Below are 57671 nucleotides of genomic sequence, written 5' to 3'. Positions count from 1 at the left end.
ATACATGCGGACCGGGTCGGTTGTGCGTCCGATGTCGGTTTCCACTGCCGCCAACGCTGCGGCTGCTTCTTCAGCGGCCGCTTCGTCGGTGTCGGCATCGGCAAGCATAAGGGCGTCCGCATCCGGAGCGCTCTCGTGTACCGGGATCCCCATGTCGTTAATCATGCGGATGATGTCTTCCACCTGCTCCGGATCAGAAATATCTTCCGGCAGGTGGTCGTTGACCTCTGCGTAAGTCAGATATTTCTGCTCACGACCCAGGGTGATCAACTCTTTGATACGAGACTGTTGTTGCGCTTTTCCGGACATAACACCCTATCCACTGAAGGTCTTGGCGGGCAAAAAACAAGCCGAGGATTATACCCGAGCTCGGACCTCACGCGCCAGTCGAGGTCGGGGTTTGTGCAGGAACTTTGCGATTTAACAGGTTGAGCAGCTGAACTTTTTCCTCAGCGCTCAGCCCGGTCTGTCGTTCCTTCCTGATCAATTGATCCAGGCTTCGCTCGCGTTGGCGGGCGGACAAGCTAGTTATAGTGTCGAAAAACTGTTGTTCAAGGTTATCGGCCGAGATCAGCCACTCCTTTTCCGCCAGTTGCCTTAATAATCGTCCCTGATCGGTCCCGTGCCAGCGAGCGATCAACTGAAGCGATCGCAGTTTCGGGTTTTTCTGCAGTGCCTCAAGCAACGCCACTAGCAATTGCGAGTAAACGTTGTCTTCAGCGGCGAAGTGGCTAGTGTCTTCGACCTTCTGTGACAGATCAGGATGATGAAGCAGTGTCCTGAGTGCTGTCAGGGTCGGAGGTTCGACGGTTGCCGGCGTTCGCGGGGCACGTGGTTCGAAATCCGGTCGTTTCCCGTTTTTGTCCCACTTCTTGCCTTTTTCCCATGGTTTCTTTTCCCACTTCTTCTGTTGCCCCCCTGACGTGTTCGGCGCCCAGGCCTGCTGTGGTTCGTAGGTATCCTGAGGCGCATAGTTGCCGTAATCAGGCACCGAATCGTAATCAAAGCCTGGGTCGTAGGCCGGCTGCGCTTCGGGTGGCGCGGCCTGCACCAGTTGATTCACCGCCGCAGTGTCAAGTCCAGTGATCTCCTTGAGCCGACGGCGCATCAGTTCGCGCAGATTGGCCCCCGGAACTTTTTCGATCAGCGGCGCCGCCAGAGTAACCATGTGCGCTTTGCCTTCCAGCGAGCGAGGGTCTGCTTCTTTGGTCAGCTGTTCGAAAAAATAGTCGGCCAGCGGCTGTGCGTGCTGGTTGATCCTTGCCTTGAATGCGTCGGTGCCCTCTGCCCGCACCAGCGTGTCCGGGTCTTCACCTTCGGGTAAAAACAGAAAGCGTGCGCGGCGACCGTCCTGAAGGCTTGAAAGCGTTGCCTCCAGCGCTCGCCATGCGGCATTGCGACCGGCCTGGTCTCCGTCGAAGCAGAACAGGACGTTTGGCACCACGCGAAACAGCCTTTTTAGGTGCTCTTCGCTGGTTGCGGTGCCCAGTGTTGCGACAGCGTTGCGCAAGCCTTGCTGCGCCAGCGCAATGACGTCCATGTAACCTTCGACAACGATGATTTCGTCAAGGTTGCGATTGTATTTGCGCGCCTCGAACAGGCCGTACAGCTCCTGGCCCTTGTGAAATACCGGCGTCTCGGGCGAGTTCAGGTACTTCGGTTTGTCGTCACCCAGTACGCGACCGCCAAAGGCAATGACCCGACCCCGACTGTCGCGAATGGGAAACATCACTCGGTCACGAAAGCGGTCGTAACGCTTGCCGGTTTCGGCATTCTCGATCAGCAGGCCGGCATCGATCATGGCCTTTTGCTGAAGAGTGTCGCTGCTCAAATGCTTGTACAGATTGTCCCAGCCGGGCGGGGCGAACCCCAGCCCGAAATCGCGGGCAATTTCGCCCGAGAGGCCACGGCCTTTCAGGTAGTCCACTGCGGATTTGCGTGTCGGGTGACTTTTCAGTGCGGCACGATAAAAGTCGGCGGCAGCAGTCAATAGCGGGTAAAGCGGCGAATCAGTAGGCTGTCTGGGCTTTTGGCCTCTGACGCCCTGTTCGCGGGGTACTTCCATACCAGCGGCTTTGGCCAGTTCCTCGACTGCCTGGGGGAAATCCAGGTTGTCGTGGTCCATGATGAAGCCAAGGGCATTGCCACCTGCGCCACAGCCAAAACAGTAGTAGAACTGCTTGTCAGGGCTGACGCTGAACGAGGGTGTCTTTTCCTTGTGGAAAGGACAGCAGGCACTGAAATTCTTGCCGGTTTTCTTTAATTGAACGCGAGAGCTGACAACATCGACGATGTCGGTGCGGTTCAGGAGGTCGTCAATAAAACCTTGGGGAATCAGTCCGGCCATGGCGTTCTCATCATCAGGCGCCCCGCCAGAAAGATCGTGGCGAATCCAAAGCGTAACGACGGTTGCTTGGTCAGTGTAGACGGGTCAACGCTGCCTGAATCAGGCTGGAAGAGTGCGACAGGCTACGTCTTGACCGCGAAAGCGATGTAGACCGCCACTGTCTGTGCTGCGTGAAGCTAAAACTGTAACTGCCGACAGCCCGGCTTTGAGGCCGGGCAAGGCAGAAGCTTGCGATGAACGTCTGTATTAATACAGGCGAACGGCGCGGCGCTGTTCGCGCTGAACTTTCTTGGCGTGACGCTTAACAGCAGCAGCTGCCATACGCTTACGCTTGGAAGTTGGCTTCTCGTAAAATTCGCGGCTACGAACTTCGGCCAGAGTGCCGGCTTTCTCGCAGGAGCGCTTGAAACGACGCAGAGCTACGTCGAAGGGTTCATTCTCTTTAACTTTGACGGCTGGCATCCAGAGCTACCTTCATTCATTACCGGGGTCGACGCCTCGCACAACACTTGCACTGAGTACGCCGGTTTTAAGGGTTGCGGATGTTAACCCCTCGGCGCGAGGAATGCAAAGCCCCTGATCGAAAACTGCTGGTCGCAGCCATGAGCGGCGACTATTATGCGCGCCTTCGAATTCAGCCTCTACAAGGCGTACCCCATGTTAGTACTGGGATTGGAAACTTCCTGCGACGAGACCGGCGTTGCGCTCTATGACAGCGAGCGCGGGCTGCTCGCCGATGCATTATTCAGCCAGATCGACCTGCATCGGGTCTACGGCGGCGTGGTTCCTGAACTGGCATCACGCGACCACGTAAAACGCATGCTGCCCTTGATTCGTCAGGTGTTGGCCGAGGCAGACTGTGCGGCCACAGAGATCGATGCCATCGCTTACACCGCAGGCCCTGGCCTGGTCGGCGCGCTGCTGGTCGGGGCTTCCTGTGCCCAGGCGCTGGCCTTTGCGTGGGACATTCCGGCGCTGGGAGTGCACCACATGGAAGGCCATCTGCTGGCCCCCATGCTGGAAGAACATCCGCCCGTGTTCCCGTTCGTCGCTTTATTGGTCTCGGGGGGGCATACGCAACTGGTTCGTGTCGATGGCATTGGCCTTTATGAGCTTTTGGGCGAGACCTTGGACGACGCTGCTGGTGAGGCATTCGATAAAACTGCGAAAATGATGGGCCTGAATTATCCTGGCGGTCCGGAAATTTCTCGCCTTGCGATGAGCGGAGAGCCGGGTCGCTTCACTTTTCCGCGGCCGATGACCGACCGTCCAGGTCTTGATTTTAGCTTCAGCGGCCTGAAAACCTTTGCTCTCAACACCTGGCAACAGTGCCAAAGCGCTGGAGACGACGGCGAGCAAACCCGTTGCGACATTGCACTGGCCTTCCAGCAGGCGGTGGTGGAGACTCTGACCATCAAGTGCAAACGCGCCCTTAAGCAAGCCGGGCTCAAGCGTCTGGTGATCGCCGGTGGCGTGAGCGCGAACAAGGCCTTGCGTCTGTCTTTGGAGCAGATGCTCGGCGGGCTGGGTGGCAATGTGTATTACGCGCGCCCTGAATTCTGCACTGACAATGGCGCGATGATCGCTTTTGCCGGGTGTCAGCGTTTACAGGCGGGGCAAAAGGAAAGCCTGAGTATCAGCGTCCAGGCTCGCTGGCCAATGGAGCAGTTGCCGGGTCTTTGATGAATAACAGTGTGGTGGAAAAAAGGCTCGAATGAGCCTTTTTCATCTTTTGCATTCAGAAATGCCGTTCGCGCCCGGCAAGCAGGTCGCGTAGATTGCCGCGGTGGCGCCAGACGATGAGCAGGCTCAGCAGACTCATGGGTAACAGCGCATGAGGCTGCTGCCAGGCGAGCAGCGGCAGAGTCAGGGGCGTGGCGATCAACGAAGCCAGTGAGCTGGTGCGAGTGAGGTAAAAGATCAGCAGCCAGGCGACGATCGCCAGCAGGGCGGCGGGCGCATACAGGCCCAGCAGCATGCCCGCCGCAGTCGCCACGCCCTTGCCGCCTCGGAAGCGGAAGTACAGCGGAAACAGGTGGCCCAGCACTGCGCAAAGCCCGATCCAGGCCTGTTGCCTGGGATCAAGCCCCGCTGCTGCAGCGATCAGCACCGGGGCCAATCCTTTGCAGACGTCGCCGATCAGGGTCAGGATGGCGAGCTTTTTGCCCGCAAGGCGCAGCATGTTGGTGGCGCCGGCGTTGCCCGAACCACTGGCGCGCGGATCTGGATTGCCGGTAAGGCGGCTGAGCAGGATGGCGAAGGACAGTGAGCCGAGCAGGTAGGCGAGGATCGCCAGTAACCAAAACATGCTAACCATTCCGGGCGGGGATGCCCTGATTCTAACGGCGCATCGCGCCCTTGTCGTGCAGTGGAGAGAAAGGCTTGGACAGAGTTTTCATTGAGGGTCTGGAGGTCGATACGGTGATCGGTGCCTACGACTGGGAGCGTGGCATCCGACAGTGCCTGCGTTTGGACCTGAGTTTTGCGTGGGACATCCGGCCCGCAGCGGCGGGCGATGACCTGAGCAAGGCACTTGACTATGCCAGCGTTTCTGCGCGCATTCAGGCGTTTGCCCAGGAGTCGCAATTCCAGTTGGTCGAGACTTTTGCCGAGCGCCTGACCGATGTGTTGATGAGCGAATTCAACATCCCCTGGCTGCACCTGAAACTGACCAAGCCCGGGGCCGTGCCAGCAGCCAAGGGCGTGGGCGTGGAGATCGAGCGCGGATGTCGCTGACACGGATTTTCCTGGGCCTGGGAAGCAATGTCGACCGGCATCTGCACCTGTGTGCCGGGCTCGACGCCCTGGCCGGTTTCCTGACCGATATGTCCTGCTCGCCTGTGTTCGAGAGTCATCCGGTGGGGATCAAAAGCGGGCCGTTTATCAATCTGGTGGTATCGGCTCTGACCGACCTGCCGTTGATCGAGCTCGACCGCCGCCTGAAATTCATCGAAGCCGATAATGGTCGCTACGCGCCGGAACGCAAGGGCTTGCCGCTGGATATCGATGTGTTGCTGTATGGCGATCAGGTGGGCAACTTCGATGGACTTATCCTGCCGCGCGCGGAGATCTTGAAGAATGCGTTCGTGCTGTGGCCATTGTCTCTCCTTGCTCCGCAAAAGACTCATCCTGGTGCAGGCGTCACGTTTGCTCACTTGTGGGAAAGCGCGCAAATCGACCAGCGTTTGTGGCCGGTCGGGTTCGAGTGGCGGGGGGAGCAGTTGACGCCGGCGTCGATGTTGGCTGAGCCCTTAAGGTAGGAACGCTCTATAACGGCCCGGGTTGCCGGCGATGACAGGCCGCATGCCGCTACTGCCGCAAGGGCCGCTATAGCGCTGGTGTTGCAATCACAATTGATAAGACGCCTTATAAACCGTCAGCGTATCCAGCCGCTCACGCTTTAGTGCCTCGCCCAGTTGCTGCCCCTGATACCCCTTGTCCAGCAGCGGCTGCACGGCTACCCGCGTGGCTACTTCAGCTGCGCCCCTGAGGTATTCGGCCTGTGGATAACTACGATCCTCGAACCCCTTGCGGCCTCGCGCGTCCATTTCGCATGCCAGTATAAAGTCCTCGAAGCGCTGCGGGCGGCGGTACACGTCGAAGGTTTGTAGCAGGTCGAGTAAGGTCGAAGGTCGCAGTTCCAGAGCGCGATGTCCGTGGGTGTGATACTGGCCGACCAGCAGCGCCAGTTCCTGGCAATCTCTGGGTACCTTGAAGCGCAGGCTCACTGCCTTGATGGCTTTGAGGCCTTTTTGCTCATGGGCGATATGCCTGGGCCATTCTTCTTCTGGTGTCAGTCCTTTGCCCAGGTCATGCAGCAGGCAGGCCCAGCGCACGCTGAGCGGCTGATGGTGCACGGCGGATTGATGCAGAACGCTGAGCACATGCAGGCCGGTGTCGATTTCAGGGTGATGAATTTCGGGCTGTGGCACGCCGAACAGCGCGTCGACTTCCGGCATCAGCACTTTGAGCGCGCCGCATTCGCGCAGCACCTGAATGAAAACTTGTGGTTCTCGCTCCATCAGTGCGCGGGAAATTTCCTTCCAGCTGCGCTCCGGCGTGAGGGCTTCCAGTTCCCCCGATGCGCTGAGTTGGCGCATCAGCACCAATGTTTCCGGCGCAATGGTGAAACCGTCGGCTGCATAGCGGGCTGCAAATCGGGCAACGCGCAGCACCCGCAGCGGATCCTCCGCGAATGCCGGAGAAACGTGGCGTAGAACGCGTTCCTGCAAGTCGCGCTGACCGTGATAGGGGTCGATCAGATGGCCTTCCTTGTCCTCGGCAATGGCGTTGATGGTCAAATCGCGGCGGATCAGATCTTCTTCGAGGGTCACCTGCGCAGAGGCATGAAACACGAATCCGCCGTAACCGCGCCCTGTTTTGCGTTCGGTGCGAGCGAGGGCGTATTCCTCGCCGGTCAGTGGGTGCAGAAACACCGGGAAGTCCGTGCCCACGGGACGATAGCCCTTGATCAGCATTTCATCGGTTGTCGCGCCGACGACGACCCAATCGGTATCGGCGACCGGTTTGCCAAGCAGGCGATCGCGAACCGCGCCGCCGACTTTATAAATCTGCATAAAAAACCTCCGTAAGCGCGACAGGATAAACCTAACGTCGTGCTTGCGGAGGTGCATTTTTCCAGGTCGCGCTTTAACTTCTAGAGGTGAACGACCGCCAGGTCGAGCCGGGGATACTCACTGTCAGCGTGTTCGCTTTTGGGTGGGACATGGTGGGTTTTCATCACCTGATCGCCTTGTAGCGTCTCCAGATGAATATCGAAGCCCCATAGACGATGCAGGTGCTTGAGCACTTCGTCGGTTGAGTCGCCCAGTGGCTTTCGGTCGTGTTGCTGATGGCGAAGGGTCAGCGATCGGTCGCCGCGGCGATCGATGCTGTAGATTTGCACGTTGGGTTCACGGTTGCCCAGGTTGTACTGCGCCGCGAGCGTCTCCCGGATGGTCCGATAGCCTGTTTCATCATGGATGGCAGGTACCAGCAGATCCTCCTTCTGGTCGTCATCCAGAATGCTGAACAGCTTCAGGTCACGGATCACTTTAGGGGAGAGGTACTGCAGGATGAAGCTTTCGTCCTTGAAACTGCTCATCGCAAATTTCACGGCCGTCAGCCAGTCCGTACCCGCCAGGTCCGGGAACCAATGCCGGTCCTCGTCGGTAGGGTGTTCACACATGCGCCGGATGTCCTGATACATCGCAAAGCCCAAGGTGTACGGGTTAATACCGCTGTAGTAAGGGCTGTCGAAACCGGGCTGGAACACGACGCTGGTATGGGACTGAAGGAATTCGAGCATGAATCCGTCAGTCACCAGTCCTTCGTCGTACAGATCATTCATCAGCGTGTAGTGCCAGAACGTTGCCCAGCCTTCGTTCATGACCTGAGTCTGGCGCTGGGGATAGAAATACTGGGCAATCTTGCGCACGATGCGCACGACTTCGCGCTGCCACGGCTCCAGCAAGGGCGCGTGTTTCTCAATGAAATACAGAATGTTTTCCTGCGGTTCGGCGGGAAAGCGAGCGCTGTCTTCCCTGTCATTCTTGCTGACGTTTTTCGGAATGGTGCGCCACAGGTCATTGATCTGCTTTTGCAGGTGCTCTTCCCGATCCTTCATGCGGCGGCGTTCTTCTTCCGCGGAAATGGGGTAGGGGCGTTTGTAGCGGTCCACGCCATAATTCATCAGCGCATGGCAGGAATCGAGCAGATCCTCGACCGCATCGATGCCATGGCGCTCCTCGCACTGAGTGATGAATTGCTTGGCAAACACCAGATAATCAATGATTGAGCTGGCGTCGGTCCAGGTGCGGAACAGGTAATTGCCCTTGAAGAAGCTGTTGTGGCCATAACAGGCATGCGCCACGACCAGCGCCTGCATGCAAATGGTGTTTTCTTCCATCAGATAAGCGATGCACGGATCGGAGTTGATGACGATTTCGTACGCCAGTCCCATCTGTCCGCGCGAGTAGGATTTCTCCGTGCTGAGGAAATGCTTGCCGTAGGACCAATGGTGATAGCCCAGCGGCATACCCACCGATGCATAGGCATCCATCATCTGTTCGGCGGTGATTACCTCGATCTGATTGGGGTAGGTGTCCAGTGCATAACGCTCGGCGATGCGGCTGATTTCCCGGTCGTACGCCTGGATCAGTTCGAACGTCCACTCGGAACCCGTGGAAAGGGGTTGGCGTTTCTGCTCTCTGGCGGTCATGTCGCTAACCTGCGCTGGAAGAGTTCACGGAATACCGGATAAATGTCACCGGCTGAGACCAGCTGCTGCTGGGCGAACGTATCAGCGAAGGCTTCGCCGATACGCTCGTATTCGAACCACAGCGCCTGATGCTCGCGCGGGGTGATTTCGACATAGGTGTAGTACTGCACGAACGGCATGATCTGCTTGATCAGGATGTCGCGACAGACTGGCGAGTCATCGTTCCAGTTATCACCGTCTGAAGCCTGCGCCGCGTAGATGTTCCACTCGCTGGTCGGGTAGCGCTCGGCCATGATTTCCTGCATCAGCTTCAGGGCGCTGGAAACGATGGTGCCACCGGTTTCCCGGGAATAGAAAAACTCCTCCTCATCGACCTCCCGCGCGCTGGTGTGATGGCGGATGAACACGACCTCAATCTTGTCGTAGTTCCGCTTGAGGAACAGGTAGAGCAGGATGAAAAAGCGCTTGGCGATGTCCTTTGTCGCCTGGGTCATGGAGCCCGAGACGTCCATGAGGCAGAACATCACCGCCTTGGAACTGGGGTTGGGCTGTTTGACCAGCAGGTTGTACTTAAGGTCGAACGTGTCCAGGTAAGGGACGCGTTTGATTCGCGCCTGCAAGCGCCGGGCCTCGACTTCCAACTCCTGAATGTCGCCGAAATTGTCGGGTTCTTCGCGTTTGAGGCGCTCGACTTCAGCAAGCACCTCCCTGAGTTTGGCCCGGCTGCTGCCCGACAACGCGATGCGCCGAGCATGGGCCGAGCGCAATGTGCGGATGATGTTGATGCGCGACGGGTTGCCTTCGTTGCTGATGCCCGCGCGGACTGTTTTGAAGGTTTCGGTGCCGGTCAGATTACGTTTGACCAGGTTGGGCAATTCAAGATCTTCAAACATGAATTCCAGGAATTCTTCCTGGGTGATCTGGAACACGAACTCGTCCATGCCTTCGCCGGAGTTGCTCGCTTTGCCAGACCCCTTGCCGCCACCGCCACCTTGTGGGCGGGCAATGTGTTCGCCGCTGGTAAATTCCTTGTTACCGGGGTGCACGACGGTCTGCTTGCCACCGCGGCCATGGTGCAGCACAGGCTCATCTATATCCCGACCGGGGATGCTGATCTGCTCGCCGTGCTCCATATCGGTGATGGAACGACGGCTGACTGCTTCTTCGACTGCTTTCTTGATGTGATCACGGTAACGACGCAGAAAGCGCTGCCGATTCACCGTGCTCTTGTTCTTGCCATTGAGACGTCGGTCGATCACATAGCTCATAGGCCCTCCGGGCAGCTACAAGAAAAAAACCGCCATAAGCGGCAAGCTGGTCTTGGTCAGTCATTCAGACGCTGACGCACTCGGCTTGCCGCTTGAAGCTTGTAGCTCACAGCTGCTTTATTGCGACTTGCGCACGCGCAGGTACCATTCGGACAGCAGACGTACCTGTTTATCGGTGTAGCCCCGCTCGACCATCCGGGTCACGAAATCGTTGTGTTTTTGCTGATCCTCTTTGCTAGCTTTGGCGTTGAAGCTGATAACCGGCAACAGATCCTCGGTGTTCGAGAACATTTTCTTCTCGATCACCACACGCAGCTTCTCGTAGCTGAGCCAGGTCGGATTCTTGCCGTTGTTATTGGCACGGGCACGCAGTACGAAGTTGACGATCTCGTTGCGGAAATCCTTCGGATTACTGATGCCAGCTGGTTTCTCGATTTTCTCCAATTCCTCGTTGAGGGCTACACGGTTGAGTATTTCGCCGGTTTCCGGATCGCGATATTCCTGATCCTGAATCCAGAAGTCGGCGTACAGCACGTAGCGGTCAAAAATGTTCTGCCCGTATTCGCTGTAAGACTCCAGATACGCCGTCTGGATTTCCTTGCCGATGAACTCGATGTAGCGAGGGGCAAGGTATTCCTTGATGAAGCGCAGATAGCGCTCGCGGGTTTCCGCCGGGAACTGTTCTTGTTCGATTTGCTGCTCGAGCACATAAAGCAGGTGAACCGGGTTAGCCGCGATCTCGTGAGGATCGAAGTTAAAGACCTTCGACAGTATTTTGAACGCAAAGCGGGTCGAGAGTCCGTTCATGCCCTCGTCGACGCCCGCACTGTCACGGTATTCCTGAATCGATTTGGCTTTAGGATCGGTATCCTTGAGATTCTCGCCGTCGTAAACGCGCATCTTGGAATAGATGTTCGAGTTATCCGGCTCCTTGAGGCGCGACAGCGTCGTGAACTGGGCAAGCATTTTCAGGGTGTCCGGAGCGCAATGGGCGTTGGACAGTGAACTGTTGAACAGCAGCTTGTCGTAAATCTTGATTTCATCGCTGACGCGCAGGCAGTACGGCACCTTAACGATGTAGATCCGGTCAATGAAGGCTTCGTTATTCTTGTTGTGGCGGAAACTGTGCCATTCCGATTCGTTGGAGTGGGCCAGCAGAATACCGGTGAACGGGATAGCGCCCAGGCCTTCGGTGCTGTTGTAGTTACCTTCCTGGGTGGCGGTGAGCAGGGGGTGCAGCACCTTGATCGGCGCCTTGAACATCTCCACGAATTCCATCAGGCCCTGGTTAGCCCGGCACAGCGCGCCGGAGTAGCTATAAGCATCGGCGTCGTTCTGTGAGTATTCTTCGAGTTTGCGGATGTCGACCTTACCGACCAGGGCGGAGATGTCCTGGTTGTTTTCGTCACCCGGTTCGGTCTTGGCGACAGCAATCTGGCTGAGGATCGATGGGTACAATTTGACTACCTTGAACTGGCTGATATCGCCCCCGAACTCAGCCAGGCGTTTGGTCGCCCAGGGCGACATGATGGTGCTCAGGTAGCGCCGGGGGATGCCGAAGTCTTCTTCAAGGATTGCACCATCTTCCGTGGCATTGAACAGGCCCAGTGGTGACTCGAAGACCGGCGAACCCTTGATGGCATAGAAGGGGACTTTTTCGATCAGCTGTTTAAGTTTCTCGGCCAGCGAAGACTTACCGCCACCGACCGGGCCAAGCAGGTAGAGGATCTGTTTCTTTTCTTCCAGGCCCTGAGCGGCATGGCGGAAATACGAAACGATCTGGTCGATGCACTCTTCCATGCCATGGAAGTCGGCAAAGGCAGGGTAGCGCCGGATTACCTTGTTGGAGAAGATTCGGGAAAGGCGCGAATTGGTCGACGTGTCGAGCAACTCGGGCTCGCCAATGGCCTGCAGCAGACGTTCTGCTGCAGAGGCGTAGTTGCTGGGATCCTGTTTGCAGAGCTCCAGATACTCCTGTAACGAGAACTCTTCCTGGCGTGTAGATTCATAGCGTTGTTGGAAGTGGCTAAAAAAATTCATGACGTCACCTCGCTCGATACGTGGAGCCGGCGGCGGATCGTCAGTCGATGCTGGATGACTGCCGATTACTCAGCGGTCATTTACCCCCCAAACACCCTAAAGTAGCTACCGATGACCCACGCGCCGGTGTACCGGCTCTCCCCTGATTCGGATGGCCTGAGGCTAAGGATAGTTCGGATTCGCGGACAGACAGGAGGAAGGCGGATGAATGTGAGGTAGCCGTTCGTCAGTTGGGCATGCGAAGCCGCGTGGACCGCGGCTTCGCGTACCGAAAAAATTTTTCGATCAGCTTTGCGCGGTTTCACCGGGGAAGGTGGTTTTCCAGAGTTCGAAGCCGCCGTCCATGCTGTAGACCTCGGAGAAGCCCTGACCTGCAAGATAGGCCGCTGCACCTTGGCTTGAGTTGCCGTGATAGCAGAGGACCACGAGCGGTTTATCGAGATCGGCCTGGCGGATGAAGTCGGCGATGGAATGGTTATCCAGGTGGTGCGAATTGGGGATGTGATTACTGGCGTACGTCTGTGCATCGCGAACGTCGACCAGCACGGCCCCTTGTTCGCGCAGGGCCTGAGCCTGCTCCGGCGGAATGCGTTTGAAGTCGGTCATGGCGGGCTCCTGGGCCGTTGGGTTCTCGGTCTGTCGAGAACGGGATGGATAAGTCTAACGCTGCAGGTTGGCCGGGTCGTTAACCGTTGAGTCAACCGATGCAGAGGAAGCGACGTAGCCTTGCTCATTGCAGTCGCAGTGGACCAACTGACGCGTATCGACATTCAGCATCGTCAGCGCCGCGCCCCATACGCAACCGGTATCGAGCGCGTAAACACCCGGCTCGCTGCAGCGACCTTCGAGCGCCGCCCAATGGCCGAAAATAATGTTCAGACCCTTGGTCTTGCGATCCGGGTGGCTGAACCAGGGCGCATACCCGGCGGGAGCGCTGTCCAGGCCCTCCTTGCTCTTAAGGTCCAGCTTGCCGTCGCTGGTGCAGAAGCGCATCCGTGTGAAGTAGTTGGTGATCACACGCAGGCGCGTCACGCCCTGCAAGTCCTTATCCCACTTGGCCGGTTCATTACCGTACATGCCGTCGAGAAACGGTTCGAACAGGTTGTCATCGCGCAGGGCCTCTTCGACCTCCTCGGCGCAGCGCAGGGCTTTTTTCAGCGTCCACTGCGGCGGGATGCCCGCGTGTACCAGGGCGATATCGCGCTCTGCATCGTAGTGCATCAGCTTTTGTTGTCGCAGCCACTCAAGCAACTCGTTGGCGTCGGGGGCTTCGAGGATTTCCCGCAGCGTATCGCCCTTCTTCAGGCGCTCGATATTGCGACCGGCGGCGAGCAGATGCAGGTCGTGGTTCCCGAGTACGCAGACGATGGAGTCGCGCATGGCGTAGAGAAAACGCAAGGTTTGCAGGGACTGTGGGCCTCGGTTCACCAGATCGCCCACCAGCCACAGTTTGTCCTTGGCCGAATCGAACGCCACGCGCTGCATCAGGCACTTGAGCGGCTCGAGGCAACCTTGCAGGTCGCCGACTGCGTAGACCGTCATCAGTGAAGCGCTCCCGGCACGGCCAGCCGGAACGGGGCGATCACCGCATCGAACGATGTGCCGTCTTCTGCCAGCATCTGATAGGTGCCCTGCATGTTGCCAACCTTGGTCGTCATGACAGTGCCGCTGCTGTAGGTGTGGCTCTGACCGGCCTGAATCAGCGGCTGCTGGCCAACGACGCCTTCGCCGCGAACTTCTTCGACGTTGCCGTCTCCGTCGGTGATGACCCAGTGGCGCGACAGTAGCTTGGCCGGCAGCGCACCGCTGTTATGAACCGTAACGGTATAGGCGAAGGCAAAGCGGTTCTGCTCAGGCTGGGACTGTTCTGCGAGGAAACGGGTGACGACGCTGACGTCGATCTGGTAACGAGGATCGGACATGCAAAAGGCCTTAAAAGCGGGGGCGGAAAAAGCCGGAAAAGCCCGGAGAAGAATGAGTCTAGGACATGTGACGGCCTAATAACCAATTGGTGCTTTGGCCGGACACGTCCTGAGGGTATCAACCGACGACAGGCTTATCGGTGAGCTTGTCGGCCAGACGCACGAACGCAGCCAGATCCAGTTGTTCGGGGCGCAAGCTGCCGTCCACGCCTGCTTCAGTGATCTCTTCGCTGGTCAGCAGAGCCTTCAAGGTATTGCGCAAGGTTTTGCGACGCTGGTTGAAAGCTTCGCGGACGACGCGCTCCAGGGTGCGGTGGTCCTTGGCCGGATGCGGCAATGTCTCGTGCGGCACCAGACGCACGATTGCCGAATCGACTTTGGGCGGCGGGTTGAACGCGCCGGGGCCGACATTGAACAGATGTTCCACACGGCAATGGTATTGAACCATGATCGACAGCCGACCCCAGTCTCCGCCACCGGGGCCTGCGGCCAGCCGCTCTACCACTTCCTTTTGCAGCATGAAATGCATGTCGCGAATCAGGTGGGCGTTCTGCAGCAGGTGAAAGATCAGCGGCGTGGAAATGTTGTATGGCAGGTTGCCGACCACGCGAAGGCTGCTGGGGGCCGCATTCAGAATATTGAAATCGAATCTCAGTGCATCGCCCTGATGCAGGTTGAAGTTGGGCATGGCACTGAACTGTTGCATCAGGATCGGCACCAGATCTTTGTCTAGTTCCACGACATCGAGTTGCGCGCCGCTGCTAAGCAGGCCTTCGGTCAAGGCACCCTGGCCTGGGCCGATTTCCAGCATGCGGTCACCGGCCTTTGCACGGATCGAGCGCAGGATCTTGTCGATCACGCCCGCATCGTGCAGGAAGTTCTGGCCGAAGCGCTTACGCGCCTTGTGTTGGTATTGCTCAGTCATTTACGGGTCTCGGCCATCTGGTAGGCGGTTTGCAGCGCGACCTTGAGGCTGCCGGTGTCGATCTTGCCGCTGCCGGCCAGATCCAGCGCAGTGCCGTGATCCACAGAGGTGCGGATGATCGGCAAGCCAAGCGTGACATTGACAGCGGCGCCGAAGCCTTTGTATTTCAGCACCGGCAGGCCCTGGTCGTGGTACATCGCCAGCACTGCGTCGCAGTGCTCCAGATATTTGGGGGTAAACAGAGTGTCAGCCGGCAGCGGGCCGCGCAGATCCAGGCCCTCGCTGCGCAGACGCTCCAAAGTTGGTTCGATGATGTCGATTTCTTCGCGACCAAGATGACCGCTTTCCCCGGCATGAGGATTCAGTCCGCAGACCAGGATGCGCGGGTGTGGGATGCCGAACTTGTTGACCAGATCATCGTGCAGGATGCGCGTGACCCGCTCTAGCCGCTCGGCGGTGATGGCGTCGGCGATCGCGCGCAAGGGCAGATGAGTCGTCACCAATGCCACGCGAAGATCGCCGGTGGCAAGCATCATGACCACCTGTTCGGTCCGGGTCAGTTCAGCCAGAAACTCCGTATGACCGGAGAAGGCGATACCGCCCTCGTTGATCACACCCTTGTGTACGGGGGCGGTGATCATCCCGGCGAAATCGCCATTGATGCAGCCTTTCCCGGCGCGGGTGAGGGTTTCGAGGACGAAGGCGCCGTTGGCCTTGTTCAGTTGCCCGGCAATCACAGGCGACTGTAAGGGGGTGTCCCAGACGTAGAGGCTGCCGGCAGGTGCCGGGACGTCAGGCCATGCGGACGGCGTGACGGGAACCAGGTTGATGGCCACACGCAGTTGCGCAGCCCGCTCACTGAGCAGGTCGCAACTGGTAATGGCAATCAGGGGGTGCGGCTGGGACTGCGCGGCGAGCAGCAGGCATAGGTCAGGGCCAATGCCGGCGGGCTCGCCGGGTGTCAGCGCGAAACGCCGGGGTTTCACTTGGGCGCCTGGTCTGCGCCAGGGAGCTTGATTTCAACGTAGGCTTCGTCGCGGATCTGGCGTAACCAGGTTTGCAACTCTTCGTCGTACTTGCGGTTACGCAGTACGTTCATCGCCTGTTGCTCGCGCGCCTGGCTGGTGCCGTCGGTTGCGCGACGTCCCAGGACTTCCAGCACATGCCAGCCATATTGAGTCTTGAAAGGCTTGGACACTACGCCCTGTGGAGTATCGTTCATAACGTCGCGGAATTCGGGAACCAGCGATCGTGGGTCAACCCAGTTCATATCGCCGCCGTTGAGCGCAGAGCCCGGATCCTCGGAGAAGCTCTTCGCCAGCTCGCCAAAATCCTCACCGTTTTCGATGCGGTCATAAATGCGCTTTGCCAGCTTCTGGGTTTCCTCTTCGCTACGGATTTCGCTTGGTTTGATCAGGATGTGACGAACGTGCACTTCGTCGCGCATCTGGGTCTGAGTCTCACCGCCGCGCTTTTCCAGCAGCTTGAGGATGATGAAACCACCCGGGGTACGGGCAGGAGGCGTTACCTGGCCCGGACTCATCGAGTTGAGCATGTCGCCGAACGGAGGTGGCAGTTGAGCGGCTTTACGCCAGCCCATGTCACCGCCGTCCAGGGCGCTTTCGCTGGCCGAGGAGGCGATCGCCAACTGCTCGAAGTTCGCACCTTGCTGCAGTTTGCCGTAGAGATCTTTGGCCTTGGCCGCTGCCACCTGGAGTTGCTCCGACGAGGCGCTGTCAGGCGTAGGAATCAGGATATTGGCCAGGTGGAACTCTTCCGAGAACTGCGCCTTGCCCAGATCTGAGGCGAGAAAGTTCTTCACTTCCTGCTCCGACACCTGAACACGCTCGGCCACGCGACGCTGACGCACGCGGCTGATGATCATTTCCCGACGAATCTGTTCACGGGCGCTGTTGTACGACAGACCGTCGTGGGCCAGCGCGCCCTTGAACTGTTCGATGCTCATGTTGTTACGCTGAGCAATGGTGCCAACCGCCTGGTTCAACTCTTCGTCGGTGATACGGATGCCGGAGCGTTCGCCGATCTGCAGTTGCAGGTTTTCCAGAATCAGACGATCGAGGACCTGAGACTCCAGAGCACTGGCTGCCGGAACACCTTGGCCACGCTTGGCAATGGTTTGCTGAACTTCACGGGTGCGCTGGTCGAGTTGGCTTTGCATGACCACGTCGTTGTCGACGATGGCTACAACCTTGTCGATGGTGCGCACTTCAGCGTGCGCCACCGTACCGATGAGCAGTGCGCCCACCATCAGCGGGCGCAGACAATTAGAAAGCTTGGTCTTCACGTTCACGATAACCTTGGATGCCTTTGTCGAGGAAGCTTTCAACTTTTTGGCCGACTACGCCACCAAGTCCCTTCAACACGATTTGTAGGAATACGCCGCGGTCGCCTTTCTCGTTCTGCGGTATCTCTTGAGTGGACTCGTCATAGTCGACCCAGTACCGGTTGATCAAACGCAGCTTCCAGCAGCAGTTGTCATATTCAAAACCACCAAAGGCTTCGAGGGTACGATCACGGTTGTAGTCATATTGCCAGCGACCGATGGCGCTCCATTGCGGCGCGACCGGCCAGATGACCGAGAAGTCGTGCTGCTGGATCTTGTAGTAGTCCTTGATGACGGTGCCGTCGGGGTAGGTGTAATCGCCACCGCCCACGCTCCAGCGGCCAGTCGTCTGGTCGTAGCGAACCTGGTCGTTACGATAGCGGTAGCCGGCGTTGATGATCTTGCCCGGGTTGTCTTCAGGCTGGTAGTGAACCATTGCACTGCCGGAGCGGGTGCTGCGGCTGTCCGGGTCCCAGTTGAAGTCCGACGTGGCGCGCCAGTCGTGGTTGAAGCGGTATTCGTATTCCAGCGCATACGGAGACACGTCGGACTGTGCGTCCTTGCGATCTTCGTAGCTGATGCCTGGTAACTGCACCTTGCGATCAGCGAAGTACACCGCCTGACCGATACTGACACGCTGGCGTTCGAAGCCATTGTCTTCGATCCAGCGGTTGGTCACGCCCAGCGACAGCTTGTTCTCGTCGCCGATGCGGTCGGAGCCGACGAAACGGTTGTCGCGGAACAGCGAGGCATAGTTGAAGGTGGTTTCACCCGAGTCGAAAATCGGGATGTCGGTCTGGTCTTTCTCAGGCACATAGAGGTAGTACAGTCGCGGTTCCAGGGTCTGGCGATAGTTCTTGCCGAACCAGTTGGTGTTGCGATCGAAGTACAGGCCGCTGTCTACGCTGAAGATCGGCACGGAGCGGTCTTGGGAGCTGTTGTACGTTTCGTCCGCGAGCAAGGTGCGTTTGCCGTCAGCATCCAGGTCAAGATCGTACTTGGTGTAGACGTACTTCAGTTTCGGAGTGACATAACCGTATGAAGCGGTCAGTGGCAGGCTGACCGACGGCGCCAGATTCAGGCGATCGCCGTTGGCGCGAGCCAGACCTTGAACGTTGTTATCCAGACGGCTCTGCGGGATGCCGTCCTCGTCAACGAAGTTGCCATCGCGCAGATCACGGTCAAAGCGCACCAGCTCGGACTCGTAGTCAAACTTCAGCCCGCCCGGATTGAAAGGCAGGGTGCCGTTCAGCGTCAGCTGAGGCAGACGGCCATACGGGGTAATCTGGGTGACGGTAGTCAGCTGATATTGCTGAACATTCAGACGCGCCTGATAGCTGTCGCCGCGATAAGTCAGGTCGCCCTGCTGGTTTAGGTAGTCGTGAGTGCTCACGCCTTCCTGGCCGCTTTTCAGGTCCTTGAAGTAATAAGGATCGCTGACCTTGGTGTAGTCGACGTGAGCGGTCAGGCGTTCATCCAGGCCGCTGCGGTTCTGCCAGTTGACCAGCCAGCGGGTGTCCTTGTAATCGGATTCCTGCTTGCGATCATCGTTCTGGTCGTTCAGGTAAGCCGCACCGAACTGTCCTTCGCTGCTCTTGGTCAGATAACGGAATTCACCTTCGAGCAACAGGCCGCGCTTGGCCATGTAGGTCGGGTACAACGTGGCGTCGTAGTTCGGCGCCAGGTTGAAGTAGTACGGCGTAAGCAACGAGAAGCCGGTGTCGGTGCTGGCGCCGATGCTCGGTGGCAGGAAACCGGACTGGCGACGGTCGTCGATCGGGAAATAGATATACGGGGTGTAAAGAACCGGGATGTCATGCACGCGCAGCGTGGCATTGGTCGCGGTACCGAAGCCGGTTGCCGGGTTCAGGGTGATGTTGTTGCCCTTGACCGTCCAGGCGTTGCTGCTCGGTTCGCACGTGGTGTACGTACCGTCCTTCAAACGGATGATCGCGTTCTCTGCACGACGAGCGTACAGCGCGTTACCACGCACGTTGGATTTATGTAGCACGTATTCGGCGTTGTCGACCTTCGCCTCGCCGGTGTCCAGCTGCACTTCGGCGTGGTCACCGACAATGAGCGCGCCGTTGTCGCGCAAACGGACATCGCCGTTCAGCTCACCGCGGTTTTCGGCCTGGTGCAGGCTGGCTTCATCGGATTCGACCTGCATGGAGCCTTGGCGCAGGACGACGTCACCGGCCAGGGTCGCAATCTGTTCATCCTGTTGATAACGCGAAGCCTTGGCGCCGATAAACGTCGGCGCATCGCTCTTGGCGGTCTTGTCGTCCATGCCTGGACGAATTGGCTCGATATAGGCACCTGAGCAGTACGGACCCGTCTCTGCCAGTTGGGCAGCGGTCAGCTTCTCGCGTGGAACCCAGTCCAGGTGACTGTAGTCTGCACTGCGCGACTGCAGGCCGCGACCCTTGGCCTCGGTGACCAGCATCGTCTTGGGCACCACTTCGCCGCTCTCGGTGATCGTGGTGGAACCGTTCGCCGTGCTGCTATTGGACGACACGCTGTTGGCGTCGTGCACCGGCCGCGGGGGCAACTGGGCTGCGTTGGTTTTCGGGGAGCAATCCCAGGCACCTGTTGCAGACACCGAGCAGTCATACTGTTCAGCTGCAACCACGTACTGGGTGGCCAGAGGTTGCATCGCCAGCAAACTGCCGGTTACGAGCAACGGAAATTTTTTACGAAACGCGGGGGATTTCAATGCCATCTTATTAGTCCGGGCTTCCTGCGCGCCATCTGCCCGCGGGGGGGCCGCACGCCTCTCGATGGGCTGAAAAAGATGTCGGATAATAAAGCATGACCCGCTTGACGGCTAGCGCCGTCGGAGACCCTTGCAATGCCAGATCAAGATGTACGCCTGCAACACCTGAAAGTTTGGCTCGATGAGCAACTGCCAATGTTGTTCGCAGCCCAAGGCTGGGGCGCGATACCCCCGGCCACGTTGACTGCGGCGAGTAGCGACGCCAGTTTTCGTCGCTACTTCCGCTGGGAAGGCGAGGGTCGCACTTTTATCGTCATGGACGCTCCACCCCCCCACGAAAACTGCAAACCCTTCGTCGATATCGCCCATTTATTGAGCGAGTCGGGAATTAATGTTCCGAAAATTTATGCCGAAGACCTGAATCAGGGCTTTCTTTTGCTCAATGACCTGGGTCGAAAAACCTATCTGGATGTGATTGACGAAAATAATGCCGATCAATTGTTCGCCGATGCCATCGAAGCACTGCTGGCGTATCAGCAACTGCCGATGGAGGCACCGCTGCCCAGCTATGACGTCGCACTTTTGCGCCGTGAGCTCGAGCTTTTTCCGCAGTGGTACGTCAAGCAGCATCTGGGCATCGAGTTGGATCAGGCGCAGCAAGCCAGTTGGCAGCGGATCAGTGACGTGCTGATCAGCAGTGCGCTGGCGCAGCCCAGGATTCTGGTTCATCGCGACTACATGCCGCGCAACCTGATGATCAGTGAGCCAAACCCCGGCGTGCTGGATTTTCAGGACGCCGTGTACGGCCCGGTCACTTATGACATTACCTGCCTGTTCAAGGACGCATTCCTAAGCTGGCCGGAGGAGCGTGTTGCAGGTTGGCTGAGGATTTACTGGGAGAAAGCCGGGGCGCTGGGGATTGCAGTGCAGGATGATTTCGACGAATTCCGTCGCGCCAGTGATCTGATGGGCGTGCAGCGTCATTTGAAGGTTATCGGGATCTTCGCCCGGATTTGTCATCGCGACGGCAAGCCGCGTTATGTCGACGATGTCCCGCGCTTCTTCTCTTATATAGACGCGGTATTGGCTCGGCGACCGGAACTGGTCGAGCTAGGAAACCTGCTGGCCAGTTTTGGCCAGCCACAACAAGAAGCTGCCGTGTAAGGGAATGGATGTGACAACTGTCTTGAAGAGGGATGCATGAAAGCGATGATTCTGGCAGCAGGCAAAGGCGAGCGCCTGCGTCCGCTGACCTTGCACACGCCCAAGCCACTGGTTCGTGCCGGTGGCATCCCGCTGATCGAATATCACCTGCGCGCGTTGAAGGCCGCAGGGTTTGGCGAAGTGGTGATCAATCACGCCTGGCTGGGGCAGCAGATCGAAGACTATCTGGGCGACGGTCGACACCTGGGTTTGAGCATTCGCTATTCACCTGAAGGCGAACCGCTGGAAACCGGAGGCGGGATTTTCCGCGCACTGCCGCTGCTGGGTGACGAACCATTTCTCGTGGTCAACGGCGATATCTGGACCGACTGCGATTTCACTGCGTTGAATGCTTCTACAACCGCGGCGCCTATCACAGGGCTGGCGCATTTGGTGCTGGTGGATAATCCGCCGCATCACCCTGCAGGCGATTTCGCGCTGGTGGGAGCACAGGTGCGCGATGATGCCGACTTGCCACGCCTGACCTATAGCGGCATCGCCGTTCTCCACCCTTTGCTGTTCGCCGCTTGCAGCGATGGCGCGTTCAAATTGGCGCCCCTGCTGCGCGATGCGATGGCCAACGGCCTGGTGACCGGCGAGCATTTCACCGGACGCTGGGTGGATGTCGGCACTCACGAACGGCTGGCCGAAGTCGAACAGATCCTTGCGGTGAAATCCTAGATGCTTTGGCCCTTCACATTGATCGGCGCTGGCGCCGGGTACGCGATTGCCAGTATTCCCGGCGCGATGCTGGGCGCCTTGCTGGGGCAGGCGCTGGATCGGCGGCTGCATATCCAAAGTATGGCCGAGCTGCGCGAGCGCATCGGTGGGCGTAAGGTGCCGCGCGACGATGAGCTGATTTTCATCCTGCTGGGTCGGCTGGCGAAAAGTGATGGCCGAGTGGTCGATGGCCATATTCAGCAGGCCCGAGTCGAGATGCGCCGGCTGGATTTGAGCGAACCGGCTACGCGTCGTGCTATCGCGGCATTCAACCGGGGCAAGGATGGTCGCGACAACCTGCGCGTGCACCTGAATCGCCTCAAAACCCAGCCCCACGCGGCTGAAGGCCTTTTGCGGGCCTGCTGGCGCATGGCGTGGGCCGACGGCAAAGCATCGAAAAGCGAGCGCGAATTGATCGTGCTCTGGGGCAAGTGGTTGGGCTGGACTGCGGAGAAGGTCCAAGCGTTGTCCTCCACGGAGGACGATCAGCGCACCCGAGCGCCTGCCAGTAGCGCAGGTGAGTACCAGGAGGCGCTGCGTCTGCTCGGTATGCGCACGGACTCTGAACCGGCGCAGATCAAGCGCGCGTATCGTCGTTTATTAAGTCGGCATCATCCGGACAAGGTTGCCGGTTCCGGCGCCAATCTGATCCAGGTGCGGGCTGCCACCGAAAAAACCCGCGAATTGCATCATGCCTATGCGGTGATTCGCGAGAAGCGCGGGTTTCGCTGAGGAGTCTGTCCCGCAATGGCGCCGATAGGCGCTTGATTCTCCTCGGATGGCGTAGGCGCGCAACGTGCTGACAATCTGGCGGGAGTGGGCAGTCATCCCGATTTGTGCGATTGCCTGACATACCGAGGGGGCCGATCTTGCTGCCGGTTCCCGGCAGATCGCGAGCAAGCTGCGCTCCTACACCTACACCTACACCTACACCTGCACTTTACGGCTTCGGCAGCAGGACGATGTTCATTTCGCTGCCGTGGATCTTCCCGCAGATAACAGCGCTCTGATCGGTAAGTGCCGTTCAACAGGTTTACTGCCCCTCCAGCCACCCCCGAACCCGGCGGAACAGTTGATCCTGTTCCATCGCGGTATTCCCCGGAATTGCATTGAGCGTAATTTGAGTAAAGCGCGAGTTTTTCACCCGCTTGCTGGCATCCAGCCGATCCTGCGCCTGCTGGCGGGGTATGGGCCTGTCCTTATCGACAAAGTCAGCGGTCGCGACTTTCAGCGTTGGCAATATTTCCAGTAAGGAAGGCGTGTCCTTGCCGGTCTCGACCGCCGTGACCATCACCAGTTTCTGCACGGCGGGCGATGGGCGCTCGCTCATGTAGCGCGCGACCCAGTAGGCGCCAGTCCCATGCCCCAGCAACGCGATGGTATGAGACTTGTTCTGCTGGGCGAAGGCGATGGCGCTATCGATGCGCGCAAAGATTTTCTCGGCGTTGGCCTTGGCCAATTCTGCCTGCGCTGCTGCTTGATCGGCAGCCGCGGCTGCGTCGGCTTCGGCGCTGGCAGCAGGGTCGGGCGTCTTGGCTTGCGGGTCCTTGGCTTTGTCGCTGTCAGCGGAGGCTTTGTCTGCTGTAGCCGGAGAGTCGGCGGCGCGCGCGAAAATACCGTCGTCGTAGGCATCCGGCAGGCTCAGGCTCAGGCTGGACCAACCCACATCCGGCATCTTGCGTCGCAGAGGGCCTACAGCATTTGGCCAGTCGGCGGATTCGTCGGCACCAGGCACGATCACCACTGCGCCTTTAGCATCGTCGCTGTTCGCGGGTTTCCATAACGCCAGAAAGCGCTCATCACCGGCCTGCAATTGCTGTTGCTCGGCCTTTGGCACTTGCCGCTCCAGCGCCAGGGTGTCTTCCTGACTGCGCGAAGGCAGCGCCGCACGTTCGACCGGGGGTTCGACCTGCTTGGTGTCTTGGGCCGGAGCAGGATCAGCCGCCATCGCGATCTTCATGCAAGGGAGTATCAGCGTCAGGCAAATCGCGGGAAATATTGCGCGAAGGGTATAGGGCATCGAACATTCCAAAGGCCGGAAACATTTCCGGCAGCCTAATGGGTTGATGACTGTTTGTCAGTCCGCATATGGGCGCCTGTTTTCCAGGCATCGCGCGCTTCAAATAACCGATCCTGCCTCAAGGCGAAGAGAACCCAGGTCGAGCATGCGCACCCGGTGTCTTCAGGGTATCGGCTGCGTGCGTGCAACGTTGACCGAATTTGTGACTCGTCTCGTTGCGTAGCCTGTGCCGCCATCCCGTGCCTGGGCCAATATTGCATATGCATATAACAAAAGAGCCACTATAAAAATTGATAACCAGCTGCACATCATTAGGACGGCAATAAATGGACACCGCCTGGCTCCTAAGCCCACTGATTATCAATCGTCTAGGAGCCTACCTAACTAAGGAAGAAAAAAATGACAAACGACTTTTCACAAGCAGGTTCTCAGGCGTTTTCTCACAAAAGAGATGATCTGGCATTTCCTATGAGGAAGCGTAGTCTTCTTTCCCGCATATTTTTTCAAGCCTCCATTTGTACCGAATCTCTGGCTGGGGGATGTGAAGGTTGGAAGTGGTAATGAAACTTTAAACTGAAACCATTCCCCGGGAAATTCCGGGGGATCTGATCCTGGGAGTTATTATAACGTACTGACCAGAATGAAATTTTTAAGGTCTTTCATCAAACGATTTGATATCCCGGCAGCATCCCAACATGACCCACTTCAAGTGAAGCTTGCTCGGAAAAAACTAAATGGTGCAGGTGGGAGCTATGGCGACATGCATTAAAGCTCATATGTTGTGCGGTGGCAGTAGGTTGCATTATATTTTTCTGTTTTAGAGGTTGAATGATGATCTGGAGAAACTCCAGCTTTCTATTCGGTGTGATATTGATTCTGGTGCAGCAGGCGTTAATGGCTGTATCCACCTATCAACTGGGTGGCGCGGGGAAAGCCTTGGTACTGAATAACCTGGATCTGCTGAAAGATAAAATAATTGCCTTTTTTTTGATCGCTCTTGCCGCCTACGTGGTAAGCGCTTTCATTGAGTTGGTTGCCGCGCGATTGAAAGCCTGCATGTGGCGCGACTACGCATGCGCAGTTATTAATAGTGTAGGTAACCAGCAAACATACTCATCTGCCAAAAATCGAATGGCAATACAAGGTTGGTTGGGCAGTGAGGCACCGGCCACAATGGATGGCGCAATTTCGATTTACTATGGCCTCATCAGTGTCACTTCAAGTGTCGTGTTTACGCTATATGTTTTCCACGTTTTACTCGGCGGCATTGTCACCCTGCTCATTGCTGCAACCATTTTGGTGTCCTATGTTTTTGTCAGGGTTGGCAAGGAAAGAATTGGACGCTGGGCAACGGAAATTCAAAGGCGGCGACTTCAGGTGGTCAATGGGATTGACGCTCTTTGGTCCAAGAGTTTAAACGGAAATTCAGCCATGCGGCTGGAAGCATCTGAAACGTTCCGTACAAGGGCGGATGACTATGCGCTCGGGTGCAGTGCCTACGCCAGGCTTGAGCAGACAGTAGCGTGTGGACCAATATTCATCGCAGTAATCGCTCTTGTAAGCTATGTCATTGTTTTTCCCGGGCGCGAGTCCGAGTGGGGGGTAATCATTGCGATACTGCCTCGCTCCCTACAGCTGTTCGGTAGTGTGCACTCGATGAGCCTCTATACGAGTAAATTCATCCTGTACCGAAAAAAGATCAGCAACCTGGCCGGTTTTTTTGGATCTCTGGATCAGCAACAGTTTAGCGAGCAAATTAAACATCACGAGCTATTGATCAGGGATCTTCATACGGATCAGCTTGTCGAGCCTTCTCTTTTTCTCAGTCAGTTGTGTGGTTCAACAGTATCGTCTGGACGATTTTTGGTGGTCGGACGAAATGGATCGGGTAAAACCTCGTTGTTAAAAACGATCAAGTCCATGCTTCCGGAATCGATCCTGCTACTGTCTGATGTTGCGCTTTTTGAGGGGGAGGAGGGGTTGTCCACTGGGGAACAACGCCTATATCAGATTACCCAGGCACTGCAGCAAAACTTGAACGTATTATTTTTGGATGAGTGGGATGCCAATCTGGATCCCTGGCACAGGAATGCAATAGACAAGCTGCTTGTTGAGAGAGCCAATACCCTCCTGATCATTGAAGTCAGACATGACGGTGATCCTCAACATTATGCGTTGAAGACCCCGTTGAGCTCGTAGCGATGCAAAACTTCCGCGTCGTCTTGACCCCTATCCTCGCTGCACAACAGCCGATGGTTGTCCGCGATAGACCCTTACTCTGCCTCAGCAACGCAATGCTGTGAGCGCCATCCTGCTGCGCGAAGCAGCTTCACACGTTCGATGACAGGCTCCGCCGCCCGGGGCCGAGCAGATATGCCGCCATCACGATTTGCGTGCGAGGTAGTATCAGCATCCGGCCTCCGCGGGAAACACTGCGCGAAGGGTGCAGGGCTTCGAATATTCCAACGCCGGAGACAATTTCAGCAGGCCAAGCGGCTGGCGGCTGTTTATCAAACCGCCTGCGGGCACTCGTTTTCAGGTGCTGCGCGCTCCAAGTGATCAATCCGGTATCCAGGAAGTGGGGAAGATAGGTTGAGAATTCGCATGCTGGGCCTTTGGGGTATCGGCTGCCCCAAAGCGGTCTTGATCGGTCTGGTGCTGAGCATTTCGTGTTCGGCCGCGTTGGCGGGTGCGGCGCATACGTCCACTGATGTGCTGACGCTCGCCCAGCGAGACTGGCTCAATCAGCGCGGTCAACTGCGGATTGGCCTGGTGCTGCAGGCGCCTTTCGCGCAGTACGATCGCCGCGCGCAGGTGTTGTCGGGAGCCAACGTCGATCTGGTCAATCTGATGGCCAAGACCCTGCAGGTCGAATTGCTGTGGCGCAACTTTTCCGATCAGGCCGGACTTGAGAAAGCACTGAGCGAGGGGCAGATCGACTTCGCGCCGGGGCTGACGCAAACCCCGGCGGGCCTGCGCTTGTGGCTGTATTCCGACCCTTACATGCGGGTACCGCAACTGGTGGTCGGCGAGCGCGACGGGGCAGGTGCGGTGGACCTCGAGAAGCTCGACAACCTGGCCCGCGTGGCCGTGCGCATGCCCAGCGCCACGGCCGATTACTTGCGCTCCAACTACACCCATCTCAATCTTCAAGGCGTGCCGCTCGATCGTCAGGCGCTGCAGTTGCTGCTGAGCCAGCAAGCGCGCTATGCGGTGGTCGATGAAGCCCAGCTCAGCCGCTTGTCCCGGGAAAGTGAGTTCACCGGATTGGCCGTGGTGGGGGATATCGGCTTTGCGCAACTGCTGCGCGTGGCGTCCCGGCGTGACTCGCCTGAACTGGCGCGGATCATCGGTCAAGCCCTGAGCGCGATTGCGCCCAAGGACCTGGATCGACTGCACGCACAGTGGTTGCAGATTAAATACCCGCACGTCAGCGAGGCACCGGGGCTGTGGAAAAACATCGCGGCGCTGTTGCTGGTGCTGCTGATGGCCAGCGCGGCGATTGTGTTCTGGCAGCGCAAGCAACAGCAGGAACTGGAGCGGGATGTGCTCGCCGCCCGTGAAGACATCACCCGACGCCTGGCGGGGGAAGAGGCCTTGCGCCTGGCGCAGTTTTCCATCGACCAAAGCACCGTGGGCATCCTCTGGGTCAACTGGGACAGTCGTGTGCGTTACGCCAATCAGGCTGCCGAGAATATGCTTGGCTATGAGCAGGGCGGGATCATCGATCGCCCGTTGATCGACTTCGAACCCGGTCTGCACATGGATCGCTGGCTGAACCTGTGGAAAAACGCCCGCTCCAGTGATGAAGGCCCGCAGAGTTTCGAAAGCAACTGCCTGCGCGCCGACGGCAGCATTTTGCCTGCCGATGTGTCGTTGAGTTTCCTGCGGTTTCGTAAAGCCGAATACCTGGTGGTGTTCATCACGGACGTCACCGAGCGGCGGCGTTCGCTTGGCGCATTGCAGGAAAGCGAATCCCGCTTGCAGGTGCTGGCTGAACAGCTGCGCGATTTGTCAGCCCACCTTGAAACCGTCAGGGAAGAAGAAAAGGCCCGGATTGCGAGGGAAGTCCACGACGAACTGGGTCAGATGCTGACCGTGCTCAAGCTGGAAACGTCCATGTGTGAATTGGCTTACGCGGATCTCGATCCTGGGCTACGTGACCGGCTCAACAGCATGAAGCGCTTGATCGCCCAACTCTTTCAACTGGTGCGTGATGTGGCCACAGCGCTGCGTCCGCCAATTCTCGACGCGGGCATTGCATCGGCGATCGAGTGGCAAGCGCGGCGCTTCGAGACCCGTACGCAGATACCGTGTCTGGTCCAGGTGCCGGATAACTTGCCGACCCTGCCGGATGCAACGGCCATTGGCCTGTTCCGGATTCTTCAGGAGTCGCTGACCAACGTCATGCGCCACGCTCAAGCGCATACCGTCGAACTGAACCTGAGCCTGACTGATGGTGTGTTGTGCATGAGCATCGCTGACGACGGCCAGGGGTTCGACCAGCGCGCAGAGCGCCCCGCGTCGTTCGGTCTGGTGGGCATGCGCGAGCGGGTGCTGATCATGGGCGGACGATTGCATCTGGACAGCACGCTGGGAGAAGGCACAACCTTGCGCATCTACATTCCGCTGGAACAGGTCGCGCAGGAGCAGATGCAGTGATTCGTGTATTGGTTGCCGAGGACCACACCATCGTTCGCGAGGGCATCAAGCAGTTGATTGGTCTGGCCAAGGATCTGTACGTGGCGGGGGAGGCCTGCAATGGCGAACAGCTGCTGGAGGCCTTGCGCCACATCGAGTGCGAGGTGGTGCTGCTCGACATTTCGATGCCTGGCGTCAATGGCCTGGAGGCGATACCGAGGATCCGTGCCCTGAACAATCCCCCGGCCATTCTGGTGTTGTCGATGCACGACGAAGCGCAAATGGCCGCTCGCGCATTGAAGATCGGTGCTGCCGGTTATGCGACCAAGGACAGTGACCCGGCGTTGCTGCTCACAGCGATCCGGCGTGTGGCGGCGGGCGGGCGTTACATCGACCCGGATCTGGCCGATCGCATGGTGTTCGAGGTAGGGCTGACCGACAGCCGCCCCTTGCACTCGCTGCTTTCCGAGCGCGAGTTTTCGGTGTTCGAACGTCTGGCCCAGGGCGCCAACGTCAACGACATTGCGCAGCAGCTGGCCCTGAGCAGCAAGACCATCAGCACCCACAAGGCGCGGTTGATGCAGAAGCTGAACATTACCTCGCTGGCGGAGCTGGTGAAGTACGCGATGGAACACAAGCTGGTTTGAGCGCGTATCTAAAAACGACCCCTTGCAGCGCATGCAACGGCCCTGTTGCGAGCCAGCTCGTTCGCTCGGATGTCCCTCATGGCCCCGTGGTAGCGAGGTGGCTCGCGAAAGCACCGGCACAGGCCATAAATGCGCTCAAAATCACATACCCATCCCCGCCATCCGTGTAGGGCGATCCCTACACAGAACCTTCCATCGCGCCTAGGGCAATCTCTCCTGAGCCCCGATTTTCGCGGCTTGCAGGCTCATCTAGTCTTGCCCCACGTTTGATTAAGCAAAGGTGTGGGTAATGAGCTACGTCGATTCAAGCGCTGGGACGAATGATGTTCTGGTCAGCTTTCGTGGTGTGCAAAAGAGCTACGACGGCGAAGCCCTGATCGTCAAAGACCTCAACCTGGACATTCGCAAAGGCGAGTTCCTCACCCTGCTCGGGCCTTCGGGTTCCGGCAAGACCACCAGCCTGATGATGCTTGCCGGTTTCGAGACACCGACGGCGGGCGAAATCCTGCTGGCCGGGCGCTCGATCAATAACGTGCCGCCGCACAAGCGCGACATCGGCATGGTGTTCCAGAACTACGCGCTGTTCCCGCACATGACCGTGGCCGAGAACCTGGCGTTCCCGCTTTCGGTGCGCGGCATGAGCAAGACCGACATCAGTGAAAAGGTCAAGCGTGCGCTGGACATGGTGCAGCTCGGCACGTTCGCCCATCGCTACCCGGCGCAGCTGTCCGGTGGCCAGCAGCAACGCGTGGCGCTGGCCCGAGCATTGGTGTTCGAACCACAACTGGTGCTGATGGACGAACCCTTGGGCGCGCTCGACAAACAGCTGCGTGAACACATGCAGATGGAGATCAAGCACCTGCATCAGCGGCTCGGCGTGACGGTGGTCTACGTCACCCACGATCAGGGCGAAGCGCTGACCATGTCCGATCGCGTCGCGGTGTTCCATCAGGGCCAAATCCAACAGATAGCGCCGCCACGCACATTGTATGAAAAACCGAGGAATACCTTCGTCGCCAACTTCATCGGCGAGAACAACCGCGTAAATGGCACCTTGCTCAGCCAGACCGGCGACCGTTGCCTGGTAGCCCTGACTCGTGGCGAGAAGGTCGAGGCGCTGGCCGTCAACGTCGGAGCCGCTGGCAGCCCGGTGACCTTGTCGATTCGCCCCGAGCGCGTGCACCTCAACGGCCGCAGCGAAAGCTGCATCAACCGGTTCTCCGGTCGCGTGGCCGAATTCATCTACCTGGGCGACCACGTGCGGGTGCGTCTGGAGGTCGCCGGTAAAACCGATTTCTTCGTCAAGCAGCCCATCGCCGAGCTGGACCCGGCCATGAGCGTTGGCGACGTTGTGCCCATTGGATGGCAGGTCGAGCACGCTCGCGCGCTGGACCCTTTGCAGGATGCGCATTGATTCACCAGCGGTATGCGTAAACCCAGGCAACCAGAGGCGACCGAATCGCCCCCTCGCTTAACCAACATCTGTTCGTGGAGAGAAAAACTGATGAGCAACCCATTCAGGCTCAAGAGATTGAAACTCACCGCCTTATCGCTGGGCATGATGTGCGCGGCCCAAGCCATGGCCGCTGATCTGACGGTCATTTCCTTTGGCGGCGCGAACAAGACGGCTCAGGAAAAAGCCTTCTACGCCCCGTGGGAAAAAGCCGGCAACGGCAAGATCATCGCCGGCGAGTACAACGGTGAAATGGCCAAGGTCAAAGCCATGGTCGACACCAAAAGCGTGAGCTGGGATCTGGTGGAAGTCGAATCCCCCGAGTTGTCCCGCGGTTGCGACGAAGACATGTTCGAAGAACTCGACCCGGCGATGCTGGGCAAAAAAGAAGATTACGTTCCAGGCGCCATCCAGACCTGCGGCGTGGGCTTCTTCGTGTGGTCGACTGTACTGGCCTACAACGCCGACAAGCTGAAAACCGCGCCCACCGGCTGGGCTGATTTTTGGAACACCGAGAAATTCCCGGGCAAACGCGGGCTGCGCAAAGGCGCCAAATACACCCTGGAATTCGCCTTGATGGCCGACGGCGTTGCGCCCAAGGATGTCTATAAAGTGCTGGCGACCAAAGAAGGCCAGGACCGTGCCTTCAAGATGCTCGACAAACTCAAGCCAAGCATCCAGTGGTGGGAAGCAGGCGCACAGCCTCCACAATTCCTGCAGTCGGGTGACGTGGTCATGAGCTCGGCTTACAACGGTCGTATCGCTGCGGTTCAGAAAGAAAGCAACCTGAAAGTGGTCTGGAACGGCGGCGTCTATGACTTCGACGCGTGGGCCATTCCAAAAGGTGCAAAGAACGCGGATCAAGCAAAGAAGTTCCTCGCTTACACCCTCAAGCCTGAGCAGCAGAAGACCTACTCCGAAAATATCGCTTATGGCCCGGCCAATACCCAAGCGGTTTCGCTGCTGAGCGCCGACACCCTCAAAGACATGCCGACCACCCCTGAGAACATCAAGGATCAGGTGCAAATCGACGTGAAATTCTGGGCCGATTTCGGTGAGAACCTAGAACAGCGCTTCAACTCGTGGGCGGCCAAATAAGCCAGTCATCCAAGCATTTACGTTGAGTGTGAACCGGGTGCGTCTCCTGCCTCTTGCCTTCTTTTTCGCAAGCCGGACAGGGGACGCACTCCTTGTTGAACGATTTCGGAGTTCGCTATGGCCACCGCCGTGCCCCTGACTGAAGGCGCCAGCCTGACCTTGAAGCAACGCCTGGCCCGTGCCGAGCGCGTCAATCGTTGGAAGGCTCAGGCGTTGATCGCGCCGTTGGCGATATTCCTGCTGCTGGTGTTCCTGGTGCCGATCGCGGCGCTGCTCTACAAGAGCGTGAACAACCCGGAAGTGGTGGGCGGCATGCCGCTGACCGTGAGCGAAGTGTCGAAGTGGGACGGCAAAGGCCTGCCTCCTGAGTCGGTCTATAAGGCGCTGACCCAGGACCTGGCGCAAAGCCGCAAGCATCAGACATTGGGCGATCTGTCCAAACGCCTGAACCAGGAACTCGCCGGGTACCGCAGCTTGTTGGCGAAAACCGCGCGTTCGGTCCCGTTCAAGGAAGAGCCCGCCTCTTATAAAACGGCGCTGGAGGCCGTCGACGAACGTTGGGGCGACCCGGCGTACTGGCAGGCCATCCGTCGCAACACCTCAAGCTTCACCCCCTATTACCTGCTGGCCGCTGTCGACCACCGCATCGACGATCTCGGTGAACTGGCGCCTGCGACCCCCGATCAGGCGATCTACCTCGACATCTTTGCCCGCACTTTCTGGATGGGGCTGGTAATCACCGTGATCTGCCTGCTGCTGGCCTATCCCTTGGCCTACCTGCTGGCCAACCTGCCGGCGCGGCAAAGCAACCTGCTGATGATTCTGGTGCTGTTGCCGTTTTGGACTTCGATTCTGGTACGTGTTGCCGCGTGGATCGTGTTGCTGCAATCGAGTGGGCTGATCAACGGAGCGCTCATGGCGCTGGGGATCATCGATAAACCGCTGGAACTGGTGTTCAACCGGGTCGGCGTGTACATCTCAATGGTGCACATCATGTTGCCGTTCATGATTCTACCGATCTACAGCGTGATGAAAGGCATCTCGCCCACCTACATGCGCGCGGCCATTTCCCTGGGCTGCAACCCGTTCGCCAGCTTCTGGCGCGTGTACTTTCCGCAGACCTATGCGGGTATTGGCGCAGGCTGCCTGTTGGTGTTCATCCTTTCCATCGGTTACTACATCACCCCGGCGCTGCTCGGCAGCCCGAACGATCAGATGGTCAGTTACTTCGTGGCGTTCTACACCAACACCAGCATTAACTGGGGCATGGCGACGGCCCTTGGCGGGTTGCTGTTGCTGGCGACTGTGGTGCTGTACCTGATTTATAGCTGGCTTGTCGGGGCCAGTCGTCTGCGTCTGAGCTGAGGAGAAAGACCATGTTGAGCCCTTATTCCTCGCCTGCCGAACGGGTCTGGCATTACACGCTGCGCATCCTGTGCGGGCTGATCCTGTTGTTCCTGGTGCTGCCGGTTCTGGTGATCGTGCCGCTGTCGTTCAACGCCGGGAGCTTTCTGGTCTACCCGCTGCAGGGCTTCTCGCTGCACTGGTATCAGGATTTCTTCGGTTCGGCCGAGTGGATGCGTGCGCTGAAGAACAGCCTGATCGTCGCTCCGGCCGCTACCGTGCTGGCAATGGGCTTCGGCACATTGGCTGCGATTGGCCTGACGCGCAGCAACTTTCCCGGCAAGTCGCTGGTGATGGCGCTGGTGATCTCGCCTATGGTGGTACCGGTGGTCATCGTGGGGGTCGCGAGTTATCTGTTCTTCGCGCCGCTGGGCCTGGGCAACAGCTACACCTCGTTGATTCTGGTGCACGCGGTGTTGGGCGTGCCGTTCGTGATCATCACGGTGTCGGCTACGTTGCAGGGGTTTAACTACAACCTGGTGCGAGCAGCCGCCAGCCTGGGTGCCTCGCCGGTGACCGCGTTTCGTCGTGTGACCTTGCCGCTGATTGCGCCGGGGGTGATTTCCGGGGCGCTGTTCGCGTTTGCGACTTCATTCGACGAGGTTGTAGTAACGCTGTTCCTTGCCGGGCCAGAGCAGGCGACGCTGCCACGGCAGATGTTCAGCGGCATCCGCGAGAACCTCAGCCCAACCATCGCCGCGGCTGCGACCCTGCTGATTGGTTTTTCAGTGGTGCTGTTGCTGGTGCTGGAATGGTTGCGCGGGCGTAGCGAGAAACTGCGCACGGCGGTGGAGTGAATATAATCGTGCCCCCGCTTTCTAATCGTGCCGACGCTCTGCGTAGGCATACATCGCGTGACACTCAGCGTCACATGGACACAGAGCATCCGGTCGTGCGTTAGCACGCGGAGCGTGGGAACGATCAGCACCAGGGTCGTCTCTTCTGATCGTGCCCACGCTCTGCGTAGGCATACATCGCGTGACGCTCCGCGTCACCAGGACGCGGAGCGTCGGTCGTGCGTTACCACGCGGAGCGTGGGAACGATCAGCACCAGGGTCGTCTCTTCTGCTCGTGCCCACGCTCTGCGTAGGCACGCATCGCGTGACGCTCCGCGTCACCAGGACGCGGAGCGTTGGTCAGGCGTTAGCACGCGGAGCGTGGGAACGATCATTTGCTCCCATAGGTGATCGTATCTCCCGATTCGGGGTTTGTATCAATTGCGCCATCACCGTTTAAACTCCCTGCTTCGCGAGCCATCACGCACGGAGCCCCTCGGTGAATGTCAACGACGCCAGTTTCGAAGAACTGCTCAACGCTTTACACGACGGTGTCTACATTACCGATGGCGACGGCAAGACGCTCAAGGTCAATCATGCCTATGAACGCCTGACCGGGCTCAGCGGTGCCGACCTCATCGGCAGGCCCATGCAGGAGCTGGTGAAGGCAGGCGTTATCTCACAATCGGCTTCTTTGCGCGTGTTGCAGGAAGGCCGTCCCGTGTCGGTGATGCAGAGCTTGAGTCAGGGCAAGAAGCTGTTGGTCAGTGCGACGCCCATTCTCGATGCCGAGCACCGCATTTCCTACGTCGTCAGCACCGTGCGTGACATGACCGAACTGCTGCGCATGAAGCATGAGCGCGATGAATTGCAGCAGCTAAAGCAACTGCGCCACAGCACGGCCAAGCTCCATGCCGGTCAGCGAGACAACCTCCTGCACTCGCCGCTGATGGCCGATCAGGAAGCGTCCGGTCGAGTGTTCGCGTTGGCCCGTCAAGTGGCTGGCAGCTCGGTGAAAGTCTTGCTGCAAGGCGAAACCGGTGTCGGCAAAACCCTTGTCGCGCAGTTCATCCACAATGCCAGCCCACGTGCCAGCGAGCCCTTTCTGGCGCTGAACTGCGGCGCCTTGCCCGAGAACCTGATCGAAGCCGAGCTATTCGGCTATGCCCCCGGCGCGTTTACCGGGGCTGGTCCGAAGGGCAAGCGCGGCCTGCTGGAGCTGGCGCATCACGGCACCCTGTTTCTCGATGAGATCGGCGACCTTCCCCTGCCGGTGCAGGTCAAGCTGCTCAAGGTCATCGAAGAAAACCGCTTCATCCCGGTGGGTGGCCTGGAGTTGAAAGAGGTCGATGTGCGCATCATCAGCGCCACTCACCACGACCTCAAACAACGGGTGGCCGAAGGGCGCTTTCGTGCCGACTTGTTCTATCGGCTCAACGTGGTACCGATCAGCATCCCGGCCCTGCGCGAGCGCAGTGAGGAAATCCCGCCGCTGCTGCATTACTACCTCGCCAGCTTCAACAGCCGATACGAGCGCAATGTGCAGTGGAGCCTCGAAGCCCTCGATCTGCTGTGCGAATACGCCTGGCCCGGCAATATTCGCGAGTTGATCAATATCGTCGAGCGCTTAGTGGTGACCGATCAGCATGGCACCATCGAGGCGCTGGATCTGCCCGAGGAAATCCTCAACCTCAATCCTCAGAACACTGACGACAGCCGCCTGCCGCTGCGCAAGGTGCTGGAGAATGCCGAGCGTTCGGCCATTCGTGCCGCTCTCCAGGTACACAAGACCACGCGGCTGGCGGCCAAGGCCCTGGGCGTAAGCCAAGCGACCGTAGTGCAGAAGATGAAGCGCTGGGAACGCTCTGATTAGGATTTCAATCAAGCCTCTCGAAACCGATCAGAAAACTGATCAAAACTGCCCAATCAGCCCCCTTCAAACGCGCAGGAATTCACGCAAACGCCCGTGGCACGGCGCTTTGCGCAAACTGGCACAGCTTTCGCTCTCTCATCCGGCACGTCTTCCAATAAAACAACGTACACAGGACGAGCCCGATGAGCCTTACTACCTCCAAAATCAGTGCCTTCAAAATCGCTAACAAACTGATCACCGGCCCAGCCGCCATCGAGCAGCTTGCCGCCGAGCTGACCCGCCTCAACGTCAACAACCCCCTGATCGTCACCGACGCCATTCTGGTTAAGTCCGGCACCGTCGATCTGGCGCTGGCGCAATTGGGTGGACGTCGCTACGGCCTCTTCGATCAGGTCAAACCCGAGCCGGAAATTTCCATCGTCGAAGACTGCACACGCGCTTATCGCGAAGGTGGGCATGACGGCTTGATCGGACTGGGTGGCGGCAGCGCCATCGACATCGCCAAGGGCGTAGCGGCGTTTGCCGGACATGAAGGTCCGCTGGCCGAGTTGTTCGGCGTGGATCTGGTCAAGCGCAAAGGCCCTGCGTTGATTGCTATTCCGACCACCGCCGGTACCGGTTCGGAGGTGACCAACGTTGCTATCTTTTCCGATAAAGAAGCGCAGCTGAAAAAAGGCATCGTCAGCGATTACCTGCTGCCGGACGTAGCGCTGGTCAGCCCGACCATGACCCTGACCTGCCCGCGCAGCGTGACAGCGGCCAGCGGCGTCGATGCGCTTGTGCATGCGGTGGAGTCGTACCTTTCGGTCAATGCCTCGCCGATCACTGACGCCATCGCGCTGGGTGCCATCAAGCTGATCACCAAGGCGCTGCCCAAAGCTTATGCCAACCCGTCCAACCTGCAGGCCCGCGAAGACATGGCCACCGCCAGCCTCATGGCCGGCATGGCCTTCGGCAACGCCGGGGTGGGCGCAGTGCATGCGCTGGCGTATCCGTTGGGTGGGCGGTTCAACATCGCTCATGGCGTCAGCAATGCGCTGCTGCTGCCGTATGTCATGGAGTGGAACAAGATGGCCTGCGTCGAGCGCTTCCGAGATATCGCCGAAGCCATGGGCCTGCGTGTGGCCGATCTGAGCGACAAGGACGCTGCCGATCAAGCCGTCCAGGCCATGGCCGACCTGTGCGCTGCGGTGGACATTCCGTCCGGCATGCGCAGCTTCAACGTGCCGGAGGAGGCGATCCCGGCGATGGCTGAGGAGGCCAGCAAGATCGAGCGCCTGATGCGCAACAACCCGCGCAAACTGACTGCCGCCGACATCGAGAAAATCTACCGCGCAGCCTACTGATCCTGAAATGCCAGAACGCCCGGCCAACAGGTACGGGCGTTTGCCGATACAAGACCAATAAAACAGGTACACACCATGTCCCACACTCCTCAACTGCGGAGCGAAACCCCGTACATCCCGCTCGGCCCGTTCAAGGTCCGGATGCCGTTCATTCATTACAAACTCGAGATACCTGACTACCTGCAAGGGCTGCTGATGTGCGCCGTGGACCTGGCCGCCATCCCGCTGATGACCGAGTTGCTCGGCATGCCGTTCGAGGTGGCGTTGGCGGTGGTAATGCTCAACGGCCTGCTGTATCTGACTCACCATCTGCTTGGCGACCCGACCGTGCCGGGCTGGATTACCCCGGCGGTGCCATTGTTGATGGCTTACTGTGCGCAATTTCCCGTGGGCCCGGAGCGTGTCCATGCCTTGATCGCCTTCCAGTTGATGCTCGGGGTGTTCTCGATTGCGTTGGGGGCGACCGGCATGGCGAAGAAGGTCGTGGAATACGTGCCAGCGGCGATCAAGTCCGGGATTATCGTCGGCGCGGGACTGAGTGCAGTGATCGCGGTGTTCCAGGTTGGCGGCAAATTCAACGTGTTGCCGTGGACCATCTCCATCGCGGTGGGGATCGCGTTTTATCTGATCTTCTCGCAGCACTTCAATGAACTGAAACAGCGCAACCGCTTTTGGTGGAATTTTGCCAAGTTGGGCATCCTGCCGATCATTCTCTTGGCAGTGGTCATTGCGCCGCTGTTTGGCGAGGCGCCATGGCCGACCATTCAGTGGGGCATCAGCAAGCCGGATTTCGCCGGACTGTGGAGCCACTACACGGTATTCGGCCTGGGCATGCCGCCGCTGTCGATGTTCATTTCGGCGCTGCCGACCATGCTGGCGGTGTACATCATCGTCTTTGGTGACGTGCTCAGTGCCAAGGCCTTGCTCGATGAAGCACAAACCGTTCGTACCGACGAAGTGGTCGATTACAACCCGGACCGTGCCCATCTGATCTTCGGTGCGCGGAACGCTTTCATGAGCATCTTCGGCCCGGATGTCGCCATGTGCGGCCCCAAATGGGCGGCGATGCTTGTGGTGGTGATCGAGCGCTTCAAGGGCGGGCCGAAGGCGATGCAGTCGATCATCGGCGGGGTCGGCTCGTTCCGATGGGGCACCAACACCGGTTTGCTGCTGTTGCCGGTGGTGACGCTGGTGCAACCGATCCTCGGCGTGGCGCTGTCGCTGACCTTGCTGATTCAGGGCTACGTGAGCGTGCGCCTGGGGATTCTCGAAGCACGCAGTCAACGTGATCTGGGCATCGCCGGCGTGATCGGTGCGGTACTGGCGATCAAGGGTGCGAGCTGGGCGTTCGGGATTGGCGTCGTGCTGTGCCTGCTGATTTACGGCAAGAATTTTTTCAAGGGCGAAGTGGACGGCACCTTTGCCAAAGACTTGAAAACGCCTGATGCCAAGCCCGTCGCCAACGCCCAACGTCTGAAGGAAGACGCGTTGGTGGATTGATACGGCCCGGCCCTTTGAGGTCTGAGCCTGGCACAAGCCGGGCTCAGGTGTGGCAAGGCCTTGCCAGGCTTACATGGGCTGTACGCTCTGCGCAGGTCTGATCAATTGCAACTGCTGCCGGTAATCATCGGTCACCTGTCGCGCCTGACTGCTGCTGGTGACAACCCGCGGCGTGATCAGCACGATCAACTCCGTGCGCTTCTTGGTCTTGCTGGTGTTGCCGAACAGCCAGCGCAGGCCGGGCACGCGTCCCAGGTAAGGCACTGCCGACACCGTGTCGCTGTTGTCCTGCTTGATCAGCCCGCCCAGCAATACGGTCTGCCCGCTTTGTACCGCGACCTGGGTCGACACCGACCGGGTAGAGATGCGCGGGTTACCGTTGGTGTCGGTGGTCGCGGTGCTGTCGGCATCGCTGACCTGCTGCTGGATATCCATGTACACCAGGCCGCCCGGATTGATGCGTGGCACGACATCCAGAATTACCCCGGTCTGCACGTATTCGACGCTGCTCAGTGTGGTGTCCGAAGTGCTGGTGTTAACGGTGGTCTGGCTGATCGGAATGTTATCGCCTACCTGAATCTGCGCCTGCTGATTGTTCATCACCACCAGCGAAGGCGCCGACAGCACCTGCGTGCGCCCGCTGGTTTCCAGGGCGTGCAGGGCAAACTGCAGGTTGTTGCTGACGAATGAATAGAACAGCGAATCCGTTGCACCTAACCCGGCGCCGCCACCGCCCAGCGCGCCTTGACTGCCTGCGGTATTGGCAACGGTGGTGCTGGTGGAATTACCCGCCAGACGCCCCAGGTACCACTGCACGCCCAGGTCCAGTTCGCCGCTGAGGTTGACTTCCAGAATGCGGGTCTCGATCTGCACCTGCAGCGGCGCGTTGTCCAGGCGTTTGATGGCTGCTTCGATTTCCGCCCACTGCGCTGGACGCGTGCGAACCAGCAACTGATTGCTGCTCTTCTGCGCGGTGATACGTGTGCTGTCGTCCAGACGCTGGCTGGCGGCGGCAGTGCCTGCGCTGCCGGTGCCCTGATCTTCTGTACTGCTGTCGGCGTTTTCATCGCCGTCTTCGTTGTCCGAGTCGTCGCTGCTCTGTTGCAGGCCGGCCTGACTGGTGCCGCTGCCCGTGGTCGAGCCCAAGCCCTGGCCCGTGCCACCCATGCCGGTTGCGCTCATGCTACTCACGCCCGAGCCGCTCAGGCCGCTACCGCTGCTGCTGGCGCTGCCGTTAAGTGAAGACAAGGAGCGGGTGCGCAGGCCCGGCGCCACTTTGGCGGCCGTGTCGTCCTTGATCTGCCCGTTGCCGTAGATCTGCCGCAAGTACTTGGCCAGATCGGACGCCTTCATGTTGCGTACGTCATAGACGTACATTTGCGGCTCGTTGCCGCCGCCTTCGTCGATGGTGTGAATCCAGTCGCCGACTTCACTCAGGTAAGCGGGCTGCGCGGAAATGGCCACCACCGAATTGGTCCGTTCGATCGGCAGAAAACGCACCATGCCCGCCAGAGGCATGCCGCTGTTGGGGCCGAACATTTTTTGCAGCTCCGGCATCAGCTCGCCAACGGTGGCACGCTGCAAGCCGTACACGCCAATCGACATGCCTTTGAGCCAGTCCACATCAAAGGTGTCGATGGTGTCCTGATAATTGGCCAACTCGTCCGGCGTGCCTGCGAGGCTGAGCACGTTGCGCGCCGGGTCGACCAGCAGAAATGCGTTGTCACGGGCAAAGGGCTTGAGCAGTTTCTGCATCTCGGTGGCCGAGATATAGCGCAGCGGGTACAAGCGTGCCGACAGACCGCTGGCGGGCCTGGATACCGGCATCTCGGGCACCAACTTGCCGGCCACCGCCTGATTGGCCGGCAGGATCACGTAGCGATCACCCTGGCGGATCATGGCATTGTCGGTCCACGACAGCAGGGTCTCCAGAATCGACAGCGCCTGCTGCTTGTTGACCGCCTGCGACGTAGAAAAGCTGACATCGCCTTTCACGCCTTGGGCGATGCTGTAGTTCTCATGCAGCAGGTCACCCATCACGCTGTTGATGACCGCTTCGATGGGCTGGTTGGTGAAGTTGAAAACGATATCGGCCTTTGCATCGGCGGAGCCTTGCGCATTGGGCACGGCTTTGGCCGAGCCGGGGCCGTGGACGAAGGTCTGGCTGCCGCGGATGATCTGCCGGCGGGCCGATGCGGAGGCTGGCGCCGCCGTTGGGTTCGCTGCGACGACGGGTGCGTCGCTCACAGGGGCGCGCTGCGAGCCTGTGCCATTGAGTGCTTCCTGCATCAGGGCCGGATCGTTGTCGAAACGCTCCGGGGTAGAGGCGCAACCGGCCAGTGCCACGGCGGTAGCCAGGCACAGCAGCGGGCTGCGCAAACGGGAAAACTCAGGGTAGCGATTGTTCATGGTGTGGGTACGTTTGGAAGAGTAATGGGATGTGCTTTTGATGGCGGAGGAAGGCGAAGCAGGGTCAGGCGCAGTTGGCGAGTCTGGCCTTGACCGTTAAAGCTGGCTTGCTGTGGGGTGACGCCGGTCAGGGTCCAGCCACTGTCCAGTGCGCTGCCGACCGCAAGCTTGATAGTGCGTTTGTCTGGTAACTGCAGCAGCACCCACTGGGCCTGGCCGTCGATGATCACTCCGGTCAGACGCGTGCCGTCCAGCGAAGAAGTCCCGGCAGTGCCATTGACCGGATCAGACTGGCGATCAGGGCTGAACATCGATTGTTGCCACGTCAGCGCCAGCGCTTGCGCAGGCATGTCTGCCATTGGTGCAGGTGCGGCCACGTTGACTGTTTCGCGAGCCTGGCTGGGCGGTAACCAGGACACGGACTGGCCTGCGCCGCTTGCCAGGCTCACGGCTGCAGCGGCCAGCAACGCGGCGGTGCCCACCAGGCCGAAGGTCAGGATGTCGAGCTTCATGCTTCAGGCTCCTTGGGCGCAGATGAGGGAGCCGGAGGTTGCGCGGCCTTGGCCTGTTTCAGATAGCCGCGCAACAGCAGATGCACTTGCAGACGGCCCGCAGCGCCGCTGGACGGTGCTGTTGTCGCGCGGCGAATGCTCAGGTTGTCGATGAACAGAAACGGTTGGGCATATTCCAGCTCGTGCAGCAGGTTGGTCAGCGGCTCCATGGCGCATTCCAGCGTCAGGCTGACCTTCACCTGTCGATAGGGCTCGGCACTGTCCGACTCCGGCATGATCGGCATGCGCTGCGTCACTTCGCAGCCGGGGCCTTCATTGGCATGAGCCTTGACCTTGTCCAGCGTGCGCTGCATCAGTTCGGCGGCCACGGCGCTGGGGTCTTCGCCGGGTAACAGACTGCTGCGGCTGGAAGGATCGCGGCGGGCTGCCTGTAATTGCTGCTGCAGCGTGTCACGTTGGTCCACGACCCCGGCGTAACGCTGCTGCTGTTCGCGTAGCGCTTCGGCCTGGTCCTGTAACGCCAGCAGGGGATCGAGGAACCAGCTTTGCACCAGCAGCCACCAGGCGGCGGCCAGCACCAACGCCAAGCCAATGAGTGCGGCGCCGCGTCGCTCGCGGGCGTTGAGATCACGACGCATCGGAGGCCTCCCGGTGCAATTGGGCCCGCAGTGAAAAGTGTTCTTTGCCGGTCTGTGCATCGGGCTGGATGATGCCCTGGAACTGCACGTCGCGAAGGGTCTTGCAGCCTTTCATGCGGCTGATCAAGGCGCTGGCTCCGGCGCTCTGCCCCGTAATGGAAACCCCGCCGCTGTCCGATATTTCCAGCTGCTCCACCCACGTGTCGGCGCCCAGGCAGCCGGTCAGGTCCACCAGCACGCTGCTCAGCGTCGGCTGGGCGGCCTTCTGCTGGGCCAGATAGCGCGCGGCACCTTGCGTATTGCTCAGTTCACGACGCAACTCCTGTACCTGCTGCACCTGCGTGCGCTGTTGCTCGACACTGTGCTGCATGTTCTGAACCATGGCCGAGCGAGCATCCAGCCACAGCACCATGCAGGTCAGCAGCAAGACGCCACAGGTCCAGCCCAGATAACGTGGCAGACGCGCACTGCGAACGCGTGGCGGTTTAAGCCCGGCGGGCAATAAGTCGATGCCCAGTGGCTGGTCGTCGGCGCGGCGGCAATCCACACGGTGCAAGGCCAGCCCTTGTTCTGCGCAGCTGTCGAGAATCGTCTGCAAACGCTCACGCAGAATGGCGACCAGTAGTACCTGTGCCAGGGTTTTGCCTTTGCCGAGCACCCGCGCAACGTACTGCATCTGCTCACGCGGGTAGGGGGTGTACTTGTCCAGTTCAAAGCCCACCACGCTGTGCAGGTCGCGCAGGGCAGCCAGCGGCAATTGCAGCGGCTGCGCCAGAACCATACTGGCGGGCAACAGCAGCACCAGGCGTTCGCCTGCATGCGGATGAAACGAGGCGGGCAGCGGCCAGTCGACCTGCTGCTCGCGAACCTGCGGCAGCAACCGGGCACGCGCACTCGCGGGCAGCAGCGCCTGCAGTTCGCGCAGCCAGGCTTGCCAAAGACGTTGCGCCGGGCTGTCGCGCCACTGTCGCTGCACCCGGGAGAGCAGGGGCGTCAGACGCTGTAAAAGTAATTGCTTCATTCTTGCCAGCGCAGGACCCGGTAAGGTCGAGTCCCCTCCTTCGATGGGTTCAGTAAGAGCGTGACGCTTAGCGTCGTGGTGTGTCCGCCGGGCAATGTCGCCTGACTGCTGATCGTGATCACCGGGCCTGCATCCCGGGTGGCGCCTGCGACCTGCGGCAGGCCCAATGCGCGTCGCAGCCAGGCCGAGGCCATCCGTGCATCCGGCATCGTTTGGCCGCTCCAGAGGGTCACGTTGTCGGCCGCGCACCGATACAGCGGTTGGGTCATGCCCGACAGCTCGCGCAGTTCTTCGATCATGCGCAACGGCGCGCGCCCGCCACCGCGACGTTGCTCCAGAGACTGCGCCATTCGCTGCGACAGCTCCGGCGCTGCCCCGCATGCCATTACCAGATGCGCGAACGCCTCGGCCGGGGCGGTATTCAAATCCAGCTTGCCTTTCTCGCTGTTCAGGCTGACCGCCAGCTGCGCATCGTCGAAGCGCAAATCATGGGCCTGACCGTCTGCAATCCAATGCCGCTCGGGATCGCGGTCCAGTTGCGCCAGCACTGCCATGCCGACACCCGCCTGAGCGGCCAGCAACGACTGCGTCTGCTGCCGCTGCCACAGCGCCTGACGGTTCTGCAGGTGCACCCAGCCCAGCAATCCGGCCAGCAAGGTGCTCAGCAGTGCCAGTACCCACAGCACCAACAGCAGCGCGACGCCGCGTTGACGCCTCATAGCGCATGGGCCTCGCCGGACAAGTCCAGGCGTACGGCAATGCTCTGCATCGGCCAGGGCACAGGCCCTGAAAGCTGAGCATCGACCCGCACGCCAAGCGGCAGGCGTCCCGGCCACGGCCACTGATCCAGCCAGCCGCTGGCCTCACCCTTAGGCGATACGCCGCGGTAGCTGAACTGCACGCTCTGCACCTGATGCAGCAGCACTTGCGGTTCACCCATCGGCAGCAATGCCTGGCCTTGCAGACGCTCCAGACTGACCTGCAAGCGGTGCCCGACGGCCAGCGTCAGGCTGTAGCGATACAAGCCTCCCCCCAGCGTTGCCGGCAGCGGCGCGTAGAACGTCATGCTCTGCGCATCGCCTGTGAATACCGGTGACTGCTCAGCGCCCGGCGCACCGGCAGCCAGGGGCAATGCCTGACCCACCACGCGATGCAGAAAATTCTGCGTCGAGCGCACCTCGTCCAGACGCGTGCTGTAGCGTTCAGCCTTACCCATGGCGCGGTTGGCTCCGGTGATGGCAGCGCCGACCAGGGTCAGCAGCACGCCCAGCAGGCTGATCACCACCAGCACTTCGAGCAACGTGAAGCCCTGCATGCGGCGTGTCATCGGGCGGCCCCCGAACCTGCGCTGCGCACTTGCAGGCTGCTGAAGTGCGCCTGGCGGGCCCCATCGCTGACCAACACGTCCAGGCGCCACGCCTGTGCCGAAACATTGCCGGCGGGCAGGCTGCTGACATCCAGTTGCCACTTCACGCCGCTCCAATGGCCTTCGGTACGTCCCGACTCCAGGCGACCGACGCTGGCTTCATCCATCAATGAGCGCGCCGCCAGACTCAATCGGTCACTGCGCTGTGCCTGCTGCAAGGCTCGCGCGCTTTGCCCGAACGCGACCACCAGCACGCTGCTGCACAGCGCCAGCACAGCCAGTGCAGCGAGCATTTCCAATAACGTAAAGCCGCGCTGGCCGGTCAATTGAGCGCGCGCAACTGAACGTTGCCCGTCAGCCAGTTGATGTCGATGCGCCAACGCTTGTCGGCGCGTGACAACAGCAAGTGACCACCGCTGGAGCCGCCATCGGGGTAGAACTCGAATGCCGACCCCAGACCGTCAGCCGTCTGCAAGGTAAGCCGCATGTCACGCGGCAACTGCTGAACCTTTTGTCGCGGGCCCTGAAAGGTTCCGTTACGCAGGTCAAAGCGAGTCTGTGCCGGTTGCCCGGTGACAATGGCCTGCACCCGGGCTGCGCGCAGCGCCTGAACCGTAGCGCTCAACGCACGGCGCTCACCTGCTGCCTGCAACCCTTTGCCCACGCCATAGCCCACCAGAGCGACGCTGATGCCGATCAACACGATCACCACCAACAATTCGAACAGAGTGAAGCCGCGGGCGCGGGGCAGAGCGTGCATGTTTATTCCCAGTTACCGATGTCGGCCTTGTAGCCTTCGCCGCCCGGCTGGCCGTCCTGACCATAGAAAATCAGATCGGAGCTGCCGTGTTCGCCGGGATAGCGATAGCCGAAGGCATGTCCGAACGGGTCCTTGAGGTCCGATGGCTTGGCGTAAGGGCCTGCCCAGCCTGGAGCGTTCGCCGGTTTGCTGACCAGTTGCTGCAAGTTCGCCGGAGGGGTGCCGACATCCAGGCCATAACTTTCGATCTTCATGCCCAGGCTGGCCAGTTGCGCCTTGCCCGCACCGTATTTGCCTTTATCGACATTACCGCCGACCTGGCGCACGACGATGGTGGCGACGATACCCAGCAGCACGATCACGGCGAGCATTTCCAACAGGGTGAAACCGCCCTGGCGGTGGCCGCGGGCAAGGTTGAAACGAGACATGGGTGTTTCCTCAAATGTTACTGGTAAGGCTCATCAGCGGCAGCATGATGGCGAGCATGATCACCGCCACCATCACCGCCATGACCACGGTCAGACTGGGTACAAGCGCCGCGAGCAGGCGGTCTATGCCGCGCTTGGCCTCGACGTCGAACACGTCGGCGACCTTGAGCAACATGCTGTCGAGATTGCCGGCCTGTTCGCCGACTTCGATCATCTGCAGTGCCAGTTCCGGCAGCAGCGGGTGTTCACCGAAGGCCTGGGCCAGCGTGCCGCCGCCCTTGACCCAGTCGGTGGCGTGCTCGACCTGAGCGCGCAATGCGTGATTGCCGCAGACCTGACGGACGATGGTCATCGCCTGCAACAGCGCCACGCCATTGCTCAGCAGGGTGCCCAGCGTGCGTGCCAGTCGGGCGGCCTCCACCCGTTGCAGCAACGGGCCGATGACCTTGATCAGGAGTACGCGGCGGTCGTGACGCTGACGTCGCTGCGGATCCCGACGCATGATGGCGATGCTCCAGATCGACACCACAATCGCTGCCAGCAACAACAGGCCATAGGCGCTCAGGAATTCGCCCAGCCCCAGAATGGCTTGGGTGATCAGCGGGATGGGCACGCCGAGGTCGCGGAAAATCGGTACGAACTGCGGCACGACGTAGGCCAGCAGCAGCGCCAGGGAGCCGAGCACGCCAACCACCAGAAAGATCGGATAAATCAGCGCGTTGATGACTTCGCCGCGCAGCATCTGGCTGCGCTCAAGGTAGTCGGAGAGCTGTCGCAGCGTATGTTCGAGCGACCCTCCAGCCTCACCGGCACGCACCATGCTGATGTACAGGCCCGAGAACTGGCCGTGTTCTTCTTCCAGCGCCTGACTCAAGGGCTTGCCAGCCTTGACCTGCTCGCGCACCCGCTCCAGCAATGCCTGGCGTTTGGGCTCGTGGGTCTGTCTGAGCAGAATGCCCAGCGCGCGTTCCAGCGGCTGACCGGCGCCCAGTAGCGTCGCCAGTTGCTGGGTGAAGCTGACCAGAGCGGCGCCGTTCATGGCACTGCGACGCATGACGGCGCGCAAGTCGCTACCGGCACTGGCGTCCAGGCTCAACACCAGCAGGCCACGCTGTTGCAGGGTGGTCACAGCGGCTGTTTGGTCGGGGGCTTCCAGCGCACCCTTCTGAACGGCGCCTTCGGCATCCAGTGCACGGTATTTGAAATGCGCCATGGTCAGTCGCCGCGCGTAACGCGCAGCACCTCTTCAAGCGAGGTGACGCCTGCAACAGCCTGGCGCAAACCCTCTTCATAGAGTGTGCGCAACCCGCCGCGGCGGGCGGCTTGCTCCAGCGTGGCGGCGTCAGCCTGACGCATCAGTAGCGAACGCAGCTCTTCGTTCATCACCAGCAATTCGGTGATTGCGCTGCGCCCGTGGTAGCCGCCGCCGGGCAACTCGCTGGCCGGGCGATAGAGCAGAATCGGCCGCTGGTCGGTGAAGCGTTCCAGGTCATGTTCAGCCACCAGCTGCCGCGGCGCCTCAAAGGCGACTCGCGTGGCAGGGTCGAGCCTGCGCACCAGACGCTGGGCCAGAATGCCTTTGACGGTCGAGGCGATCAGGTAGCTTTCGACGCCCATGTCCAGCAACCGGGTGATACTCGCCGCAGCGCTGTTGGTGTGCAGGGTGGAAAGCACCAGGTGGCCGGTGAGCGAGGACTGGATCGCGATACGGCAGGTTTCCAGGTCGCGCATCTCACCGATCATGATCACGTCCGGGTCCTGACGCACGATGGAGCGCAGGGCTCCGGCGAAGTCCAGGCCGATGGAGGGTTTCACCTGTATCTGGTTGATGCCTTCCAGCTGGTACTCCACCGGGTCTTCAACGGTAATGATCTTGCGTTCGGCGGTATTCAGGCGCGACAGGGCGGTGTACAGCGTGGTGGTTTTGCCGGAGCCGGTGGGGCCGGTGACAAGCAGAATGCCGTGGGGGTTTTCCAGCACGTCGAGAAAGGTCTGCAGGCGCTCGCCATCCATGCCCAGGCTTGGAAAGTCAAAACTCACGGTCTGGCGGTCGAGCAAACGCATGACCACCGACTCGCCGAAACTGGTGGGCACGGTGCTAACGCGCAAGTCCAGCTCCTTGCCCTGGATGCGCAGCATGATGCGGCCATCCTGGGGCAGGCGCCGTTCGGCGATGTCCAGCCGGGCCATGATCTTAAGCCGCGAGATGATCGCCGCCGAAGAACTGGAAGGGGGGGCTTCCGCTTCATGCAGCACGCCGTCGATACGGTAACGCACCTTGAGGTGGCTTTCGAACGGTTCGATGTGAACATCGGAGGCGCGCTGTTCGACCGCGCGCTGCAGGATCAGGTTGACCAGGCGGATGACCGGAGCCTCGGACGCCAGGTCCTTGAGATGTTCAATGTCCTCTTCTGCGCCACTGTGCTCATCCAGCGTTTCGATCAAGGAGCCCATCGCCGAACGACCCTGGCCGTAGAAGCGCTCGATCAGCCCGTCCACTTCGCTCGCGGCACCCACCGAGACGTACACCGGCAACTGGCAGGCGTAGCGCAGCGCATCGAAGGCATAGGCATTGCCGGGGTTGGCCGCAAGTACATGAACGCCATCGGCATGTTTGCCAATGGGCAACAGACGATAGTGGCGCAGAAAGCGCTCGCTGAGCGCGGGCAGGGCATCAGCAGGCAACGGCACGGCGTCGGCCATGAGTAGCGGTGCATTCAGGGTCGATGCCCAAGCGCGTGCCAGGTCCATTTCCGAGACCAACCCCAGACGCGTCAGCATTTCGGTCAGCGAGCTACCGTCGGCATCCTGCGCCAACCGTCGGGCGCGGTCGAGATCAGCTGTCTTGAGCCCGGCATGGGCCAGCAGCCAGTCACACAGCGCTTCGGAAGAAAGTGCGGTCAGGTCTTGGCTATCGAGGGGAGGAAACGTTATGGACACAGCAAGCTTCAAATAATGGGGGCCTCTTTCGAGACCCCCTTTGGTAATGAGTTACGCATCAATAAAGAGCATGCGTTAGTTTGACGCAGGCGCCGTTTTATTTGTCGGGCGGCCGCGTTTGTTTTCATCGGCCTGGTTTTGTTTATGCTGTTTCTTCTCGGCTTTTGTATCTTGAGTTTGAGTCATTACCGTCGAATCCGATGCGCCGGAAACGTTTTCCTGCGTATCGGAATCGGCAGCGAAAGTCGCGCCGGAAAGCGCAATCGTTACTGCTGCAAGGGCGCCGAGGATTGGCATTTTCATGGGGTATTCTCCAGTGTTTATATCGGGCTTGAAATACGTATCTGGCCCCGAGAAAGGGCTGGCTGCGGCGCTTCTGCCGCCTGTAATCCCCATCCTGCAAGGTCTGCAGGGGGCATCCAGAAAAATTGCTAAACCTACAGACCTGTCGGTTTAGCTGTAGTTCAGTGGTTGTGTCAAAAAATTACAAGTTTTACCGGTCGTCTGTTTTTTGTTTGACTTCGCCTGAAAACAAAAGCCTTAATTTAAATGCAGCGGGTGTTCCCGTGCTAATCAGTGGCTTATTGCCATTAACCTTAGTAGTTAAGAGTGTGTCGTCAAAAGTTGGTCGCTAGTTCGGCCGCTGTTTTCCGTCGTCCGTTGTTTCTAATTAGAAACTTCGGTATAGGCAAACTATTGCCCAAAATCAACGGTTTCAGCGTGTCAACTGCGACAAAACAGCGCGGGCGATATCTGGAGAATGTTTGTATGCGAAACCGTAAAACATTGGGTGCCCATTCGGCTCTGGCCCTGTTGAGTCTGGCCATCGGTCACGCCAATGCTGCCGACGCCACCACGCAGGAGCTGCTGGCGGCCAAAGAAGTACGCGCCGACAAGGCGGCCGAAAAGACACTGGCCAAGATGACCCAGGAAGAAAAACTGGCCTACATCGGCGGGATCGGCGGTTGGGACGTCAAGCCGCTGAGTCAGTACGGCGTTCCGCAGATTCACGGTGCCGATGGCGGCGCGGGCATTCGCTACACCAGCCAGGGCAACGCTTCGGGCGTGGTCTATCCATCCGGCCCTAACCTGGCAGCCACCTTCAACCCGCGCCGCGCCATCGATTTCGGCCGCGCGCTGGGCTACGACACTGCCACCGGCGGCTACCAGTTCGTCACAGGTCCCGGCATGAACCTGTACCGCATGCCTTGGAGCGGTCGGGCATTCGAGTACCTGTCCGGTGAAGATCCATTCCTGGGCGCCAGCCTGGGCCCGGCAGTGATCAACGGCATCCAGCAGCGCCGCGTGTGGGCGGAAGCCAAGCACTATGCGGGCAACGATCAGGAAACCAATCGCTTCATCCTCAATCAGGTCATGCCTGAGCGTGTACTGCGCGAAATGACGCTGCCGCCTTTTGAGTCGGCGACCAAGAACGGCACCGTGGCGATGATGATGTGCTCGTTCCAGAAGGTGAACGGCGAGTATGCGTGCGAAAACAAGCACCTGATCGATGCCATTCTGAAAAAGGAATGGGGCTACAAGGGCCTGGTACAGAGCGACTACAACGCCGTCGTTCATGGCTTGCCGGCAGCGCAGGCGGGTACCGATCTGGACATGATGGGTGGCCAGATGAACAGCTCGGTGTTGAAGCCTTACCTGGACAGCGGTGAGCTGGACATGGCGACCATCGATGACAAGGTCCGCCGCATCCTCAAGAACATCTACCTGTACCAGTTCGATAAATTCGCGCCGCTGACCGCGCACAACATGAACAGCGCAACCAGTAACAAGGTCGCGCTGAACATCGCCCGCGAAGGCATCGTGTTGCTGAAGAACCAGAATGACGTGCTGCCGCTGGACAAATCCAAGGTCAAGCGCATCGCTGTCGTCGGCAACCTGGCCAAGTACGCGCCGCCAACCGGTTTCGGCAGTGCCCATGTTGACGCTACGCACTACATCAGCGAGCTCAGTGGCCTGACGCAAATGGCCCCGAATGCCAAGGTCGAGTTCCTCGACGGCCTGTCCCTTGACCCTGCAGCCTCGCCATGGACCACCACCGACAGCAAGGGCAACGAAGTCAGCGGCATGAAAGCCGAGTTCTTCACCAATGCCAACTGGTCGGGTGAGCCGTCCGCTACACGTATCGATACCCACGTCGATATGGACTGGTCCACCGATGACATCCCGAGCAATGGCGACACCTCCAACACTTCGATCCGCTGGAGCGGCAAGGTCACCCCGACCACCAGCGGCGATCAGGTGTTCAAGGTGCGTGCCGATGGCGCGGTTCGCGTGTGGGTCAACGGTGAGAAGATCATCGACAATGGCGATGGCGAAAACATCACCAACAAGAGTATTCCTCCAACCATCCCGGTGTCCGGCAAGATCAAGCTGGAAGCAGGAAAAGCGTACGACGTGAAGCTTGAGTACTCGCGCCGTGACGGCTACCTGTCGACCATGGGCGGCCTGGTGGGTGTACAGATGGCCTGGGCATCGCTCACTGCGCCGCAGGATCTGTCGGCCTATGACGCGGTCGTGGTGGCTGTGGGTAACAGCAATGAGTACGAAGGCGAAGGTTTCGACCACAGTTTCGACCTGCCCGAATATCAGAACGAGCTGATCCAGAACATCGCCAAGGCCAACCCGAACACCGTGGTGACGATGCACGGCGGTACTGCGCTGAAGATGAGCGACTGGATCGATCAGGTGCCAGCAGCACTGCACGCCTTCTACCCAGGGCAGAACGGTGGTCAGGCGCTTGCCGAGATTCTGTTCGGTAAGGTCAACCCGTCGGGCAAGCTGCCAATCAGTATCGAGCGCAATGTCGAAGATAACCCGCTCTACCCGGACTTCCCGAAGTTCGACAACACCCGCACGCTCAAGGAAATCAGCTACAAGCACGACCTGACGATGCTGGGCTATCGCGGTTACGACAAGAAGGGCACCAAGCCGCTGTTCGCCTTCGGTCACGGCCTGTCATACACCCAGTTCACCTACAACAATATTTCCGTCACGCCTGGCGTTGCGGTGGGCAACACGCCGATCAAGGTGTCGTTCGATCTGACCAACAGCGGCAAACGTGCCGGCTCTGAAGTGGCCGAGCTGTATGTCGGTCAGCAAAATCCGACAGTGGAACGCGCCGTCAAGGAGCTCAAGGGCTATAAGAAGGTCTTCCTGCAGCCGGGTGAAACGCGTCACGTCACCATCGAACTGAATGATCGTTCGTTGGCGTATTTCGACGAGGCGAGCAAGCAATGGGTGATTGACGCCGACACCTTCAATATCAGCCTGGGTGCTGCGTCGGATGACATTCGACTCAACGCGAAACTGGTCAACTCGTTCCGTCAGGAACTCTCGACCACTACCAGCAACCCGTTGCCGCGTTCAGCGCTGAACTCGACCAAGGTGACCTTGCCTGCCATCAAGACGGGTGGCGTTTTCGATCAAAGCGAAAGTGTCGACGAAGGCACTGGCAGCAGCGATTACGACAACACCGACTACTGATCCAGCGACGAGGCAGGTGCCGCCAGAGGAGGGCGCATCAGGGACATTCATGACCTGATGTGCCGGATGGCCGCGCTCCAGCTTCGCGGGTAGGAAGGTACTGATACAGTGTGGCCAGTGGTCAGGGGCGGATGTCCCTTTCCACTTGCGCCACATACCCGTCAAAGCGCGTTACCAGATCGACCGTCCCGGGAAACCGCAGCCACTGCAGCTGCAGACCGTCCATCATCGCCAGCAGTTGATGGATCGTTGCATCCAGATCCACGTCCTCTCGCACTTCCCCCTTTACCACCAGTATTTCCAGTCGCTCACGCATTCGAGCGTGAATCGCCGTGTAGCGGGTCTGAAACCATTCCCAGGCCGGATGGCTGTCCACCAGGCTCTCGGCATTGAGAATACTAAACGCGCGAATGACCCCGGGCGCTGTCGCGTTCGAGCGGTTTATCTCCTGCAGCCCGTGCAGAAAGCTGCGCAGTGTCGGCTCGCTCTGCAATTGATCGACAATACGGTGGTTGACTTCGTCTCGCCGCGCCAGGACTCCCATCAGCAATGCCACTTTGCTGGGGAAGTGATGCAGCACGCCGGCCACCGAAATACCGACGATATCCGCGATGCGGGCGATGGATGCCCCGGTATAGCCCTCAAGGGAAAACAGCTGAAGCGCTGCGTCCAGCAGCTCCTCTCGGCGCTTTTCGCCTTTCGGTGCACGGCGGGTACGAGGAGCTGTAGTGGATGAATGAACTGTCATTGCAATGCTCGCGCCTGGCGCCTCCATGAAATACCGGTCTTAAAGCGACAGTGAATCCTTCTGTGAGCCTCAAGCTCATCTGCTGCCGTGCATAACAAGTCGAGCATGCTCTTGCGCCGGGTTGCAAGGGCGCATTTGAGGGTTTGGCCTCAGCCGGCTGTTGCAATCACTCGGCAAGGCCTGTGTTTGCGGGGCCTGGACGGCTTTCATCCGTCAGCCGAGCCAGGTCCCGAACTCTTGGAGTACAATGCGCGCCACCGTGATTTCGCTCAAAAAGGTGCCTCATGCAGCCCTTCGCTATTGCTCCGTCGATTCTGTCCGCCGATTTCGCCCGCCTGGGTCAGGAAGTCGACAATGTTCTGGCCGCGGGTGCCGACATCGTCCACTTCGACGTCATGGACAACCACTACGTCCCCAACCTCACCATAGGTCCGATGGTCTGCGCGGCGTTGCGCAAGTACGGCATCACTGCGCCGATTGACGTGCACCTGATGGTCAGCCCCGTGGATCGCATCATCGGCGACTTCGTCGAAGCGGGCGCGACCTTCATCACCTTCCACCCGGAAGCGACCCAGCACATCGACCGCTCCCTGCAACTGATCCGCGAAGGCGGCTGCAAGGCTGGCCTGGTGTTCAACCCGGCCACCCCGTTGAACCTGCTCGAATACGTCATGGACAAGGTCGACATGATCCTGCTCATGAGCGTCAACCCGGGCTTCGGTGGTCAGAAGTTCATCCCCGGTACACTCAACAAGCTGCGCGAAGCCCGCGCGTTGATCGACGCGTCGGGTCGTGACATCCGTCTGGAAATCGACGGCGGCGTCAACGTGAACAACATTCGTGAAATCGCCGCTGCCGGCGCCGACACGTTCGTTGCAGGCTCGGCGATCTTCAATGCGCCCGATTATCAGCAGGTCATTGAAAAAATGCGTGCAGAACTGGCGTTGGCTCGTTGATGAGCGGCTTCGAACAGCTGTTCCCGGGTCGTCTGCCCAAACTGATCATGTTCGATCTGGATGGGACATTGGTCGACTCGGTGCCGGACCTGGCCGCAGCTGTGGATAAAACGTTGGTTCAGCTTGGACGCCCGCCCGCCAGTATCGACGCCGTGCGCGATTGGGTTGGCAACGGCGTGCGTGTGCTGGTGCGACGCGCCTTGGCCAACAGCCTCGATCACAGCGCTGTCGACGAAGCGTCTACCGAGGCGGCGCTGGCGATTTTCATGGAGGCCTACAGCGAGAGTCACGCGCTGACGAAGGTTTATCCTGGCGTGCGTGAAACCCTCAAATGGCTGCAGAAGCGCGGCGTTGAAATGGCCCTGATCACCAACAAGCCGGAGCGCTTCGTTGCGCCGCTGCTGGACGAGATGAAGCTGGGGCGGTTCTTCCGCTGGATCGTCGGGGGCGATACCTTGCCGCAGCAGAAGCCCGATCCTGCGGCACTGTTCTTCGTGATGAAAATGGCCGGCGCACCGGGCTCGCAATCGCTGTTCGTGGGCGATTCGCGCAATGACGTGTTGGCCGCCAAAGCCGCCGGTGTCGCCTGCGTGGCAATGAGCTATGGCTATAACCACGGGCGTCCGATTGCCGAGGAATCTCCGGCGCTGGTGATCGACGATCTGCGCAAATTGATTCCCGGTTGCTTAGATGTTGGGGCTGAGATAACGTTGCCCGACGTCAAACCTCCCTCCTTTAGAGATTCCATCGTGGTGGTCACTCGCAAACTCTGGATGAAAGTCATCAAGGCCCTGGCCCGCTGGCGTTGGCGCGCCTGACTTGAATCTGGCCGAACCTGCGGCACGTTTGCACACCTGACCGTTTTACCCTCACACCACGAGGCTGATCATGACCCGCGAAGAATTTCTGCGCCTGGCCGCCGAAGGCTATAACCGCATTCCACTTGCACTCGAAACCATTGCTGACTTCGACACGCCCTTGTCGATCTATCTGAAACTGGCCGACGAACCCAACTCCTATCTGCTGGAGTCGGTACAGGGCGGCGAGAAGTGGGGCCGTTACTCGATGATCGGCCTGCCGTGCCGCACTGTGATGCGGGCACATGACCACCACATCAGCGTGACCCACGACGGCGTCGAGGTAGAGAGCCTGGAGACCGAAGATCCGCTGGCCTTCGTCGAAACCTTCAAGGCACGTTACAACGTGCCGACCATTACCGGCCTGCCGCGCTTCAATGGTGGTCTGGTCGGTTACTTTGGTTATGACTGCGTGCGCTACGTGGAACCGCGCCTAGGCAAGTGCCCGAATCCTGACCCATTGGGCGTCCCGGACATTCTGCTGATGGTGTCCGACGCGGTGGTGGTCTTCGACAATCTGGCGGGCAAGATGCACGCCATCGTGCTGGTAGACCCCGCGCAGCCAGAGGCCTACGAAAACGGGCTGGCGCGCCTGCAAACATTGATGGAAAAGCTGCGTCAGCCGATCGCGCCACGTCCGGGACTGGACCTGACCCGACCACAGGCCGCCGACCCGGTCTTCCGTTCAAGTTTCACCCAGAGCGACTACGAAAAAGCCGTCGACACCATCAAGGAATACATCCTGGCGGGCGACTGCATGCAGGTCGTGCCGTCGCAGCGCATGTCCATCGACTTCAAAGCCGCACCCATCGACCTGTATCGCGCGCTGCGCTGCTTCAACCCGACGCCTTACATGTACTTCTTCAACTTCGGCGACTTCCACGTGGTCGGCAGTTCGCCAGAGGTCCTGGTGCGTGTCGAAGATAACCTGATCACCGTGCGGCCGATTGCCGGTACTCGCCCTCGCGGCGCGACCGAGGAAGCGGACCGCGCGCTGGAAGTCGATTTGCTGTCCGATGACAAGGAAATCGCCGAGCACCTGATGCTCATCGACCTGGGCCGTAATGACACCGGCCGCGTCTCGGCAATCGGCTCGGTAAAGCTGACCGAGAAGATGGTGATCGAGCGTTATTCCAACGTGATGCACATTGTGTCCAACGTCACTGGCCAGCTGAAAAGCGGGCTGACGGCAATGGATGCACTGCGGGCGATACTTCCGGCGGGCACACTGTCTGGCGCGCCGAAGATTCGGGCGATGGAAATCATCGATGAGCTGGAGCCGGTCAAGCGCGGCGTGTACGGCGGCGCGGTGGGTTATCTGGCGTGGAACGGCAACATGGACACTGCAATCGCCATTCGCACGGCAGTGATCAAGAACGGCGAACTGCACGTCCAGGCGGGCGGCGGCATCGTGGCCGACTCTGTTCCTGCGCTGGAGTGGGAAGAAACGCTGAATAAACGCCGCGCCATGTTCCGCGCCGTGGCGTTGGCGGAGCAAACGCCAGAGGCATGATGAGGGGCGTCAACATGAGCGCGGGGCCAGTGCCCCGCGTTTTTATGTGCGCTTGATGGTCTTTCTGTAGCCTGCGGCGGTGCCCTCGAAGTCGCCGCTGTCGGCTAGCCGCGATGACAGGTGATCACTAAAAATCCAGACTCAGCGCCAGATTTATCCCCTGTTGTGTCACCGCATCGTTCTTGCGCCAGTTGTAACCCGCCCGCAGCGTCAGGTCCGGTGCCAGTTTTTGACTCAAGCCCACGCTCGCCCGATTCAAACTGCGTTGCGGCTCATAACCCTGCAGAGTGAAATCCACCCCCGGCACGCTGTTCAGCGCGATGGTCACATCCTGCTGGTCGGTGTCGAACTCCCTCTCGTGGGCTACTTCACCAAACAGTTGGGTCTGCGGCGTGATAGCGAATTTGCCCTGCACACCTGCGCCCAGCCGTTTTGACCTGCGGGTCTGATCTTCATAGTTAAGCGCGGTGGAGCGGGTGCTGTTTTCCGAATAGCCATCGACCTCGACGCGGGAATAATCGGCGCTGATGAATGGCGAGAAATGCCAGCGACTGGTTTGCTCGGCAAGATCGAAGCCCAACCGACCGCTGAGTGCCCACATATTGCCGTCGGTATTGCCTTTCTCTGCGCCTTCGCTGATGCCCAGAGCGAACTTGCGCTTGAGACTGTCGTAATCCAGCTTTCCAGCCGATGCCGCCAGATCGGCCCACCAGTGATTCGCCTGAAACTGCACGAATGCCGTTGCCAGATAACTGTTGAGTTTGTAACCCGAGTCTCGTGGCCCGGCTTCCAGCGTTTGTCGATAAGCCCCGGCGACCAGACCTGCACGCCAGTCTTCGGCGAAACGGTAGCTGCCACCGAGGGTCAGGTTATAACCATGACCGTCGGCGCTGGCAGAATTGCTTTGCGAGTCGAAGTCCATTTGCTGACCGCCGCCCGCGACGATGGCGCGCCACTCGCCGATGTTCTGCCAACTGGTCCAATCGGCAAGCCACTGACTGCGAAGCTCGTCTTGCTGAGCGCGCAAGGTGCCGTTGGCCATTTCCGGCAGCAGGGTGATTTCCCACGGCGCGGAGAGTATCGAGTAGCCGTAGTCGGCGATCAGGCGCTGACCGGCGACGGTGGGGTGCACGCCATCATTGAACAGCAATTTGGTCGGGTCGGGTGTGCTGCCGTTGATGCCATAGATGCTGTTGGCGACGCAGCTGTTGCCGCTGAAGCAGGTGCCTGTGAGATTCTGGTTGGCGGCGAGGCCGAAGCGCGCCGGATCATCGAGAACGTCATGAATAAGCCCGGGGACGTTCAGGGGAATCACTTCGGCGTCGATTTGACTCAGCCGATTGACCAGTTGCTGATTGAACACGCCGCTGAGCAGCGTGGACGGAATTTGCAAAGGTGTCCCGGAGACAGCAGGCGTTTGGCCAATGTCGGGCAGCAACCAGACCATGATGTAACGCGCCCCGGCCTGCGACAGCGCCTGCGCGCCGGCTGCAAGGTTGTTGGCGGCGCCCACCGCTTGCTGCGCGCTCAACACCCGGCCTTGCAGAAAGTCGTTT

At 59.5% G+C, this 57671-nt stretch carries 50 protein-coding genes (2 of these 50 only partly in view); 20 read left to right on the top strand and 30 right to left on the bottom strand.

Features of this window, described 5'->3' with window-relative positions:
• From rpoD to rpsU, 3 genes are all read right to left on the bottom strand, one after another.
• Window positions 1-309, bottom strand: partial view of an RNA polymerase sigma factor RpoD gene (gene rpoD / locus B3I26_RS14680; protein WP_296258578.1) — the 5' portion only. It extends 1536 nt beyond the left edge of the window; the window shows 309 of its 1845 coding nt (coding positions 1-309); its start codon is at window positions 307-309; its stop codon lies beyond the left edge, outside the window.
• 67 nt (window positions 310-376) lie between these two features.
• The gene (gene dnaG / locus B3I26_RS14675) at window positions 377-2347 is read right to left on the bottom strand and encodes a DNA primase (RefSeq protein ID WP_296258576.1); all 1971 of its coding nucleotides are present in this window, start codon (window positions 2345-2347) and stop codon (window positions 377-379) included.
• 246 nt (window positions 2348-2593) lie between these two features.
• Window positions 2594-2809: a 30S ribosomal protein S21 gene (gene rpsU, locus B3I26_RS14670; protein WP_110951580.1), complete on the bottom strand. Its 216-nt coding sequence runs from the start codon at window positions 2807-2809 to the stop codon at window positions 2594-2596.
• 195 nt (window positions 2810-3004) lie between these two features.
• On the opposite strand from rpsU, the gene tsaD reads away from it, so the two are divergent.
• Complete coding sequence (tsaD, locus tag B3I26_RS14665) at window positions 3005-4030, top strand: tRNA (adenosine(37)-N6)-threonylcarbamoyltransferase complex transferase subunit TsaD (protein WP_296258574.1); 1026 nt, start codon at window positions 3005-3007, stop codon at window positions 4028-4030.
• 55 nt (window positions 4031-4085) lie between these two features.
• Here the strand turns inward: tsaD and plsY are convergent, their stop codons facing one another.
• Window positions 4086-4655, bottom strand: coding sequence for a glycerol-3-phosphate 1-O-acyltransferase PlsY (plsY, locus tag B3I26_RS14660; RefSeq protein ID WP_296258572.1), 570 nt, complete (start codon window positions 4653-4655; stop codon window positions 4086-4088).
• A gap of 74 nt (window positions 4656-4729) precedes the next feature.
• Between plsY and folB the strand changes: the two genes are divergently transcribed.
• On the top strand, window positions 4730-5083 hold the full coding sequence (folB, locus tag B3I26_RS14655) for a dihydroneopterin aldolase (protein WP_296258570.1): 354 nt from the start codon (window positions 4730-4732) through the stop codon (window positions 5081-5083).
• Window positions 5074-5607 (top strand): 2-amino-4-hydroxy-6-hydroxymethyldihydropteridine diphosphokinase, encoded by a 534-nt coding sequence (folK, locus tag B3I26_RS14650; RefSeq protein ID WP_296258568.1) that lies wholly within the window; start codon window positions 5074-5076, stop codon window positions 5605-5607. The genes folB and folK overlap by 10 nt, the downstream gene beginning before the upstream one ends.
• A gap of 87 nt (window positions 5608-5694) precedes the next feature.
• Here folK and B3I26_RS14645 read toward each other — a convergent pair whose 3' ends face one another.
• The 11 genes from B3I26_RS14645 to B3I26_RS14595 all read right to left on the bottom strand — a co-directional run bounded on the left by B3I26_RS14645 (window position 5695) and on the right by B3I26_RS14595 (window position 19788).
• The gene (locus B3I26_RS14645; RefSeq protein WP_296258566.1) at window positions 5695-6924 is read right to left on the bottom strand and encodes a multifunctional CCA addition/repair protein; all 1230 of its coding nucleotides are present in this window, start codon (window positions 6922-6924) and stop codon (window positions 5695-5697) included.
• A gap of 80 nt (window positions 6925-7004) precedes the next feature.
• On the bottom strand, window positions 7005-8567 hold the full coding sequence (locus tag B3I26_RS14640) for a SpoVR family protein (RefSeq protein WP_296258564.1): 1563 nt from the start codon (window positions 8565-8567) through the stop codon (window positions 7005-7007).
• Window positions 8564-9835 (bottom strand): YeaH/YhbH family protein, encoded by a 1272-nt coding sequence (locus B3I26_RS14635; protein WP_296258562.1) that lies wholly within the window; start codon window positions 9833-9835, stop codon window positions 8564-8566. Before B3I26_RS14635 ends, B3I26_RS14640 begins: the two co-directional genes overlap by 4 nt.
• A 117-nt stretch (window positions 9836-9952) precedes the next feature.
• Complete coding sequence (locus tag B3I26_RS14630; protein WP_296258561.1) at window positions 9953-11875, bottom strand: PrkA family serine protein kinase; 1923 nt, start codon at window positions 11873-11875, stop codon at window positions 9953-9955.
• Window positions 11876-12160: 285 nt separating this feature from the next.
• A complete protein-coding gene (gene glpE / locus B3I26_RS14625) occupies window positions 12161-12481 on the bottom strand; it encodes a thiosulfate sulfurtransferase GlpE (protein WP_296258559.1) in 321 nt (106 codons plus the stop codon).
• 54 nt (window positions 12482-12535) lie between these two features.
• The gene (locus B3I26_RS14620; RefSeq protein ID WP_296258558.1) at window positions 12536-13417 is read right to left on the bottom strand and encodes a symmetrical bis(5'-nucleosyl)-tetraphosphatase; all 882 of its coding nucleotides are present in this window, start codon (window positions 13415-13417) and stop codon (window positions 12536-12538) included.
• Complete coding sequence (apaG, locus tag B3I26_RS14615) at window positions 13417-13797, bottom strand: Co2+/Mg2+ efflux protein ApaG (RefSeq protein ID WP_296258556.1); 381 nt, start codon at window positions 13795-13797, stop codon at window positions 13417-13419. Before apaG ends, B3I26_RS14620 begins: the two co-directional genes overlap by 1 nt.
• A gap of 118 nt (window positions 13798-13915) precedes the next feature.
• Window positions 13916-14722, bottom strand: coding sequence for a 16S rRNA (adenine(1518)-N(6)/adenine(1519)-N(6))-dimethyltransferase RsmA (gene rsmA / locus B3I26_RS14610; RefSeq protein WP_296258553.1), 807 nt, complete (start codon window positions 14720-14722; stop codon window positions 13916-13918).
• Window positions 14719-15708 carry a 4-hydroxythreonine-4-phosphate dehydrogenase PdxA gene (gene pdxA / locus B3I26_RS14605; protein WP_296258552.1) on the bottom strand — a complete coding sequence of 330 codons (990 nt, stop codon included), beginning with the start codon at window positions 15706-15708 and terminating at the stop codon, window positions 14719-14721. Before pdxA ends, rsmA begins: the two co-directional genes overlap by 4 nt.
• Window positions 15705-17027: a peptidylprolyl isomerase gene (locus B3I26_RS14600; RefSeq protein ID WP_296258550.1), complete on the bottom strand. Its 1323-nt coding sequence runs from the start codon at window positions 17025-17027 to the stop codon at window positions 15705-15707. Before B3I26_RS14600 ends, pdxA begins: the two co-directional genes overlap by 4 nt.
• On the bottom strand, window positions 17008-19788 hold the full coding sequence (locus B3I26_RS14595) for an LPS-assembly protein LptD (protein ID WP_296258549.1): 2781 nt from the start codon (window positions 19786-19788) through the stop codon (window positions 17008-17010). The genes B3I26_RS14600 and B3I26_RS14595 overlap by 20 nt, the downstream gene beginning before the upstream one ends.
• A gap of 129 nt (window positions 19789-19917) precedes the next feature.
• Between B3I26_RS14595 and B3I26_RS14590 the strand changes: the two genes are divergently transcribed.
• From B3I26_RS14590 to B3I26_RS14580, 3 genes are read left to right on the top strand one after another with little or no spacing between them, the layout of a single operon-like run.
• On the top strand, window positions 19918-20946 hold the full coding sequence (locus tag B3I26_RS14590) for an aminoglycoside phosphotransferase family protein (protein ID WP_296258548.1): 1029 nt from the start codon (window positions 19918-19920) through the stop codon (window positions 20944-20946).
• 36 nt (window positions 20947-20982) lie between these two features.
• Window positions 20983-21666, top strand: coding sequence for an N-acetylmuramate alpha-1-phosphate uridylyltransferase MurU (murU, locus tag B3I26_RS14585; protein WP_296258547.1), 684 nt, complete (start codon window positions 20983-20985; stop codon window positions 21664-21666).
• Window positions 21667-22437: a TerB family tellurite resistance protein gene (locus tag B3I26_RS14580; protein WP_296258546.1), complete on the top strand. Its 771-nt coding sequence runs from the start codon at window positions 21667-21669 to the stop codon at window positions 22435-22437.
• Between the two features lie 301 nt (window positions 22438-22738).
• Here B3I26_RS14580 and B3I26_RS14575 read toward each other — a convergent pair whose 3' ends face one another.
• Window positions 22739-23725, bottom strand: coding sequence for an alpha/beta hydrolase family protein (locus tag B3I26_RS14575; protein WP_296258544.1), 987 nt, complete (start codon window positions 23723-23725; stop codon window positions 22739-22741).
• Between the two features lie 828 nt (window positions 23726-24553).
• On the opposite strand from B3I26_RS14575, the gene B3I26_RS14570 reads away from it, so the two are divergent.
• The 10 genes from B3I26_RS14570 to B3I26_RS14525 all read left to right on the top strand — a co-directional run bounded on the left by B3I26_RS14570 (window position 24554) and on the right by B3I26_RS14525 (window position 38463).
• Window positions 24554-25924 carry an ABC transporter ATP-binding protein gene (locus B3I26_RS14570; protein WP_296258543.1) on the top strand — a complete coding sequence of 457 codons (1371 nt, stop codon included), beginning with the start codon at window positions 24554-24556 and terminating at the stop codon, window positions 25922-25924.
• Window positions 25925-26329: 405 nt separating this feature from the next.
• The gene (locus B3I26_RS14565; protein WP_313483316.1) at window positions 26330-28387 is read left to right on the top strand and encodes a PAS domain-containing sensor histidine kinase; all 2058 of its coding nucleotides are present in this window, start codon (window positions 26330-26332) and stop codon (window positions 28385-28387) included.
• Window positions 28384-29013, top strand: coding sequence for a response regulator (locus B3I26_RS14560; protein ID WP_296258541.1), 630 nt, complete (start codon window positions 28384-28386; stop codon window positions 29011-29013). The genes B3I26_RS14565 and B3I26_RS14560 overlap by 4 nt, the downstream gene beginning before the upstream one ends.
• 289 nt (window positions 29014-29302) lie before the next feature.
• On the top strand, window positions 29303-30427 hold the full coding sequence (locus B3I26_RS14555) for an ABC transporter ATP-binding protein (RefSeq protein WP_296258539.1): 1125 nt from the start codon (window positions 29303-29305) through the stop codon (window positions 30425-30427).
• A 90-nt stretch (window positions 30428-30517) separates the two neighbouring features.
• Window positions 30518-31564, top strand: coding sequence for an ABC transporter substrate-binding protein (locus B3I26_RS14550; protein WP_296258537.1), 1047 nt, complete (start codon window positions 30518-30520; stop codon window positions 31562-31564).
• A 117-nt stretch (window positions 31565-31681) separates the two neighbouring features.
• Entirely contained in the window at window positions 31682-32929 is a 1248-nt protein-coding gene (locus tag B3I26_RS14545) for an ABC transporter permease (protein ID WP_296258535.1), read from the top strand.
• 11 nt (window positions 32930-32940) lie between these two features.
• A complete protein-coding gene (locus B3I26_RS14540) occupies window positions 32941-33765 on the top strand; it encodes an ABC transporter permease (protein WP_296258534.1) in 825 nt (274 codons plus the stop codon).
• A 478-nt stretch (window positions 33766-34243) separates the two neighbouring features.
• Entirely contained in the window at window positions 34244-35617 is a 1374-nt protein-coding gene (locus B3I26_RS14535) for a sigma-54 interaction domain-containing protein (RefSeq protein WP_296258532.1), read from the top strand.
• Window positions 35618-35799: 182 nt separating this feature from the next.
• The gene (locus B3I26_RS14530; RefSeq protein ID WP_296258530.1) at window positions 35800-36963 is read left to right on the top strand and encodes an iron-containing alcohol dehydrogenase; all 1164 of its coding nucleotides are present in this window, start codon (window positions 35800-35802) and stop codon (window positions 36961-36963) included.
• A 75-nt stretch (window positions 36964-37038) separates the two neighbouring features.
• Window positions 37039-38463, top strand: coding sequence for a hypothetical protein (locus B3I26_RS14525; RefSeq protein ID WP_296258528.1), 1425 nt, complete (start codon window positions 37039-37041; stop codon window positions 38461-38463).
• A gap of 69 nt (window positions 38464-38532) precedes the next feature.
• On the opposite strand, the gene gspD is transcribed toward B3I26_RS14525, so the two are convergent.
• From gspD to B3I26_RS14465, 12 genes are all read right to left on the bottom strand, one after another.
• The gene (gspD, locus tag B3I26_RS14520; protein ID WP_296258525.1) at window positions 38533-40872 is read right to left on the bottom strand and encodes a type II secretion system secretin GspD; all 2340 of its coding nucleotides are present in this window, start codon (window positions 40870-40872) and stop codon (window positions 38533-38535) included.
• Window positions 40869-41384, bottom strand: coding sequence for a general secretion pathway protein GspN (locus tag B3I26_RS14515; protein WP_296258524.1), 516 nt, complete (start codon window positions 41382-41384; stop codon window positions 40869-40871). The genes gspD and B3I26_RS14515 overlap by 4 nt, the downstream gene beginning before the upstream one ends.
• Window positions 41381-42022, bottom strand: a complete 642-nt coding sequence (gene gspM / locus B3I26_RS14510) for a type II secretion system protein GspM (protein ID WP_296258523.1) — start codon at window positions 42020-42022, stop codon at window positions 41381-41383. Before gspM ends, B3I26_RS14515 begins: the two co-directional genes overlap by 4 nt.
• Complete coding sequence (locus B3I26_RS14505; RefSeq protein ID WP_296258521.1) at window positions 42012-43043, bottom strand: type II secretion system protein GspL; 1032 nt, start codon at window positions 43041-43043, stop codon at window positions 42012-42014. The genes gspM and B3I26_RS14505 overlap by 11 nt, the downstream gene beginning before the upstream one ends.
• The gene (locus tag B3I26_RS14500) at window positions 43040-43762 is read right to left on the bottom strand and encodes a type II secretion system protein GspK (protein ID WP_296258519.1); all 723 of its coding nucleotides are present in this window, start codon (window positions 43760-43762) and stop codon (window positions 43040-43042) included. Before B3I26_RS14500 ends, B3I26_RS14505 begins: the two co-directional genes overlap by 4 nt.
• Window positions 43759-44370: a prepilin-type N-terminal cleavage/methylation domain-containing protein gene (locus tag B3I26_RS14495; RefSeq protein WP_296258518.1), complete on the bottom strand. Its 612-nt coding sequence runs from the start codon at window positions 44368-44370 to the stop codon at window positions 43759-43761. Before B3I26_RS14495 ends, B3I26_RS14500 begins: the two co-directional genes overlap by 4 nt.
• Window positions 44367-44735, bottom strand: a complete 369-nt coding sequence (locus B3I26_RS14490) for a prepilin-type N-terminal cleavage/methylation domain-containing protein (RefSeq protein WP_296258517.1) — start codon at window positions 44733-44735, stop codon at window positions 44367-44369. The genes B3I26_RS14495 and B3I26_RS14490 overlap by 4 nt, the downstream gene beginning before the upstream one ends.
• Window positions 44732-45169 carry a type II secretion system protein gene (locus B3I26_RS14485; protein WP_296258515.1) on the bottom strand — a complete coding sequence of 146 codons (438 nt, stop codon included), beginning with the start codon at window positions 45167-45169 and terminating at the stop codon, window positions 44732-44734. The genes B3I26_RS14490 and B3I26_RS14485 overlap by 4 nt, the downstream gene beginning before the upstream one ends.
• A 2-nt stretch (window positions 45170-45171) precedes the next feature.
• Window positions 45172-45597 (bottom strand): type II secretion system major pseudopilin GspG, encoded by a 426-nt coding sequence (gene gspG, locus B3I26_RS14480; RefSeq protein ID WP_296258514.1) that lies wholly within the window; start codon window positions 45595-45597, stop codon window positions 45172-45174.
• Window positions 45598-45607: 10 nt separating this feature from the next.
• On the bottom strand, window positions 45608-46810 hold the full coding sequence (gspF, locus tag B3I26_RS14475) for a type II secretion system inner membrane protein GspF (RefSeq protein ID WP_296258513.1): 1203 nt from the start codon (window positions 46808-46810) through the stop codon (window positions 45608-45610).
• Between the two features lie 2 nt (window positions 46811-46812).
• Window positions 46813-48531 (bottom strand): type II secretion system ATPase GspE, encoded by a 1719-nt coding sequence (gspE, locus tag B3I26_RS14470; protein WP_296258647.1) that lies wholly within the window; start codon window positions 48529-48531, stop codon window positions 46813-46815.
• 81 nt (window positions 48532-48612) lie between these two features.
• Window positions 48613-48840, bottom strand: coding sequence for a hypothetical protein (locus B3I26_RS14465; RefSeq protein ID WP_296258512.1), 228 nt, complete (start codon window positions 48838-48840; stop codon window positions 48613-48615).
• 465 nt (window positions 48841-49305) lie between these two features.
• On the opposite strand from B3I26_RS14465, the gene B3I26_RS14460 reads away from it, so the two are divergent.
• Window positions 49306-52041, top strand: a complete 2736-nt coding sequence (locus B3I26_RS14460; RefSeq protein WP_296258511.1) for a beta-glucosidase — start codon at window positions 49306-49308, stop codon at window positions 52039-52041.
• 121 nt (window positions 52042-52162) lie between these two features.
• On the opposite strand, the gene B3I26_RS14455 is transcribed toward B3I26_RS14460, so the two are convergent.
• The gene (locus B3I26_RS14455) at window positions 52163-52789 is read right to left on the bottom strand and encodes a TetR/AcrR family transcriptional regulator (protein WP_296258510.1); all 627 of its coding nucleotides are present in this window, start codon (window positions 52787-52789) and stop codon (window positions 52163-52165) included.
• A 284-nt stretch (window positions 52790-53073) separates the two neighbouring features.
• Here B3I26_RS14455 and rpe point away from each other — a divergent pair, with 284 nt between their 5' ends.
• From rpe to trpE, 3 genes are all read left to right on the top strand, one after another.
• A complete protein-coding gene (rpe, locus tag B3I26_RS14450) occupies window positions 53074-53745 on the top strand; it encodes a ribulose-phosphate 3-epimerase (RefSeq protein ID WP_296258509.1) in 672 nt (223 codons plus the stop codon).
• A complete protein-coding gene (locus tag B3I26_RS14445) occupies window positions 53745-54563 on the top strand; it encodes a phosphoglycolate phosphatase (protein WP_296258508.1) in 819 nt (272 codons plus the stop codon). The genes rpe and B3I26_RS14445 overlap by 1 nt, the downstream gene beginning before the upstream one ends.
• Window positions 54564-54633: 70 nt before the next feature.
• Entirely contained in the window at window positions 54634-56115 is a 1482-nt protein-coding gene (gene trpE / locus B3I26_RS14440) for an anthranilate synthase component I (RefSeq protein ID WP_296258506.1), read from the top strand.
• A 127-nt stretch (window positions 56116-56242) separates the two neighbouring features.
• Here the strand turns inward: trpE and estP are convergent, their stop codons facing one another.
• Window positions 56243-57671: the 3' portion of an esterase EstP gene (gene estP / locus B3I26_RS14435; protein WP_296258504.1), read on the bottom strand. It continues 509 nt past the right edge of the window; only the last 1429 of its 1938 coding nucleotides appear in the window; its start codon lies beyond the right edge, outside the window — the gene reads right to left on this strand; its stop codon occupies window positions 56243-56245.

It is taken from the genome of Pseudomonas sp. UBA5706 (genome assembly GCF_002419965.1).
GTDB lineage: Bacteria > Pseudomonadota > Gammaproteobacteria > Pseudomonadales > Pseudomonadaceae > Aquipseudomonas.
The sequence above is the reverse complement of the archived record's forward strand: the minus strand, read 5'-3'. Positions and strand labels throughout refer to the sequence as shown.

Coding starts and splice junctions, on each gene's coding strand:
- dnaG (WP_296258576.1), bottom strand. CDS start 2,347: ATGGCCGGACTGATTCCCCAAGGTTTTATTGACGACCTCCTGAACCGC.
- rpsU (WP_110951580.1), bottom strand. CDS start 2,809: ATGCCAGCCGTCAAAGTTAAAGAGAATGAACCCTTCGACGTAGCTCTG.
- tsaD (WP_296258574.1), top strand. CDS start 3,005: ATGTTAGTACTGGGATTGGAAACTTCCTGCGACGAGACCGGCGTTGCG.
- plsY (WP_296258572.1), bottom strand. CDS start 4,655: ATGTTTTGGTTACTGGCGATCCTCGCCTACCTGCTCGGCTCACTGTCC.
- folK (WP_296258568.1), top strand. CDS start 5,074: ATGTCGCTGACACGGATTTTCCTGGGCCTGGGAAGCAATGTCGACCGG.
- B3I26_RS14645 (WP_296258566.1), bottom strand. CDS start 6,924: ATGCAGATTTATAAAGTCGGCGGCGCGGTTCGCGATCGCCTGCTTGGC.
- B3I26_RS14640 (WP_296258564.1), bottom strand. CDS start 8,567: ATGACCGCCAGAGAGCAGAAACGCCAACCCCTTTCCACGGGTTCCGAG.
- B3I26_RS14635 (WP_296258562.1), bottom strand. CDS start 9,835: ATGAGCTATGTGATCGACCGACGTCTCAATGGCAAGAACAAGAGCACG.
- B3I26_RS14630 (WP_296258561.1), bottom strand. CDS start 11,875: ATGAATTTTTTTAGCCACTTCCAACAACGCTATGAATCTACACGCCAG.
- glpE (WP_296258559.1), bottom strand. CDS start 12,481: ATGACCGACTTCAAACGCATTCCGCCGGAGCAGGCTCAGGCCCTGCGC.
- B3I26_RS14620 (WP_296258558.1), bottom strand. CDS start 13,417: ATGACGGTCTACGCAGTCGGCGACCTGCAAGGTTGCCTCGAGCCGCTC.
- apaG (WP_296258556.1), bottom strand. CDS start 13,797: ATGTCCGATCCTCGTTACCAGATCGACGTCAGCGTCGTCACCCGTTTC.
- rsmA (WP_296258553.1), bottom strand. CDS start 14,722: ATGACTGAGCAATACCAACACAAGGCGCGTAAGCGCTTCGGCCAGAAC.
- B3I26_RS14595 (WP_296258549.1), bottom strand. CDS start 19,788: ATGGCATTGAAATCCCCCGCGTTTCGTAAAAAATTTCCGTTGCTCGTA.
- B3I26_RS14590 (WP_296258548.1), top strand. CDS start 19,918: ATGCCAGATCAAGATGTACGCCTGCAACACCTGAAAGTTTGGCTCGAT.
- murU (WP_296258547.1), top strand. CDS start 20,983: ATGAAAGCGATGATTCTGGCAGCAGGCAAAGGCGAGCGCCTGCGTCCG.
- B3I26_RS14580 (WP_296258546.1), top strand. CDS start 21,667: ATGCTTTGGCCCTTCACATTGATCGGCGCTGGCGCCGGGTACGCGATT.
- B3I26_RS14575 (WP_296258544.1), bottom strand. CDS start 23,725: ATGCCCTATACCCTTCGCGCAATATTTCCCGCGATTTGCCTGACGCTG.
- B3I26_RS14570 (WP_296258543.1), top strand. CDS start 24,554: ATGATGATCTGGAGAAACTCCAGCTTTCTATTCGGTGTGATATTGATT.
- B3I26_RS14565 (WP_313483316.1), top strand. CDS start 26,330: ATGCTGGGCCTTTGGGGTATCGGCTGCCCCAAAGCGGTCTTGATCGGT.
- B3I26_RS14555 (WP_296258539.1), top strand. CDS start 29,303: ATGAGCTACGTCGATTCAAGCGCTGGGACGAATGATGTTCTGGTCAGC.
- B3I26_RS14550 (WP_296258537.1), top strand. CDS start 30,518: ATGAGCAACCCATTCAGGCTCAAGAGATTGAAACTCACCGCCTTATCG.
- B3I26_RS14545 (WP_296258535.1), top strand. CDS start 31,682: ATGGCCACCGCCGTGCCCCTGACTGAAGGCGCCAGCCTGACCTTGAAG.
- B3I26_RS14540 (WP_296258534.1), top strand. CDS start 32,941: ATGTTGAGCCCTTATTCCTCGCCTGCCGAACGGGTCTGGCATTACACG.
- B3I26_RS14530 (WP_296258530.1), top strand. CDS start 35,800: ATGAGCCTTACTACCTCCAAAATCAGTGCCTTCAAAATCGCTAACAAA.
- B3I26_RS14525 (WP_296258528.1), top strand. CDS start 37,039: ATGTCCCACACTCCTCAACTGCGGAGCGAAACCCCGTACATCCCGCTC.
- gspD (WP_296258525.1), bottom strand. CDS start 40,872: ATGAACAATCGCTACCCTGAGTTTTCCCGTTTGCGCAGCCCGCTGCTG.
- B3I26_RS14515 (WP_296258524.1), bottom strand. CDS start 41,384: ATGAAGCTCGACATCCTGACCTTCGGCCTGGTGGGCACCGCCGCGTTG.
- gspM (WP_296258523.1), bottom strand. CDS start 42,022: ATGCGTCGTGATCTCAACGCCCGCGAGCGACGCGGCGCCGCACTCATT.
- B3I26_RS14505 (WP_296258521.1), bottom strand. CDS start 43,043: ATGAAGCAATTACTTTTACAGCGTCTGACGCCCCTGCTCTCCCGGGTG.
- B3I26_RS14500 (WP_296258519.1), bottom strand. CDS start 43,762: ATGAGGCGTCAACGCGGCGTCGCGCTGCTGTTGGTGCTGTGGGTACTG.
- B3I26_RS14495 (WP_296258518.1), bottom strand. CDS start 44,370: ATGACACGCCGCATGCAGGGCTTCACGTTGCTCGAAGTGCTGGTGGTG.
- B3I26_RS14485 (WP_296258515.1), bottom strand. CDS start 45,169: ATGCACGCTCTGCCCCGCGCCCGCGGCTTCACTCTGTTCGAATTGTTG.
- gspG (WP_296258514.1), bottom strand. CDS start 45,597: ATGTCTCGTTTCAACCTTGCCCGCGGCCACCGCCAGGGCGGTTTCACC.
- gspF (WP_296258513.1), bottom strand. CDS start 46,810: ATGGCGCATTTCAAATACCGTGCACTGGATGCCGAAGGCGCCGTTCAG.
- B3I26_RS14465 (WP_296258512.1), bottom strand. CDS start 48,840: ATGAAAATGCCAATCCTCGGCGCCCTTGCAGCAGTAACGATTGCGCTT.
- B3I26_RS14460 (WP_296258511.1), top strand. CDS start 49,306: ATGCGAAACCGTAAAACATTGGGTGCCCATTCGGCTCTGGCCCTGTTG.
- B3I26_RS14455 (WP_296258510.1), bottom strand. CDS start 52,789: ATGACAGTTCATTCATCCACTACAGCTCCTCGTACCCGCCGTGCACCG.
- rpe (WP_296258509.1), top strand. CDS start 53,074: ATGCAGCCCTTCGCTATTGCTCCGTCGATTCTGTCCGCCGATTTCGCC.
- B3I26_RS14445 (WP_296258508.1), top strand. CDS start 53,745: ATGAGCGGCTTCGAACAGCTGTTCCCGGGTCGTCTGCCCAAACTGATC.
- trpE (WP_296258506.1), top strand. CDS start 54,634: ATGACCCGCGAAGAATTTCTGCGCCTGGCCGCCGAAGGCTATAACCGC.